The organism is Streptomyces sp. NPDC097640 (genome assembly GCF_040302705.1).
In the GTDB taxonomy this organism is placed as follows: Bacteria; Actinomycetota; Actinomycetes; order Streptomycetales; family Streptomycetaceae; genus Streptomyces.
This window is the reverse complement of record NZ_JBEOSB010000013.1, coordinates 226100-269545: the sequence shown is the minus strand read 5'-3', so window position 1 is coordinate 269545 and position 43446 is coordinate 226100. Positions and strand designations below refer to the sequence as shown.

Here is a 43446-nt window from a genome sequence, read left to right as displayed (position 1 = left end):
ATGCGTCATGTCCGCGGCCCGGAACGCCTCGTCGAGGTCCGGCGACACCCGCGAGCCGGTCCGCGTCAGGCTGCGTCGCCCGGCACGGCGGTGCGACGGCGGCGGGCCAGGGCGACGGAGCCGCCGCCCAGGGCCAGCAGCGCCGCGCCGCCACCCACGAGGTACGGGGTGGTGGAGCTGCCCCCGGTCTCGGCCAGGTGTTCCGGCTTCGGTTCGGCGCCGGCCTGAGAGCTGACCTGCGGGGCGCCCGGCGCCTCACAGGTCGCCTCAGCGAGGGTGACCTTCCCCTCGACCTCGGCGACGTTCAGCTTGAGCGGGTTCACCGAGACCGCCAGGCGAAGCGCCGTGGCCGCGGCGGTGCGGGACGTGGTCGAGGTGCGCGACAGGTCGAGCCGCACGGTACCGACCCCCGGCACGTCGACCGTGGTCGTACCGCTGGAGGCGAGGTTGACCTTCTTGCCGAGCACGACCACGCTGCCCAGCACGTTGGACGTGGCGGTGGGCCGCTTTCCGGCCTGGCACACCGCCTTCGAGGTGACCTGCTGGACCTCGATCAGCGGCACCGCCGGCAGCCCGGGGAGGTGCACTTTGGCGTGCGCGAGGTTGGCGTACCCCTCGGCACGGGACTTGTCGACGGTGCCACGTGCGGTGGCCACATCCGCGCGCAGGACGTTGAACGGCTTTCCCCCTTCGACGCCGTCCAGTGTCGCGCTGAGCGCGGTCTTGTTGGCGGATGCCGGCGCGCGCACCTCGTTGAGGGCGAGCGCCAGTGGAGCCTTGACCGTCTTGTTGAGCAGCGAGACGCTCAGATCGGTGCGGAGCACGGTCGCACCGGCTCCGCCCGTCGTGTGCGTGCTCGTCTTGGCAGCGGAACCGCCGGTCTTCCCGTCGCCGTCGGTGGCGTGCGCCGCACCCGCGGGCAGCAGGCCCAGGACGGAGACGGCGGCAGCGGCCGTGGCGGCCGCCAGGCGGCGGGCGGGCATGCCGGAGTAGTTGTTGGTGGAACAGGACACGTGAGTGGACCCCCACAGGAGACATGGAGCCGCCGGCGACTCGCCACGGGGGGACACCACGGGCGCCGACGGCATCGACCCCGCAATATTTGCGGCACGTCGAGCCAACTGGCAGGTTCCTGAGGTCAGTTCACCCCAACGGGTGCCACTCGCCGATGCGTTCGATCCCCTGGATCCGTCGGACACATCCGAGTCACACCCGCCGCATCTGCCACACCGGCCACGCGGTCCTGTTCTCTCAGCAGATCACCCGCCCGCGCAGCACCACCCGCCGCGGCGCCGTCAGCACCCGCACATCGGCCCGCGGGTCGGACTCGTACACGACGAGGTCCGCGGATGCGCCCTCGGTGAGCCCGGGGCGCCCGAGCCAGGCCCGCGCGCCCCAGGTGGCCGCCGAGAGCGCGGCGGTCGCCGGGATGCCGGCCTTGACCAGTTCGGCGACCTCCAGGCCGACCAGGCCGTGCGGCAGCGAACCGCCCGCGTCGGTGCCGGTGTAGATGGGCACGCCCGCGTCGTAGGCCGCGCGCACGGTGTCGTAACGGCGATCGTGCAGCCGTCGCATGTGGTCCGCCCAGCGCGGGAACCTCTCCTCCCCGGCCATCGCCAGCTTGGGGAACGTGGCGATGTTGACCAGGGTCGGGACGATCGCCACGCCCCGCTCCGCGAAGAGCGGGATGGTCTCCTCGGTCAGCCCCGTGGCGTGCTCGACGCAGTCGATCCCCGCCTCGACCAGCGGGGCCAGCGTCTCCTCCGCGAAGCAGTGCGCGGTGACCCGGGCGCCCAGCCGGTGCGCCTCGGCGATGGCCGCCTCGACCGCCGCGCGCGGCCAGCAGGCCGCCAGGTCCCCGCGCTCCCGGTCGATCCAGTCGCCGACCAGCTTGACCCAGCCGTCGCCGCGCCGCGCCTCCCGCGCCACATACGCCACCAGCTCCTCGGGCTCGATCTCATGGGCGTAGTTGCGGATATAGCGCTTGGTCCGGGCGATGTGGCGGCCCGCCCGGATGATGCGGGGCAGGTCGTCGCGGTCGTCGATCCAGCGGGTGTCGGCGGGCGACCCGGCGTCCCGCAGCAGCAGCGCCCCGGCGTCCCGCTCGGTCAGCGCCTGCTTCTCACTGGTCGAGTCGTCGACGGCGCCGTGTGTGTCCAGCCCGACGTGGCAGTGCGCGTCCACGAGCCCGGGCAGCACCCAGCCCTCGATGATCCGCACATCCCGGTCGGCGGCCGGCCGGTCGTAGGTGATCTTCCCGTCCACGACCCACAGTTCGTCCCGGATGTCCATGTCCCAGGCGGAGCCCCCGGCGTCCGGCCCGACGACCACCCTGCCCTTGATGTGCAGCACCGCGCTATCCCTCATGCTCGCACTGTACGAGACTTCGCCGACGCTCTGACCGGCCATTTCCCAGGGTCCGAAACGGCGCCACTCGTACAACACGAGGAGCGCTGCTACGCTCACGCAACCCAGGACGAGGGGAAGTGAGGAGGCCCGAGTGAGCGCTCCCACCGATGACCCGGCCGCCGTACACCCCGCACCACCCGCGGCACTGCCGGAGTCACCGGAGAACCCGCCCCCAGCTACCGCTGGTGGGGGTCCCCCCAGCGGTAGCTGGGGGCGCCCCCTGCCGGACTTACCGGTGGCCGCCCCGCCGGACCTGGCACCCGATCCGGCACCGAGTCCGGCACCCGCCCCCGCAGCCGCCCCCGCAGTCGCCCCGGCGCTCGCTCCGGCAGCCGGTTCGTCATCCGTGCCCGACGCGCCGCCTGACATCCAGGCGGAATTCCGGGACTTCTTCGAACGGCACCACGCCGAACTGGCCCGCCTCGCCCACCTGCTGCTCGGCAGCTCGGACGGCGCGGACGACCTCGCCGCCGACGCGCTGGTCGCCGTGTGGCACCAGTGGGAGCGGGTGCGCGCCGCCGACCACCCCGCCGCGTACGCCCGGGGCGTGGTCGCCAACCTGGCACGCTCCCGGATCCGCAGCCTCGTCCGCGAGCGCCGCCGGGTGGCGCTCTTCTCGTCCCAGCGCGCCGACCATGTCGACGACCCGGACATCTCCGCCGTGGTGGACGTCCAGGCCGCGCTGGTGCGGCTGCCGTTCCGCAAGCGCGCCTGCGTGGTGCTGCGCCACGCCTTCGACCTGTCGGAGCGGGAGACTGCGCGCACGCTCGGCATCTCGGTGGGCACGGTCAAGAGCCAGACCTCGCGCGGTATCGCGGAGCTGGAGCGGCTGCTCGGCTCGGCGCACGGCGGCGGGCAGCAGCCGGTGCCGGGCCCACCGGAGACCGTAAGGAAGCTCCACCCTGGCCATGCGGGAGGGAACGGTCGATGATCGACCACCGCGAGCGGCACGACCGGATCGATGTCGCCGCCGAGCTGCGCACCGCGGCCGAGTCCCACCGGCCGGACCGGGCCCGGATGCTGGCCCGGGTGACCGCGGGCATGGCGACGGACGGACGGCGCCGCCCCGAGCGCGGGGCCGCCCGTCCGTGGACCCGGGTGGCGGGCCCGGTCGCCGGGCTCGCGGCGGCGGTGGCCGCCGCGGGGATCGTGGTGCTGGCCACGGAGCCGACCCAGCAGCCGCAGACCGTACGGACGTCGAGCGAGCCCGCCGTCCCGCCGGCGGGGCAGGACAACGGGAGCGGACGGGGGACGACGGACGACGGGTCACAGCGGCGCACCCCGACCGCCTCCCCCACCGCGGTCGGTCCAAACCACCTCGCCGACCCGGTGGTGCGTTCTCAAGGCGAGATCAACCCGGGGTCCAACCCGTACTGGGCGCAGAGCGATGTGATCGTGAAGACCGGCAAGCCGCTGACCTCGCTGACCGTCGAGCTGCGGGTGGCACACACCGGAGGGGTGCTCACCACCGGCTCCTGGAGCACGCTGCCCACCGACGACCTGACCGTCTCGGTGCGCAGCGAGGGCAGCGCGCTGGTGTACCGCTGGACGCTGAAGGACGGGGCCACGGTGCCCGCGGGGCGGCATGTCTTCGCCGGGCAGTACAACCACGCGGAGGGCGACCGGAACATCGCCGGGGACGCCTACTCGGCCTCCGGCAACGGCCCCTCGGGCGCGTTCGCCGTCCGGGGCCGATTCCGCACGGCCAAGTGAATCAAAGTAAATCCAGGTGAATCCAGGTGAATCCTGATGAATTCTTGGCGACCCGCGGAGATATAAATGGGGCACCTTTTTGAATACAGGTTCCCATCGTCTTCTGCCCGCTTTCCGGACTCCTAAACGCTGAAGTTTCGTAACCCGGAACCGCTGTAATTCAAGAGCATCACCACGCCGTTACGCAGATGTGACGCACTCCACACGGCGACCACTTTACCCCGATAACTCCCCGACAAAGCAGCACTTTTCGACGATCCCCCGTGCGCACGCGCGTCCCCGCGCGATAACACGCCGCCCCTCCTTCGGGTAACCCCTCACCACGATGCAATTTAAGATTGTGCTGGGTAAATTCAATCCGCATGACCGCCGCACAAGCAGACCTTGCACGTGCCCGAAGAGAAATGCCGGAAGGACTGAGGCTCGAGGCCCCACGCGTCGAGGACGGAGCCGCGATCTGGCGCATAGCCCGCGATTCCGGAACCTTGGACCTGAACTCGTCCTACAGCTATCTGCTGTGGTGCCGCGACTTCGCCGCCACCTCGGTCGTGGCCCGCGACGCGCACGGGGAGCCGGTCGGCTTCGTCACCGGTTATATCCGCCCGCGGCGCCCCCGGACCCTGGTGGTCTGGCAGGTCGCCGTGGACCGGGCGTGGCGCGGCCGGGGACTGGCCGCCGCCCTGCTGGACGGGCTGGCCGCGCGCGTCGCCGAGCAGTCCGGCATCCACCGCGTCGAGACCACGATCACCCCGGACAACACCGCCTCCAACCGGCTGTTCACCTCCTTCGCCGAGCGGCACGGAGCGCCCGTGGAGCGCGAGGTGCTGTTCGACGGCGGCCTGTTCCCCGACGGCGGCCATGAGCCCGAAGTGCTGTACCGCATCGGCCCGTTCGCCACCCGGACCTGACGCCCCGCGCCGAGACCCCCGTACGCCAACCCTCCACCCCCCTCACACTCATCTCCCAGGAGAATGCTGTGACCATCACCCCGCCCGCGCTGAGCGTCTTCGAGGCCCTGGAGTCGGAGGTGCGCAGCTACTGCCGCGGCTGGCCCGCCGTCTTCGACCGCGCCCAGGGCAGCTACATGTACGACGAGGACGGCCACACCTACCTCGACTTCTTCGCCGGCGCCGGGGCGCTCAACTACGGCCACAACAACCCGGTCCTCAAACGCGCGCTGATCGACTACATCGAGCGCGACGGCGTCACCCACGGCCTGGACATGGGCACCACGGCCAAGCGGGCGTTCCTGGAGTCCTTCCAGAACACCGTGCTGCGCCCGCGCGACCTCCCGTACAAGGTCATGTTCCCCGGCCCGACCGGCACCAACGCCGTCGAGGCCGCCCTGAAGCTGGCCCGCAAGGTCAAGGGGCGCGAGGCCATCGTGTCCTTCACCAACGCCTTCCACGGGATGTCGCTCGGCGCGCTCGCCGTCACCGGCAACGCCTTCAAGCGGGCCGGCGCGGGCATCCCGCTGGTCCACGGCACGCCCATGCCGTTCGACAACTACCTGGACGGCCGGGTCCCCGACTTCCTGTGGTTCGAGCGGCTGCTGGAGGACCAGGGCTCCGGCCTCAACCAGCCCGCCGCGGTCATCGTCGAGACGGTGCAGGGCGAGGGCGGCATCAACGTGGCGCGCAACGAGTGGCTGCGCGGCCTGGCCGACCTCTGCAAGCGCCGCGACATGCTGCTGATCGTCGACGACATCCAGATGGGCTGCGGCCGCACCGGTCCCTTCTTCTCCTTCGAGGAAGCGGGCATCACCCCGGACATCGTGACCCTCTCCAAGTCCATCGGCGGCTACGGCCTGCCCATGTCGCTCGCGCTCTTCCGGCCCGAGCTGGACATCTGGGAGCCGGGCGAGCACAACGGCACCTTCCGCGGCAACAACCCGGCCTTCGTCACCGCCGCCGCGGCCCTGGACACCTACTGGGCCGACGGCCAGATGGAGAAGCAGACCCTGGCCCGCGGCGAGCAGGTCGAGCAGGCGCTGCGCGAGATCTGCGAGGAGCACGTCCGGCTGGGCGCCGAGTACCGCGGCCGGGGCCTGGTCTGGGGCGTTGAGTTCGCCGACCCCTCGCGCGCCACGGCGGTGTGCGCCCGCGCCTTCGAGCTCGGCCTGCTGGTGGAGACCTCGGGCCCGCAGAGCGAGGTCGTCAAGCTGCTGCCGCCGCTGACCGTCTCCCCCGAGGAGCTGGACGAGGGGCTGCGGACTCTGGCACGAGCCGTCCGCGAGACCGCCTGACGCCACATCAGGCCGCACCAGGCCACATCAGATCCCCCACAGAAAGGCGCAATCCACCGTGATCGTCCGATCCTTCAAGGACATCGAGGGCACCGAGCGGCATGTGAAGGCCAAGTCGGGCACCTGGGAGAGCAAGCGCATCGTCCTCGCGAGGGAGCGGGTGGGCTTCTCGCTGCACGAGACCACGCTCTACGCCGGCACCGAGACGTCGATGTGGTACGCCCATCACATCGAGGCCGTGCTGTGTGTGGAGGGCGAGGCCGAGCTCACCGACGACGAGACCGGCGAGAAGCACTGGATCGCCCCGGGCACCATGTATCTGCTGGACGGCCACGAGAGGCACACCCTGCGTCCGAAGACCGACTTCCGTTGCGTCTGTGTCTTCAACCCGCCGATCACCGGACGGGAGGACCACGACGAGAACGGCGTATATCCCCTGATCACCGAGGCGGAGGAGGCCTGATCCAGATGACCACGGTCGCTGACCTGTACCCGACCCGCGCAAGCTCCGAGACGGTCACCCCACGGGCGGACCCGGTGGTGTGGTCCGGCCCCGGGGACCCCGGGCCGATACGGCCGGCCGAGCTGAGCGGCTTCGAACGCGACGGCTTTCTCGCGATCGAGCAGCTGATCACCCCGGACGAGGTCGCGGTCTACCACTCCGAACTGGAGCGGCTGATCGCGGATCCCGGGGTGCGGGCCGACGAGCGCTCGATCATCGAGCCGAAGTCGCAGGACGTACGGTCGGTGTTCGAGGTGCACCGGATCAGCGAGGTCTTCGCGAACCTGGTCCGCGACCCGCGCGTCGTGGGCCGGGCCCGCCAGATCCTCGGCTCCGATGTGTATGTCCACCAGAGCCGGATCAACGTCAAGCCGGGCTTCGGCGCCTCGGGCTTCTACTGGCACTCGGACTTCGAGACCTGGCACGCGGAGGACGGGCTGCCGAACATGCGGGCCGTGTCCGTGTCCATCGCGCTGACCGAGAACCACGACACCAACGGTGGCCTGATGATCATGCCGGGGTCGCATCGTACGTTCCTCGGCTGTGCGGGGGCGACGCCCAAGGACAACTACAAGAAGTCGCTCCAGATGCAGGACGCGGGGACCCCGTCGGACAAAGCGCTGACCGAGCTCGCGGACGCGCATGGCATCAGGCTGTTCACCGGCAAGGCAGGGTCGGCGACCTGGTTCGACTGCAACTGCATGCACGGGTCGGGTGACAACATCACGCCGTACCCGCGCAGCAATGTCTTCATCGTCTTCAACAGTGTGGAGAACACGGCGGTCGAGCCCTTCGCGGCGCCGGTCCGGCGCCCGGAGTTCATCGGCGCGCGCGATTTCACGCCCGTGCGCTGACCCTCGCCGGGGGCGCGGCGCCGCCTGCGGCGCGCTGCTCCCCTACCCGCCCCTTCCCGAACCGGGGCTCCGCCCCGGACCCCGGACGCCCTTCGGGCGTGTCCTCAAACGCCGGACGGGCTGACTTTCCGCCTGGACGGGCTTGATTCGCCCGCCAGGGCAAATCAAGCCCGTCCGGCGTTTGAGGACCGGGGTCCGGGGCGGAGCCCCGGTTGTGGGAAGGGGCGGGTAGGGGACAAAGCCCGCCGCAGGCGGCGCCTACACCCCCGCCGGCAGGCCGGAGAGCACGTCCAGCAGCCGGTCCACATCCGCCACGCCGTTGTAGACGTGGAACGACGCACGCAGATTCCCCGCCCGCGCCGCAACCGAGACCCCCGCCTCCGCAAGGCGGACCGCCGCGTGGCCGAGCCCCGGCACGGACACGATCGCCGACCCCGGCGCGGCAGCGCACCCGTGCCCCAGCGCGGTCAGCCCCGCCCGGAAGCGGTCGGCGAGCGCGCGGTCGTGGGCGCCGATGGCCGCGGTGCCCAGCTCCTCCACGAGCGAGAGGGAGCGCACGGCGCCCACGTACGACAGCAGGCTGGGGCTCTGGTCGAAGCGGCGGGCCGAGTGCGCGAGTTCCTCGACCGGCCCGTAGCAGCTGTCCCACGGCTTCTCGCCGGCCGCCCAGCCGGCGAAGACCGGGGTGAGCCCGCCGAAGTCCTCGGGCACGGTCAGGAAGGTGACGCCGCGCGGGCACATCAGCCACTTGAAGCCGACGCACACGGTGTAGTCCGCGTCATCCGCGTTCAGCGGCAGCCAGCCGAGGCCCTGGCTGCTGTCCACCAGGAGCCGGGCGCCGTGCGCGCGGGCGGCCGCGCGGATGGCGTCCAGGTCGGCGATCCGGCCGTCCGCCGACTGCACCGCGCTGACGGCGACCAGGGCGGTGCCGGGGCGCACCGCGTCCGCCAGGGCCTCCAGCGGCACGGCGCGCGGCTTGAGGTCGCGGCGCATGGTGAAGGGGTTCACCAGCGAGCTGAAGTCGCCCTCGGCCACCAGGACTTCCGCGCCGGACGGCAGGGAGGCCGCCACCAGCCCCGCGTACACGGCGACCGACGCGCCCGCGGCGACCCGCCCGCCCGCCACCCCGGCCAGCCGGGCAAAGGCGGCGCGCGCCTCGTCCACCGCCTCCCAGGCCAGGTCGGCGTCGGGCCCGCCGCCGGCCGCGGCGTCCATGGCCTCCTTCATGGCGGCCACGGTCCGGGCAGGCGTCAGACCGGTGGAGGCGGTGTTGAGGTATGTCGTCTGCGGCGCGAATTCCGCGCCTCCCAGGGGCTCCATGTCCACCCACTATGAGAGGCGCTCACCCCCGCGTCCATCGCGGATCTTACTTATCGCCGCTGACCTGCGACGCTTCCCAGGCCTGGCGCAGCGCCTGGGTGAAGACATCAGCCGGTTGGCCGCCCGAGACGCCGAACCGGCGGTCGAGGACGAAGAACGGCACGGCGGTGGCTCCCAGCGCGGCGGCCTCCTGCTCGTCGGCCCGTACGTCGTCGGCGTACGCGGTCTCGTCGTCGAGCACCGCGCGGGCCTCGGCGGCGTCGAGTCCGGCCTCGGTGGCGGCGGAGAGCAGGGTCTCGGTGTCGAAGAGGGACCGCTCCTCGGCGAAGTTCGCGGCGTAGAGCAGGCTCAGCAGTTCGCCCTGGCGCCCGCGGGCCTTGGCGAGGTGCAGCAGCCGGTGGACGTCGAAGGTGTTGCCGTGGTCGCGCTCGGAGCGGTAGCCGAGTCCGGCGTCGGCCGCGGCCTCGGCCACCCGGGCCTCCATGGCCTGCGCCTGCTCGCGCGGGACCCGGTACTTGGCCGCCAGCATGTCGAGCACCGGCACGGTGTCGCCCTTGGGGTGGTCGGGGTCGAGCTCGAAGGAGCGGTGCACCACCTCGACCCGGTCGCGGTGCTCGAAGTCGGCCAGGCCCTGCTCGAAGCGGGCCTTTCCGATGTAGCACCAGGGGCAGACGATGTCGGACCAGATCTCTACGCGCATGAGTTCCTTCGCCCGCTCTTCGGGGTCTCGGGGGGGGTGTGTCACTGTGTCGGAGGGTCAACCATGAGACGCCCCGGTTCATTCCCCACGGGGATTGCGATCACCTGATTCGGGGTGATTGTCTCCCCGCATGGCCAACCTCATCCTCCGGCTCACCGAAGAAGAACACGAGGAGATCCGGCGTCGCGCGGCGGCCGTCGGCATGACGCTCCAGGCGTACGGGCGGGCTCAGCTCGCGCTGGACCGGGACGAGACCCGGGAGGCGTTCCTGGCCGCGTTCCGGGATTCGCTCCAGCGCTGGAAGGGCGAGTTCGCCGAGCTCAACGAGGAGCTCGCGGCCCGGCCCCGCAGCACGAGCAAGGAGATGGGGTTCGATCCGGCCACGCGTCTGAGGGACGCCTGTTGACCCGTTCCCCCGGCTTTCCCATCGACTTCCCCGCCCTGCTCCAGGCGACCGCGGACATCCCCGGCTCGCCCGCGATAGACGACTACGGGGTGCCGCTGGCGGCCATCCACCGGCACGGCGCGCACATGCTGAACCAGGACGTGTACTGGGGCGCCCATCTCAAGGCGGCCGCCGTCCTGGACACGCTGCTGCGCCATCCCTGGCTCGAGCACTCCCAGGCGGACGCGGCGTGGGCCGCGACCCGGGCGGTGCTCACGATAAACGGCCTGACCGTCACCCCGGATGTGAAGGGCTCGGAGGTGCTGGCGCTGATGCGTGCCATCGCGGGCCCCGGGGTCCCGTTGCGCGACATCGCCCGCGCCCTGCGCGGCTGGACGGTGGACGGCGCGGCGGACGGGACGCCGGACGGCTGAGCCGGCTCCCCGGCCCGGACGGCGCTGTGGGCGGGACCGGCCGGTCCCGCCCACAGCGTCACACCTCAGGTCGTCACACCTCGGGTCGTCAGACCTCGCGGCGGCCGTTCACCCGGCGGGGCAGCCCCTGCGGGTTCTCGTCGCGCAGCTCCGGCGGGAGCAGCGCGGCCGGGGCGTCCTGGTAGGTGACCGGGCGCAGCCAGCGCTCGATGGCGGTGCCGCCGACCGAGGTGGAGGTGGAGGTGGTCGCCGGATACGGGCCGCCGTGGTGCTGGGCGGGGGCGACGGCGACGCCGGTCGGCCAGCCGTTGACCAGGACCCGGCCGGCGAGCGGGGTGAGCTCGGCGAGCAGCTCGGAGGCGCGGCCCTCGGCCCCGCCGCCCTCGCCCTCGGAGAGGTGGACGGTGGCGGTGAGGTTGCCCGGCAGCCGCCCGAGCACGGCCGTGATGTCGGCGTCGCTCTCGTAGCGGGCGAGCACGGTCACCGGGCCGAAGCACTCCTCGAGGAGCACATCGTGCGGGCCCTCCTCGGCGAGCAGCCGCGCCGGGACGGTCAGGAAGCCGGCGCTGACGGTGTGCTCACCGCCGGAGCCGGGGGTGACCGGGGCGTCGACCTCGGGGAGTTCGGCCCGCTCCTTGACCCCGGCGACGAAGTTGTCGCGCATGCGGTGGTCCAGCAGGACGCCGGCCTCGCTGTTGCTGACCGCCTCGGTGAGGGACTTCACCAGCCGGTCGCCCGCCTCGCCCGCGGGGGCCAGGACGAACCCCGGCTTGGTGCAGAACTGGCCCATGCCCAGGGTCATCGACCCGCCGAGGCCCGCGCCGATCTGCTCGGCGCGCTCGGCGGCCGCGGCCTCGGTGACCACGACCGGGTTGAGGCTGCCGAGCTCGCCGTGGAAGGGGATCGGCACCGGCCGGGCGGCGGCGGCGTCGAACAGGGCGCGGCCGCCCCGGATCGACCCGGTGAAGCCCGCGGCGGCCACCAGCGGGTGCTTGACCAGCTCGACGCCCGCCTGGAAGCCGTGCACCACCGAGACGACCTCGACCGGCAGCCCGGTCTCCTCGGCGGCGCGGCGCAGCGCGGCGGCGGTCACCTCGGAGGTGGCGGGGTGGTCCGGGTGCGCCTTGACGACGACCGGGCAGCCCGCGGCGAGCGCGCTGGCGGTGTCGCCGCCGGGCACGGAGAAGGCGAGCGGGAAGTTGCTCGCGGAGTAGACGGCGACGACGCCGAGCGGCACCTTGTAGCGGCGCAGGTCGGGCCAGGGCGGGGTCTGGGTGGCGTCGGCGTGGTCCACGCGTACGTCGAGGAAGGCGCCCTCGCCCACGATGTCGGCGAAGGCCCGCAGCTGGTAGGTGGTGCGGGCGAGCTCGCCTGTGAGCCGGACCGGGCCCAGCGCGGTCTCGGCGTCGGCCGCCTCGACGATCTGGTCCTTCGCCTCGTCGAGGCGGTCGGCGGCGGCGCGCAGGAAGGCGGCGCGCACCGTACGGTCGGCCAGGGAGCCGCGCGCCTCGTGGGCCGCCCGCACCACGCGGTCGATCTCCTCGGCGGTGGCTTCGATCGCGACCTGCTCCCGCTGCTTCCCGGTTCGGGGGTCGACGCTCCACACTGGTGCTGACACCGCGGAATCCTCCTGCTGTGTTGCCGCTGCTTGCGTCCCGCACCTCGGCTGTTGTTCGATATGCTGAACGCTGTCCCTGATGGTGAACTCTGTCGGGACTCTATGGCTGGTCGAACAAAGGGGTCAAGGCGATGTCAACTGCCGAGACGGGTGGGGCCCAGGTCAAGTCGGCGGTCCGCACGGTCGAACTGCTGGAATTCTTCGCCGGCCGGCCGGGCATGCACAGCCTGGCCGCCGTCCAGGAGGCCGTGGGTTACCCCAAGTCCTCTCTCTACATGCTGCTGCGCACCCTGGTGGAGCTCGGCTGGGTGGAGACCGACGCGACCGGCACCCGCTACGGCATCGGGGTGCGCGCCCTGCTCGTCGGCACCTCGTACATCGACGGGGACGAGGTCGTGGCCGCCGCCCGGCCGACCCTGGACCGGCTCTCGGACGACACCACCGAGACCATCCACCTCGCCCGCCTCGACGGCACCAACGTGGTCTACCTCGCCACCCGCCAGTCCCAGCACTATCTGCGCCCCTTCACCCGCGTCGGCCGCCGGCTGCCCGCGCACTCCACCTCGCTGGGCAAGGCGCTGCTGGCCACGTACTCCGACGAGCAGGTGCGCAAGATGCTGCCGGAGACCCTCGGCGGGCTCACCGAGCACACCATCACCGACCGCGAGAAGCTCATCGAAGAGCTGCATGTCATCCGCGAACAGGGGTACGCGGTGGACCGCGAGGAGAACACGCTGGGGCTGCGCTGCTTCGGCATCGCCATCCCCTACCGCACCCCCTCGCGGGACGCGATCAGCTGCTCGGTGCCGGTGGCCCGGCTCACCCCCGCCCATGAGCAGATGATCAAGGACGCCCTCTTCGACGCCCGCGACCGCCTCACCCTCGCGACCCGCCGCCTCTGACCGACTGACCGATCGCCTCCAACCCACCGCGTACGCGGGCGGATTCACCGGACCGGGCTGACACACGGGCGCCGCGGTGGTCTGCTGTGACCGAGCGAGCGAGAGGTGAGACCCATGGAGTACGCCCGCCTGGGACAGTCCGGGATCAAGGTGTCGCGGATCTGTCTGGGGATGATGAGCTACGGCGACCCCGAGCACCGCAAGTGGCAGCTGGACATCGACGCGGCGCGGCCGATCGTGCGGCGGGCCGTCGAGAGCGGCGTGACGTTCTTCGACACCGCCGACATGTACTCCAACGGCAGAAGCGAGGAGATCACGGGCGAGCTGCTGCGTGACTTCTTCCCCGGCCGCGACGACTACGTCCTGGCCACCAAGGTGTATCTGCCGATGGGTCCGGGCCCCAACGACCGCGGGCTGTCCCGGAAGCACATCCTGGCGAGCATCGACGCCTCGCTGCGGCGGCTGGGCACCGACCACGTCGATCTCTACCAGATCCACCGGTGGGACCCCGAGACGCCGATCGAGGAGACCATGGAGGCGCTGCACGACGTGGTGCGGGCGGGCAAGGCCCGCTACATCGGCGCGTCGTCCATGTTCGCCTGGCAGTTCGCCAAGGCCCAGCACACGGCCGCGGCGGCGGGCTGGACCCGGTTCGTGTCGATGCAGAACCACTACAACCTGCTGTACCGGGAGGAGGAGCGGGAGATGAACCCGTTCTGCCTGGACCAGGGGGTGGGGGTGATCCCGTGGAGCCCGCTGGCGCGCGGGCTGCTCGCGGGCACCCGGGACCGGGACCGCTTCGGGACGACGACGCGGGCGGGCAGCGATCCGCTGGTCGAGAAGTGGTACGCGGACGCCGAGTTCGACATCGTGGACGCCACCCGCGCCGTGGCCGAGGAGCGCGGGCTGTCCCCCGCCCAGGTCGCCCTCGCATGGCTGCTCGGCCGGCCCGCGGTGACCGCGCCGATCGTGGGGGCGACCAGAATCGGCCACCTGGAGGACGCGGTCGCCGCGGTCGAGGTGACGCTCGACGAGGCGGAGGTGGCCCGCCTGGAGGCGCCGTACCGCCCGCGCGCCGTCATGGGCCACGGCTGACGGCACGCGCGGGCAGGTCAGGCAGGATCAGGTGAGCAGCTGCTCCAGCGGGTCGATCCCGAAGTAGAGGACGAACAGCCCGGCCGTCCCCCACAGCAGCCAGTGCACCTCGCGCGCCTTGCCCAGCACCGCCTTGATGAGCACATACGCGATGAACCCGGCGCCGATCCCATTGGTGATGGAGTAGGTGAACGGCATCACGACGATGGTGAGGAACGCCGGAATGGCGACGTCATAGCGGTCCCACTCGATGTGCCGCACCTGGCTCATCAGCAGGAATCCCACGGCGATCAGCGCGGGGGTGGCGGCCTGGGCGGGCACCATGGTCGCCAGCGGGGTCAGGAAGAGGGCGAGCCCGAACAGCGCGCCGGTGACCACGCTGGCGAATCCGGTGCGCGCCCCCTCGCCGACCCCGGCCGCCGACTCGATGTAGCTGGTGTTGGACGAGGCCGACGCCGCGCCGCCCGCGGCCGCCGCCACCCCGTCGATCAGCAGCACCCGCCCCAGGTTGGGCACCTGGCCGTCCTTGTCCAGCAGCCCGGCCTCGCTGCTCACCCCGACGACCGTGCCCATGGTGTCGAAGAAGTCGGACAGGATCAGGGTGAAGATCAGCAGGACGATGGTGACCACGCCGACCTGCTGGAACGCCCCGAACAGGCTGAAGGAGCCGATCAGGCCGAAGTCCGGGGTGTCGACGATCTTGTCCGGGAGGGAGGGCGCGGTCAGCCCCCAGGCCCCCGGCTTGAGGTCGGCGATCTCGTTGATGACGACCGCCAGCACGGTCATGGTGACGATGCTGATCAGGATCGCGCCCTTGACCTTGCGCACCATCAGGGCGATGGTCAGCAGCACCCCGAGGCAGAAGACGAGCACCGGCCAGCCGGTCAGCCGCCCGGTCGCGCCGAGCTGGACCGGCACCGAGCCCTCCATGCCCGGGATGCGGGTGGCGAAGCCCGCGTCGATGAAGCCGATGAAGGCGATGAACAGGCCGATGCCCACGCTGATCGCCTGTTTCAGCGGCTGTGGGATCGCGTTCATCACCGCCTCGCGCAGCCCGGTGCCCACCAGCACACAGATGATCAGGCCCTCCAGGACCACCAGGCCCATGGCGTCGGGCCAGCTCATCTGGGGGGCGATCTGGTAGGCGACGACCGCGTTGAGCCCGAGGCCGGCGGCCAGCGCGAGCGGCAGATTGCCGCCGACGCCCATGAGGATCGTCATCACACAGGCGACCAGCGCGGTCGCGGTGACCAGCTGCGCACCGTCGAGATGATCCTGGAACTTGTCCTCCGCCTTGCCCAGGATGATCGGGTTCAGCACGAGGATGTAGGCCATCGTGAAGAAGGTGGCGAACCCGCCCCGGACCTCCCGGCCGAGGGTCGAGGCCCGCTCGGATATCCGGAAGAACCGGTCAAGTGGGCTGCGGGGTGGGGTGGTTGGGGCCGGTGCCTTGTCGGTCACCTGTCCTGCCATGTTGTGGCGCTCCTTAAGCGTGAATATCAGACGCGTGCGGGGTGACTGGATTGTGCCCCCTACGCGGACCGCTCAGGTTTTCGCCGTGTTACGAGATCAACTGCCGTGCGGCGCCGTGCGCTTGGCCCGGGCCGTCACTCCATCGTCGAGCCGATCTCGGAGCCGTTGGCCACGACCAGGAAGCTGGTGACGGGCAGCGAGCCGTCCTGCCGCCGGGCGCCACGGGCCGTCACGGGATCGGTGGTGACGAAGGGCGGGGTGGCCGCGCCGCCGGGGTTCCAGCCGCTGCCCCGGCCGGGGCTCCAGTTGTTGCCCCGGGAGACGGCCGTGGCGCCGGTCTCGGCCTTGGCGTCGCCGTTGGAGACGGAGAGGTTGCGCTCCAGCAGCGCCTGGGAGCTGGCGAAGGAGTAGCCCGAGGCCTCGTTGGCGTACGCCGTGGTGCGCCGGACACGGATCGCGCCGGTGTTGCCGTTGGCCGCGAAGCCGTACTGGGTGTTGTCCCAGGCGGCGGAGTTCCGTACGACATGGGCGGGCGAGGGGGCCGGGGCGTCGCCGCCGAGCTGGAAGCCGCTGCCGTTGCCGCGGAAGTCGCTGATACCCCAGCGGTTCTCGCCGTTTCCGAAGGACCAGGTGTGCTCGATGGTGACCGGGCTGGCCCATCTCCACAGGTCCACGCCGTCGTCGCTGTTGTTGAACGCCCGGACCCCGGTGATCACATTGCCGGAGCCGGAGCCGTGGGTGATGGCTATGCCGTCGGCCTGCTTGCCGCCGGTGGCGTCGTCGTGGTTGTCGTACGAGTCCAGATTGCGGATGACGTTGTCGTTGCTGCCCTTGCCACGCAGGGTGAGCCCGGTGTCGCCGTTGCCGTGGGTGGAGAGGTTGTCGAAGACGGTGCTCTCACAGGAGACGCAGACCAGGCCGCCGCCGGGGGCGTTGCGGAACTCGATGCCGGAAACAGTCCAGTAGTCCGCGCGCAGCGAGAGCAGTGAGGAGCCTGTCGAGAGCCGCGAGCCGTCGACACGGACCTGTTCGGCGCGGTACGGGCGCAGCTCGACGCGGTCCCGGGCGGTGCCGTTGATGGAGCTGCGGAGGGTCCGGGCGGGGTAGTAGGTGCCGCCGCGCACCTCGATGACGGTGCCCGCCTTCGCGATCGAGAAGGCCTTCTCCAGTGTGCGGTACGGGGATTGGAGCGTGCCGGAGTCCTGGTCGTCGCCCTGGGAGGACACATACACGGTCGAGCCCACGGCGCTCGCGCCCTCGGGCGCGGCCGTCAGATAGACCCCCGCCACGGCCGAGGCCACGATGACGGCGCTGCCCAGCGGCAGCGTACGGTCCTTCCGACGGCGGTGGCGACCGCGCTTGCGCCTCAGCCCCATGGCAACTCCTGTTCTGCGTCGAGGGAACGGGCCGGGGGATCCTGGTCCGACCTGTTCCAAGCTGTAGTTGCCGCCAACCCCAGACTAGGTTGCCACGCACTCGCGGATTCTTAGATTACGAAATCGGGATGGTCGCACGAGAGGACGGGGCAAACCTTGATCATTTCGTGGCCGGAGAAGCGACGGCGCCGATCAAGGGCGGTCAGGGCGCGATCAATGCACGGTCAGGACGGATCGCACCGACTCGCGGGGCGTCATGGCGCGACACCCGGAATATGGTAGCCTGAGGCAACTATTTACGCGAACGAAGGCCCAGGAGGCCCGAGATGCAGCCGCGCAGCCCCAGCCGCACCGCCTGGCTCGCCGCCGCGCACCGCGCGGACCACCAGAAGCTGGACGCGGGCCGGCTGTTCCACGATCCGCTCGCCGTCCGCATTCTCGGCGCGGACGCCGACGGCCGCGACGACGCCGACGCCGCGTCCGGGCGCCGGCGCATCCGCCTGTTCATCGCCGCCCGCTCGCGCTTCGCCGAGGACCGCCTGGCGGCCGCCGTGCGGCGCGGCGTGCGCCAGCTCGTGGTTTTGGGCGCCGGGCTCGACACCTTCGCCTACCGCAATCCGCACGAGGCGGCCGGGGTGAGGGTCTTCGAGGTGGACCACCCGGCCACCCAGGCGTGGAAGCGCGAGCGCCTGGCCGACGCCGGAATCCCGCTGCCGCCGTCGCTGACCTTCGCGCCGGTCGACTTCGAGCGGGAGAGCCTGGCCGACGGCCTGACGGCGGCGGGCTTCGACCCGGCGCGGCCGGCCTTCTTCAGCTGGCTGGGCGTGGTGCCGTATCTGACCCGCGACGCGGTGTTCGCCACGCTCGGGTTCATCGCGGGCCTGCCCGGTGGCACGGAGGCGGTCTTCGACTACAGCGAGCCGCAGAGCGCCATGACACCGCGCGGGCGCGTCTCCCATCGCGCTCGCGCGGCGCGTGTGGCCGCGGTCGGCGAGCCGTTCCTCAGCTACTTCGCGCCCGAGCAGCTGGCGGCGGACCTGCGGGCGGCGGGTTTCGGCGCGGTGGAGGACCTGGACGCGGTCCGGCTCGTGTCCCACTACGCCGCCCACGCGCCGGCCGACGCCCGCGAACGCCGCTCGACGGCCCACGTCCTCAGCGCGACGACCGTTTCCGCTTCCCCGACCGGCCCGGCTACGCCTTCAACTGGGTGAAGCGGATGCGGTTGCCGAAGGGGTCGCGGAGGCCGCAGTCGATGCCGTACGGGCGCTCGGTGGGCTCCTCGGTGAACTCGACGCCCTGGCTCTTCAGCGTCTCGTACGTCTTGCGGCAGTCGTCCGTGGTCAAGATGAGCCAGCCGCTCGTCGCGCCCTTGGTCACCAGCTCGCGGACCTGCTGCGCGGTCTCCTCGGACATCGCCGGAGGGCCCGGCTTCTCCAGCAGGATCTGGCGCTCCGGGTGGCCGGGAACGCTCACGGTCAGCCAGCGCATCACGCCGAAGTCGACGTCCGCGTTGACCTCCAGGCCAAGCTTGCCGACGTAGAAATCAAGGGCTTCGTCCTGATCGAGCACGTAAATCGCGGAATGTGTGATTGCGTTGAACATGTGCATCACGTTACCGAGCGAGCCGGACGAAAACTTATCCAAAACTGCTCAGTCGCTCGGCCGCGTCCACGCCATCGTGAAGCACGTCGGCACGCCCGTGGCCACCGCTTCCTTGCGGTAGGCCCGCGGTGACCGGCCGACGATGTCGCGGAAGGTGCGGCTGAAGGTTCCCGGGCTGCCGAAGCCGACCTCGAAGCAGATGTCCGTCACGCTGCGGTCGGTCTCCCGCAGCAGGAACATGGCCCGCTCGACGCGGCGGCGCTGAAGATAGCGGTGCGGGGTCTCGCCGAAGGTGGCCCGGAAGGTGCGGGCGAAGTGTGCCTGGGAGACATGGGCGATCCGGGCCAGGGCGGGGACGTCCAGCGGCTGCGCGTAGGCGCGGTCCATGGCGTCCCGTGCCCGCAGCATGCGGCGGTTGGTGTCTTCTGCGGCACTGCTCACAGCGCCATCACACCACGGTCGGCCACGGCAGGGAGAAAGGGGCCGGGGAAGGGGCGGGGGAAGGGGAGGCCGGGCGGGGCCAGGTAACGCCCGGCCTCCCCGCTGGGGGGGGCGGCGATCAGAGGCGGCCGGCGCCCGCGCGCCCGTCCACGATGCCGGGCACCGCGCGCGGCGCGTCGACGCGGGTGCGCAGCGTCGGCGTCCAGCCCGCGTCGTCGCCCAGCTGCTCGGCGGGGACGCCCGCGTTGTGGACGGCGAGGAGGTCGACGGGCTTGCCGTTGACGTAGTTGTTCTCCTCGGTGAGCGCCGTGCCCTTCCACTGCTTGATGACCTTGGCCCGGTCGACCGTGCCGGGCAGGGTGAGGGCGTTGGAATCGGCGTACAGCTGGGACTCCACACCGACGCCCCAGCTGTAGACATAGCCGTCGGCGGGGGCGATGTAGTGGTTGTTGTACGCGTCGACCTTGCCGAAGCGGACGCGCGGGGCGCGCTCGACGATGTTCTTGAAGACGTTGTGGTGGAGGGTGACGCGGAGCTTGCCCCGGTCGGTGGCGCCCGCGCTGTCGCTGTTGCCGATCATGAGCGTCTTGTCGTGGTCGGCGAAGACGTTCCAGGAGGCGGTGACGAGGTCGGCGCCGCGCACCACGTCCAGCTCGCCGTCGTGCTGCTGGTAGAGCTGGCCGTAGTAGCGGGGCTGGGCGCTGTCGGGGCGGCGGCCGTCGGTGAAGGTGTTGTGGTCGACCCAGACGTGGGTGGAGCCGTAGACGACGAGGTTGTCGTACTCGGAGTTCCAGGCGCCTTCCGCGCCGTCGGTCGGGTCCCAGGCGGGGAAGCAGTCGTAGGCGTCCTCGAAGGTGAGGTTGCGGATGATGACGTTGTCCGCGCCGGTGACCTGGAGGCTGGCGCCGAGCAGCCGGGCGTCCCGGCCGGCGCCGACGATGGTGGTGTTGGAGGGGACGGCCAGCTTGACGCGCTTCGCCTGCACCGCGGCCGACGCTGCGCGGGCGTCGTCCTGCGGGCCGGACGGCTGGGCGTCGCCCCAGGTGGCCGGGTCGTACGCGGCGAGGTAGGCGTCCAGGCCGTAGCCGTCGGTGGCGTAGTCGGCGCAGGACAGCGGCTGGCCGGAGTCGTCGGTGTTGGCGTCGATGGTGCCCTTGACGTAGATGAGCCTCGGCGCCGTGTCCCCTCCGGCCAGCGCCTTGGCAAGCTCGGCCCGGTTGGTGACGGTGAAGGTGTGGACCTTGTCGGCCTTGGCGCCGCCGGTCGTGCCGCCCTCGGCGGAGGCCCAGCCGTCGCCCGCCGGGAGGCCGGCCCGCGCGGAGGCGTGGGAGGTGTACGAGGCGGAGGGGGCGGCCGTCGCGGAGGGGGCTGCGGCGAGCGCGAGGGAGGCGCAGCACAGCACCGAGGCGACGCGGGCATGACATCTGAATGTGCGCATGTTCCGGCTCCTTGCGGGACGTGTGGGGCGTACGGGGAAGGGGCGGGGCGCGGGGCGCGGGCCGCTACCAGGTGATCCAGCTGTCCGGGATCGCCTCGCCCAGGCGGCGTACGTCGGACGCGGCCAGCACGCCCCTGGCCCCCAGCTCGCGCGCCACGAGGCGGGCCACCTCGATCGCGCCGTGCGGCTGGAAGTGGGTGTTGTCCTGCCGGCCGTCCGGGTAGTTGGGCCACTCCCCCGGGTCGAGCCAGTTGAAGCAGCCCTTGGTGGACTCGGGGCCGAGCCGCTGCCACAGCGCGATGCTCGACGCCTGTACGTCGATCAGCGGCACCCCCTCGGCCCGGGCGAGGGAGCGCATCGCGTCGGGGTAGGCGCCGTGCGTGGGCTGGGCGGTGCCCGCGGCGTCGAACTTGCGGCGCTCGACGGAGGTCAGCAGCACCGGGCGGGCGCCGCGGTCGCGCGCCCCCTTGAGATACAGCCGCAGATACTGCGGATAGGTGGTGGCCGGATCGGTGCCCCGAGCCGGGTCCTCGACCTTCTCGTCGTTGTGGCCGAACTGGATGAACAGGAAGTCGCCGGGCCGGATGGCGGCCAGGATCGCGTCCAGCCGCCCCTCGTCGTAGAAGCTCTTCGAACTGCGGCCGTTGACGGCGTGGTTGGCGACCCTCAGCCGGTCGGCGAGGAAGAAGGGCAGGGCCATCCCCCAGCCGGTCTCCGGGGCCGCCGAGGCGGCCTTCGTGGCGGCGGTGGAGTCGCCCGCGAGATAGACGGTCACCCCGGCGCGGGGCTTGCCGCGCCCGCCGGAGCGGGCCTGGGCGGTGCCGGTGGTGGCGGTGAGGGCGAGCGGGAGCGCGGCGAGCGACGCGGCCGCGTGTCTGCGGGAGAGTGACATGGCGTGCGGATGCCTTTCGTCCAGGTCACGGGTGTCGAGACGGACGGGGGCGCGGGTGGGGCGCGGGCCGGCCGCCGGGGTGCGGCGGCCGGCCCGCGACGCGAGCGCGCCTCAGCTGTGCTCTTTCCAGTCCGCCTGGGCCTCGTTGAGCTCCTTGGCGACCTTGTCGCAGAACTCCTTGGCGGTCATCTTGCCGAGCAGCACCTTCTGGAAGTTCGGCTCGTTGTCCGCCTTGCTGATGGTGTTCCAGTCCGGCAGGTAGTACGGCAGCTGCACCACCTTGGTCTGGGGGTCGCTGAGCGATTGCAGCGCAGCCTTGGTCGGCGGGGCCTGCTCGATCCAGGGGTCGTTCGCGGCGTCGACGTTGGCCGGGATGGCGCCGACGTCCTCGTTCCAGAGGCTGTTCATCTCCGCGGAGGCCGCGAACTCGATGAACTTCCAGGCCGCCGCCTTGTTCTTGCTCGCCTTGAACAGGCCGAGGCCGTCGACCGGGTTGGAGACGATGGTGCGCGGCTGCCCCTCAGCGGACGGCGGCATCGGCACACCGGCGATCTTGTCCTTGCCGAACGCCTTCAGATGGTCGGTGTAGCTGCCCAGGTTGTGCTGGAGCATGCCGATGTCACCCTGGTCGAACTGGGCGACCATCTTGGTGAAGTCGTTGTTGAGGTCGGCGGACGGGGTGTCCTTCTTGTAGAGGCCGACGTACTTCTCCAGCGCCGCCACGTTCTTGGGGTCGTTGAGGGTGGTCTTGTCGCCGTTCCAGAAGGTGTCGATCCCGGACTGGGCGTACATCATCTCCATCGCCTGGGCGATGGACCCGGCCCCGCCGCGCAGGGTGAAGCCGAACTTGTTGTCGCCCTGGTCGGTCAGCTCGCCGGCGGCCTTGTAGAAGTTGTCCCAGCTGGTCGGCGCGGGCAGGCCCTTCGCCTTGAACAGGTCGGTGCGGTACCAGAGGGTGCCCTGGTTGGCCGAGGTCGGGACGGAGAACATCTCCTTGTCGTCGCCACCGGCCGCGCGGACGCTGTCCACCATGTTCTTGACCAGCTTGCCCTTGAGCGAGCTGTCCTGGATGCGGTCGGCGACCGGCTCCAGTGCGTCCTGGACGACGAGGTTGGCCAGGTACGCCGTGCCGACGCCGCCCACGTCGGGCAGGCTGTCGTTGCCGCCCTGGATGGCCGTGTCGTACTTCGACTGGACGTCGGCGATCGGGATCGGCACGTACTCGACCTCGATGTCCGGGTACTTCTTCTCGAACTTGGCGATGATCTCCTTCCAGATCGCGGTGCGCGGCCCGCCGTTGTTGTCCCAGAAGACGATCTTGCCCTTGCCGGACCCCTCCGACCCGGAGCTCGACCCGTCGTCCCCGCACGCGGTGGCGGTCAGGGCGAGGGTGAGCGTCACGGCCACGGCCGCGGCGCCACGTACGGTTGGTATCAGGTGCTTTCTCATTGGGTTTATTCGCATGGTGCGCATCTCCTAGCGGTGAGTCTGGGGTGCCCAGCCGTCGCTGCCCGCGAGGTAGTCGGCCACCTCGTGGCCCGCGGCGTCGGCGTCCGTCATCCGCGGTCGGTCGGCGGACGGGGCAGCCCCCGGTCCGGTGGTGCGGTACTCGCTGAAACGGGCTTCCTGCCACGGGAATCCGCCCATGTCCGTCCACGGGGAGTTCTTGATCGCGGCGGGCAGCCAGGTGTCGCGGATCAGCACCTGGGCGATGGCGTCCGGCTCGCCGCCGGGGTGCCAGGGGCGGCCGAGGTGGAAGGTCTGGTCGGGCGCGTCGCTGACGATCCGGCTCCGGGTGATGAGGAAGCCGTACGGATTGCCCTTCCAGGTGCTCGCGGCGGTGATGTAACCGTTGTTGCTGTCGCTGCCGCGGCTGAGCGCCCTGATGGTGGAGCGCTCGATGACGGTGGTGGCGCGCCCGTAGATGAAGTCGACATCCCCCTCGATGTACGAGTCGCGGAGGTAGACGCGGCTGATGGTGGTCAGCTTGGGGCTGTCGGTCATCAGGGTGTCCTGGTTGCCCTTGAAGGCGGTGTCCGTGAAGACGATCCGGTCGCCGGTCGTCTTCATGGCCAGCGCCTGCTCGCCGTTCAGCTCGTGGGCGGCCTCGTCGAAGTCGTTGACGAAGGTGAGGTGGCGGGCGGTCACATCGCTCGCGGCGATCAGGACGGTGGCGCTGCCGGTCGAGCCGCCGTACTCGGCGGGGGTGTCGTACACGATGACGGTGTCGCCGCGGTCCCGCCCGGTGCCCAGGAAGGTGAGGCGCGGCTTGTCGGCCGGGACCCGGACCTGCTCGCGGTAGGTGCCGGGCGCGATGGCGATCGTGATCCGCCCGTCGTTGCCCGCGGGCACGGCGTTGACGGCGGCCTGGACGGTACGGAAGTCGCCGGAGCCGTCGGCCGCGACGCGCAGCACGGTGTCGGTGCCGAGGCTGCTCTGCGGTCCGGAGAACTTCTTCACCAGGGCAGGCACGGCGGCGGCCGGGTCCAGCCGGTACGGGTAGAAGTCGCGCGGGTCGAACGCCGCGCCCCGGGTGTCGTGGCGGCCCGTGGTGTCGCGGGCGATGCTGCCGCGCTGGACCAGCTCGGCGGTCTCATCGGCCTGGTACGGGTTGCGGATACCGTCGTAGTAGCTGTTCTCGATGACCATCTTGGTCCGGCCGCGGGACCAGTTGCCGTAGGTCCACACCGGGTCCTCGTCCTGGTACTGGGCGGAGAGGTAGTTGTTGTAGAGGTGGGCGTGGGCGGCGTTGTCGATGGACGGGCTGCGCTGCTTGATGCCGGTGAACCAGTTGTGGTGCAGGGTGATGTTGGTGGTCACGTTGTCGGTCCAGCCGAGGCCGAACGCCTTGTTGTGGTCCTTGAAGACGTTCCAGGAGACCGTGACGTAGTCGCTGTCCTTGCGGATGTCGAGCAGTCCATCGCCCATGCGGGTGAAGGTGTTGTGGTCGATCCACACGTGGTGGACGGAGTCCATCTGGATGGCGTCGAAGTCCTGGGTCTTGCCGTCCCAGTCGCCCTCGACATAGCTGTCCCGGATGGTGAGGTTCCGGATGATGACGTTGTGGGTGCCGGGGTTGAGGTGGAGTTCGCCGTGGACGATCTCCGCGGTGGAGCCGACGCCGATGAGGGTCTTGTTCGAGGTGACGACGATGTCGGAGCCGAAGGGGTCGACGGCGATCGAGCCCGCGATGCGGATGATGTAGGGGTCGGGGGCGGAGGCGTATGTGGTGAGGTCCTGCTGGGTGCGGACGGTGACCACTTTGCCGCCGGCGCCGCCGGTGGTGCCGCCTGCGGTGGCGGCGAAGCCGTCGGGTTTGTCGGTCCATGTGGTCGCGCCGGCGCCCGGCGCCGGACCCTGAGCGCGCGCTGCGGCGCCCGGGGCGCTGAGCAGCGCGGCCAGGAGGGCGGCCACCAGGGTCACCAGCGCGCCGGTGGCCCTCAGGGGTCGCGCCGTTGTGGGTGCGGTGCGTGGCCGTCTGCGGGTGGGGTTGTGCCCACCCGTCCCTCCCCCAGCTACCGCTGGGAGGTGCCCCCTCTGCGGGACGATTGCCCACAACCGGGTCATGACGCTCCCTCCGTACGGAAGTTTTTGAATTCGGCGTGGCCTGGCGCTCCCTGGCCTTCGGGGGCTGTGGCGAAGAGGCCCAGGAGGGCGCCGACCCAGCGCCAGGGGGTGGCGGCGAAGACGGGGCCGGAGGGGTGCCAGCCGGCGCCCGTGTTGGTGAGGAAGCGGCAGCGGGCGCCGCGGGAGACCTCGATGCGGAGGTGGGCCCGGCCGTCGGGGGCGTCGCGCGGGGGTTCGGCGTCCCGTTCCCGCTCGGTGGCGATGTCGGCGAAACGGTGGACGAGGCGGGTCCCGTCCGCCGTCCGCTCCAGGCCGATCCAGCCGAACGCGTCGCCCAGGACTGCCAGCCCCGCCTTGGCGCCCGGCACCTCGCTGTGCAGGGACAGCCCGACCGTCACCGTGAACTCCTCCGCGGGCAGCCGCTGCACCAGCACGTTCGGCAGCCGCCGCAGATCGTGTGCGTCGGCCGTGCGGTGGCAGGTCAGCCACAGGCCGTCGCCGCCGTGGGCGGTGGTCCAGCCCGGCGCCGGGTTGGCCGTCCACGACCACTGGCGGCCGAACCGCCCGCCCGGGAAGCCGTCGTCGGTCGCCGGGGCCTCGGGCGGCTGCGGCTCCGCCTTGGGCTTGCGGTACGACGCGACGGGCTCGCCCCGGTCGCCCATCACGGGCCAGCCGTCCTCGCCCCACTCCATGGGCTGAAGGTGCACCACGCGCCCGTACGCGCCGCGCTGCTGGAAGTGGAGGAACCAGTCCTCGCCCGCCGGGGTGTCCACCCAGGCGCCCTGGTGCGGGCCGTTGACGTCGGTGCGGCCCTGGGCCAGCACGGTCCGGTGTTCGTACGGGCCGAAGAAGTCGCGCGAGCGCAGCGCGCCCTGCCAGCCGGTCTCCACGCCCCCGGCCGGGGCCAGGATCCAGAACCAGCCGTCCCGCCGGTGGAGCTTGGGCCCCTCCAGGGTGAACCAGCCGGGGATGGCGTCCGCGTCGACGATCAGGGTGCCCTCGTCCAGGAGGGTGGTGCCGTCGGGGCTCATCCGGTGGCCGGTGAGCCGGTTCTTGACCCCGGCGCGGGACTTGGCCCAGGCGTGGACGAGGTAGGCCGAACCGTCCTCGTCCCACAGCGGGCAGGGGTCGATCAGGCCCTTGCCCGCCTTGAGCAGGTGCGGCCTGGTCCACGGGCCGCGCGGGTCGGGGGCGTTGACCTGGTAGACGCCGGTGTCGGGGTCGCCCCAGAAGATCCAGAAGCGGCCGTCGTGATGGCGGATGCTGGGCGCCCACACCCCGCAGTCGTGGCGCGGCGCGGCGAAGGACTCCGCGGGTTCGAGGCGGTCCAGGGCGTGGCCGATCAGCCGCCAGTTGACCAGGTCGCGGGAGTGGAGGACGGGCAGCCCGGGGGCGCGGCCGAAGCTGGAGGCGGTGAGGTAGTAGTCGTCGTCGACCCGGATGGCGTCCGGGTCCGACCAGTCGGCGTTCAGCACGGGGTTGCGGTAGGTGCCGTCGCCCTGGTCGGCCTGCCACACCGGCCCGCTCGTCGGCGTATGCGCGGATGCGGTCATGCTCTGCCTCCCTTCTTCGCTTCTCCGCACGCGCGGCGCAGAGGTGCCGCTGTCGCCGCCGGCCGCGGCCCGGCGGCCGCGTGCGCGGCCGCTCATACGGTCGCTCCCTTGTCGGACAGCTGTGCCCCGATACGGGCCGCCGCCTCGCGGTCGAGGCGGCCGTCGGCGACCGCGGTGACGATGCGCCGGGTGACGGTGTCGGCGGCGGCGATGGCCAGCCGCCGGTCCCAGGCGAGGGCCGAGCCCACGCCCGGGTAGTCGCCGGTGCGTACGAACCAGGGGTCGGCGCGGGTGTCGCCGGTCGCCCCGGCGAACACCAGCGTCCAGTCCTCGGCCGCGAGCGCCAGCCAGTCCGAGGGCCGCCCGTGCACCGCGGCCTCGCCCTCGCCGCCGTCCGCGCTGAAGACCCGCGGCGGCTCGGCGCGGCGCGGCGCGCGCCAGAAGAAGCCGCCGTAGCCCGCGCCGGGGCGGCCGTTGGTGGCCGGGCTGCCGATGGTGACGGTCTCCCCCGTGACGTTGGTGAGGGCGGTGGTGAAGTCGAGCGCCCAGCAGCCGTCGGCGCCGTGGGAGACGGTGCGCACCGCGACCGTGCGCCGCTCCAGCAGGATCTGCCGGCCGCCCGCGACCCAGGACAGCTCCTCCACGAAGCCGTCCGGGTCGCGCAGCAGCCAGCCGAGGTGGCGCTGCGAGCCGTGGTTGTCCAGCTCGGTGGGGCCCTGTCCGCGCACATAGGTGCGGCCGCCCCAGAAGTTGCGCCCGGCCACGTCCGGAACAGCCATGCCGACGCCGAGGTGGTGCGGGTGGTCGGCGGGGCGCGACTCGGTGACGGTGATGCCCGACAGGGTCCGTACGGGGTGCAGATAGGGGCGGGGGGAGAGGCCTTCGGGCAGTTGCGGTCGGTGGGTGTAGGTGCCGACGGGGCGCCCGTCGCAGCGCAGCACGGTGCAGGGGGGCCGGTTGGGCAGGGAACCGTTCATCGGTGGGGGACCTCCGCGGGGGGTGCGGCCCAGGGGGCGCGCAGTTCCGAGTAGAGGGCGAGGCGTTCCGCGCCGGCGGTGACCAGGCTGTCGATGCCCGGCACGACGCGGCGTTTCGCCGAGGGCGCCGCGCCGACGCCCGGCTCGGTGCGCCAGGCGTCCGCGGGGAGCCGGACCGGATCGGGGGCGGTGCGAATGGCTTCGACGACGCGCATGAACGCGCCGGTGCGCTGCGGGGGGACGAGCAGTTCGGTGCCGTCGCGCAGATGCGCGGCGAGGTTCTCCAGGAGGTCGGTCCGGCCGTGGTCGGTCGTCTCCGGCTCGTGTCCCGGGCGCTCCAGCAGCACCCGGTCCAGCTTGTACCAGAAGGTGATCCGGCCGCGGTCGCCGTGGATCAGGACGTACGGCTCGCCGGGCCGCTCGGCGCAGAGCGTGGCGGCGACGGTGACAGTGCCCGAGCCGGCAGAGCGGGCGGTGCGGAGCCGTACGCAGGAGGTGTCGTCGGCCTCGATGTCGTTGGCCCGGAACAGCTCCAGTTCGATGGATTCGATGTCCTCGGCGCGGTCGGCGCCGTCGATGCGCAGGGCGGTGGCGACGGCGTGGGCGAGCGGGTTGGTGAGCACGCCGTCGATGACGTCCCGGCCGTCGAGGGAGCGGTGTCCGGCCCAGGGGGCGCGGGTGTAGTAGCTCTCGTCGCGCGCCCAGGCGCCGGCCGCGCCGATGCCGGTGACCTCTCCGATGGCGCCGTCGGCGATGAGTTTCCGGATCGCGGTCAGCGCGTGGGAGCCGAGCGACTGGAAGCCGATCTGGCAGGCGGTGCCGAGTTCGCGCAGGCCCTCGGTCATGCGGGTGAACTCGGCGCAGGAGGGCGTGGGGGGCTTCTCCAGCAGCAGGTGGGCGCCGCGCCCGGCCGCGGCGAGGGCGAGGTCGGCGTGGGTGTGGATGGGGGTGCAGATGATGGCGATCCGCGCGCCCGTGCGGGTCACCAGGTCGGCGAGGTCGGCGGACTGCTCGGGGGTGCCGAGGCCGTCGCCGAGCTCTTCGGCGGTCAGGGGGGTGAGTTCACAGACTCCGGCGAGCCGGACCAGGCCCTGGGCGGTGAGCCGCCGGATGTTGTCCAGGTGCCAGTGCCCGTGGCCGCGGGCCCCGGCGAGGACGAGGGGGATGGGTTCCATGGTCGCCTCTCACCCGATCCGTCCGGCGCCCGCGCCGCGCGCCACGTCCCGGGCCGCCTTCGCGGCGCTGTCGATCCGGCCGTGCAGGGCGGGGGTCCAGCCCACGTCGGGGTCAAGGTCTCGCTCGCTGCCGGAGTTGTACGAGTTGTGGATGGCCAGCAGGTCGACGGGGTAGCCGTTGAACTCGCTGCCCTTCTGGTGCAGGGCGCTGCCGTTCCAGCTCTTGACCAGGTCGGCGGCCTCGACATGGCCGGGCGTGGTGAACGCGTTGTTCTCGGCGTAGATCCGCGACTCGGTGGACACGCCCCACGAGTAGCGGTAGTCGGTGCCCTCGGGGACCTGGTAGGCGTTGTTGTACACGTGCACCTGGCCGTAGCGGACCCGCGGGGCGCGCTGGACGACGCCCTTGAAGCTGTTGTGGTGGAGGGTGACGCGCAGCTTGCCGCGGTCCGTGGTGACGTTGTCGCCGTTGCCGATGAGCATGGCCTTGTCGTGGTCGGCGAACCGGCTCCAGGAGACGGTCACCAGGTCCGAGCCGTTAGTGATGTCCAGCAGTCCGTCGTGGCGCAGGTAGTTGCGGCCGAAGTAGGTGGGCTCGGCGGCGTCGGGGTGTCCCTTGTCGCTGAGGGTGACATGGTCGACCCAGACGTGGGTCGCGCCGCGCAGCCAGATGGTGTCGTACGCGGTCTTCCAGTCCCCGAGGCCGCCGGTGTTGGGCTGCCAGACCGGGAAGCAGTCGTAGGCGTCGCGCAGTTCGAGGTTGCGGATGATGACGTTGGAGGCGTCCTTGACCTGGAGGCTCGCGCCCTTGAGGACGGCGTCCCGGCCGAGGCCGACGAGGGTGGTGTTGGAGCCGACGGCCAGCTCGACCCGCTCGGCCTGGCGCGCGGCGGAGGCGGCGCGCGCCTCCTCCTGCGGCCCGGAGGGCTTCTGGCCGCCCCAGCTCCCGGGGTCGTAGGCGGCGAGGTACTTCTCGGTGGTGTAGCCGTCGGTGGCGTAGTCCGCGCAGCTCAGCGCGCGCCCCTGGGCGTCGGTGTTGGCGTCGATGGCCCCCCGGACGTAGATGATCTTCGGTACGGGGCTGCCGCCGTCGAGCGCGGCGGCGAGCTGCGCCCGGGTCCGTACGGTGAACACCTGCGCGTCGTCGGCCGCGGCGCCGCCGGTGGTCCCGGCGCCCTCCGCCGCCCAGCCGTCGTCCGCCCCGAGCACCTCGCGCCCCAGGTCACGGCCGGGGGCGGGGGCGGGGTCACGGCCGGGGGCGGGCGGCTCGGCCTGTGCGCCGGCGGGCAGGGCCAACCCGACCAGCCCGACGGCCGCCAGGGCCGCGATGCCGAGCCGGGTCCACCCCGAGCGCGCCGCGCGCGATATCGCTGGAACCCCCCGTCCCTGGGGGTGCGCCATGCCCATCTTCGGACCTCCTTGTCCGCGAGAGTCGTACTCCGATCGGCCACGAGCCGCCGATCGGCGGCGTTACGGCCCGGCGCCTAGCCCTTGACCGCGCCCGCGCTGAAGCCGGTGATCAGCCACTTCTGGATGAAGGCGAACACGATGACGACCGGGACGGCCGCGATCACACCGCCCGCCGCCAGGGCGCCCAGGTCGACGCTGTCCGCCCCGATGAGCGTGTTGAGGCCGACCGGGATGGTCTGCTTGTCCTGGGAGCTGAGGAACATCAGGGCGAACAGGAAGTGGTTCCAGCTGTGGACGAAGGCGAAGGAGCCCACCGCGATCAGCCCGGGCCGCAGCAGCGGCAGCACCACCGCGCAGAAGGCGCGGAAGCGGCCGCAGCCGTCCACCCATGCCTGTTCCTCCAGGGACACCGGCACGTTCCTGATGAAGCCGCTGATGAGGATCATGGACAGCGGCAGCTGGAAGACCGTCTCCGCGATGACCACACTCCCCAGTGAGTTGATCATCTGAAGGTTCTTGAAGATCTCGAAGAGCGGGACCAGCATCAGCGCGCCAGGAATGAACTGCGAGGCCAGCAGCGCCAGCATGAACGCCTTTTTGATCTTGAATTCGAAGCGCGCCAGCGCGTAGCCGCCGGCCAGGGCGACCACCGTGGTCATCACCAGCGAGCAGACTCCGACGATCATGCTGTTCTGGAAGAAGATGCCGAAGCTTCGCTCGTTCCAGACCTTGGCGAAGTGCTCGCCCGTCATCGGCCACGGCACCAGCGAGGTGGAGCCCGCCGGGCGCAGCGCGAACAGCAGCATCCAGTAGAACGGGATCAGGGTGAAGAGCAGATACAGGGCCAGCGGCAGATAGATCTGCCAGCGCGGCACGCCCTGGTCGATCCCGCGCCCGCGCTTCCTGCCCCTGCCCGTGTCCGGAAGGGCTTCGGGGGCGGGGGCGAGGCCCTTCTCCGCGAGTGCGGTGGTCACTTGTTGTCGCCTCCGAACTTGCTCAGGCGCAGATAGAGGATCGAGCAGAAGAGAAGGATCACGAAGGCGACGGTGGTCAGCGCGGAGGCGTAGCCGAAGTCGTGCCCGTCGATACCGGTGTTGGCGACGTACAGCGGGAGGGTGGTGGTCTGCCCGGCCGGGCCGCCGCCGGTGAGGGTGTAGAGCAGGTCGACGTTGTTGAACTCCCACACCCCGCGCAGCAGCGTGGAGAGGATGATCGCGTCCTTCAGGTGCGGCAGGGTGATGTGCAGGAACTGCCGCGCCCGCCCCGCGCCGTCGACCGAGGCCGCCTCGTACAGGTCCTTCGGGATGGACTGGAGGTCGGCCAGGATGAGGATGGCGAAGAACGGCACGCCGCGCCACAGTTCGGCGAGGACGGCCGCCCAGAAGACGGTGCCGGTGTCGGAGAGCACCGAGGTGCCGTAGCTGCCGATCCCCGCGTCCGCGAGATAGCGGCTGATGCCGGTGGACGGGTTGTAGAGCAGCATCCAGATGGTGGTGGTCAGCACCCCGGAGACGGCCCAGGGCGAGAAGACCAGGGCACGGGCGATGCCGCGGCCGATGAAGGTCTGGTTGACCAGCAGGGCGAGCGCGAGGCCGAGGACCAGCTGCAACAGCACCTCGGTGACGACCCATTTGCCGCTGAAGGCGAGGGCGTCCCAGAACTGCGGGTCGTCGGTGAAGATCTTGGTGAAGTTGTCCAGGCCCGCGTAGCCGTTCCGCCAGGGCTTGGTGACGTTGTAGTTCTGAAGGCTGTAGTAGAGGACGCTGAACATCGGATAGGCGATGAAGCCCAGCATCAACAGCCCGGCGGGGGCGATCAGCAGATACGGGAGGCGGCGGGTGGAGCCTCCGGTTCGGCGCCGGGTGACCCGGGGTGGTTTCGCCACGGCGTCGGCCATGACTGCTTCTCCGTTCTCAGGGGTGCACGGTCGGGCGGGTGAAGCGCTTACCGAATGTCGTTCGGCATGTCGTGCAAAAAAACAGCTGCTCAGAGGGGGTGTCAGCCTGCGTATGGCTCGGGGTCCGCGCCAGGGGCGGCGAGGAAGCGGAAGTCGCAGCCGGTGTCGGCCTGGGTCATCTGTTCCTGGTACAGCGCGCCGTAGCCGCGGGTGTACCGGGGCGGCGGCGGTGTCCAGGCCGCCCGGCGCCGCTCCAGCTCGGCGTCGTCGACCTCCAGGCGCAGGGTGCGCGCCCCGACGTCGAGAGTGATCAGGTCGCCCGTGCGGACGAGGGCGAGCGGCCCGCCGACGTACGACTCGGGCGCGATGTGCAGCACACAGGCGCCGTAACTCGTCCCGCTCATCCGCGCGTCGGAGATGCGGACCATGTCCCGCACCCCCTTCTTGAGGAGGTGGTCGGGGATCGGCAGCATGCCGTACTCGGGCATCCCGGGGCCGCCGAGCGGGCCGGCGTTGCGCAGCACCAGCACGCTGTCCTCGGTGATGCCGAGTTCGGGGTCGTTGATGGTGGCCTGCATCGTCTTGTAGTCGTCGAAGACGACGGCGGGGCCGGTGTGCTCGAGCAGGTGCTGCTCGCAGGCGATGTGCTTGATGACCGCGCCGTCCGGGCACAGATTGCCGCGCAGCACCGCCACCCCGCCCTCGCTCGCCCGCGGGTTGTCCAGCGGCCGGATCACCTCGGGGTTGTGCACGAGTGCGCCGTCGAGCTGTTCGCGCAGGCTGGTGTGGGCGACGGTCGGGCGGTCCAGGTGCAGGGTGTCGGTCAACCGGCCGAGGAAGCCGGGCAGGCCGCCCGCGAAGTGGAAGTCCTCCATCAGGAAGCGGCCGCCGGGGCGGAGGTCGGCGAGCACCGGGACGGTGCGGGCGATCCGGTCGAAGTCGTCGAGCGTGAGCCGCACCCCGGACCGCCCGGCCATGGCGATGAGGTGGATCACGGCGTTGGTGGAGCCGCCGAGGGCGAGGACGGTGGCGACCGCGTCCTCGTAGGCCTCAGGGGTGAGGATCCTGGAGAGCCTGAGGTCCTGCCAGACCAGTTCGACGACGCGCAGCCCCGAGGCCGCGGCCATCCGTTCGTGCCCGGAGTCGACGGCCGGGATGGAGGAGGCGCCGGGGACGGTGACGCCCAGCACCTCGGCGGCGGCCGTCAGCGTCGAGGCGGTGCCCATGGTCATGCAGTGGCCGGGCGAGCGGGCCAGTCCGCTCTCCAGCTCGGACATCTCGCAGTCGCCGATGAGCCCGGCCCGCTTGTCGTCCCAGTACTTCCACATGTCGGTGCCCGAGCCCAGCACCTCGTTGCGCCAGTGGCCCGGCAGCATCGGCCCGGCCGGCACGAAGACGGTCGGCAGGTCGGCGGTGGCGGCCCCCATCAGCAGCGCGGGGGTGCTCTTGTCGCAGCCGCCCATGAGGACCGCGCCGTCCACCGGGTAGGAGCGCAGCAGCTCCTCGGTCTCCATGGCGAGGAGGTTGCGGTAGAGCATGGGGGTCGGCTTCTGGAAGGTCTCCGAGAGCGTCGACACCGGGAATTCCAGCGGGAAGCCGCCGGCCTGCCACACCCCGCGCTTGACCGCCTGCGCGCGGTCGCGCAGATGGACGTGGCAGGGGTTGATGTCGCTCCAGGTGTTGAGGATCGCGATGACCGGCTTGCCCAGGTGCTCCTCGGGGAGGAAGCCGAGCTGGCGGGTGCGGGCGCGGTGGCTGAAGGAGCGCAGGCCGCCGGTGCCGTACCACTGGTGGCTGCGCAGCTCCTCGGGCGTCTTTCTCCGGGGAGTCCCGGGGGCCGGGGAGGTCTCGGGGGTCGCCTCGGGGGCCTCGGGAGTCGCGGGAGTCTGCGGGGTCGCGGAGGGCGTCATATCCCCCACCCCTGGACGAGCGCGGCGACCTCGGCGCGCTGCGACTCGGGCAGCGGGCTGCTGGGCGGGCGGATGTCGCGGCGGCACAGGCCGAGCGCGGCAAGCGCTTCCTTGACGACGCTGACGTTGTTCGCCGACTGGTGGGCGGCGCGCAGGTCTTCGAACGGCCGGATCTGCTCCCACACCTTCATCGCGCCCGCGTAGTCCCCGGCGCGCAGCGCGCCCAGCATGTCGAGCGAGACCTTCGGGGCGACGTTGACCAGCCCGGAGGTGAAGCCGGTGGCGCCGACGGCCCAGTACGAGGGCGCGTACAGCTCGGCGAGCCCGGCCACCCACACGAACCGGTCGAGCCCCGCCTCGCGGGCGACGGCGGCGAAGCGGGCGGCGTCCGGCACCGCGTACTTGACGCCGATGACGTTGGGGCAGGCCTCGCCGAGCCGGGCGACGGCGGCGCCCTCGATCAGCGGGTTGCGCAGATACGGCACCACGCCCAGCTCGGGGACGGCCTCGGCGATGGCGCGGTGGTAGTCGACCCAGCCGTCCTGGGAGACGTACGGGTGCACGGGCTGGTGCACCATCACCATCCCGGCGCCCGCCTCCCGGGCGTGCCGGGCGGCCTCGACCGCGGTGGCCACGTCGTGGCCGACGCCGACGAGGACGGCGGCCCGGTCGCCGGTCTCCTCCACCGTCAGCTCGGTGACTAAGCGGCGCTCGGCGAGGGTGAGGGCGTAGAACTCGCCGGTGTTGCCATTGGGGGTGACGGCCTTGACCCCGCCGTCCAGGAGCCTGCGCAGCAGTGCGCGGTAGGTGTCCTGCTCCACGGCGCCCTCGGCGTCGTACGGAGTCACCGGGATCGCCACGACGTCAGCGAGCGCCGCCCTCAGTGGTGAGTAGTCCATACGGTGCCTGTCCCTTCTGGTCGAGCCGGTACGGCTGGTCGGGCCGGTGGCCGGTTGGGCCTGCTGGGCTGGGGACGGTGGCGGGTGGGGGTGAGGCGCGTGGGCGCGTGCGGGACCGTCCCCTCATCGCACGCGCCCACGCGGTCTAGGGGGCCGCCTCCGCGGCCCGGGCGGTGTCCGGGGCCGCCGGGCTTCCCGGAGCTCCCGGGACTCCCGGCGTTTCCGGGACTCCGGGCGTTTCCGGGACTCCCGGGAACGCGCGCCGGACGAAGGAGGCGATGTGGTGGTGCAGGGCGGCGGCAGCGCCGTCCGCGTCGCCGTCGAGCGCGCGGGCCAGGATCTCGCGGTGCTCGTCCGCCTCCCGCTCCCAGGACGGGACGGCCTGCCAGGCGATGGCGGAGACGAGAGCGGCCTGGTCGCGCAGTTCGTCGAGCATCCCGGCCAGCAGCGGGTTGCCGCAGGGCAGATACAGCGCGCGGTGGAAGTCGCGGTTCGCCAGCGACCGGCCGGCCGGGTCGGCCGCGGCGGCGGAGCGCTCCAGGGCCGCGCTCGCGCCGGCCAGGTCGGCGCGGGTGGTGACGGTGCGGCGCAGCGCCTCGGGCTCCAGCAGCAGGCGCACGTCGTAGACGGCGTGGGCCATGGCGGTGTCGACGGTGCGTACGGTCGCGCCCTTGTACTCGCTCATCACGACGAGCCCGCGGCCGGCGAGGGTCTTGAGGGCCTCGCGTACCGGGGTCTTGGAGACGCCGAACTGCGCGGCCAGCTCGGTCTCGACGAGGGGCTGGCCGGGCCGCAGCTGTCCGGTGAGGATGGCGTGCTTGACCGCCTCCAGCACATATTGCGTACGGGAGGGGATCGGGCTCGGCGCAATGTCCATAGGGCTCTCAGATCTCACATATCGCGTCTCATATATGACGTACGAAGTACGACGCGATGAAATTAGGACCGCCCCAAAGCTTCGTCAATGCTTCTGACAAAAAACCCGGGGCGGCCCTTGAGATTTGACCGAGCGTCAGGGAAGCCGTTCGAGGGCGGCGCGCACCGCCGCGAGATCCGCGTCGGAGGCCAGTCCCGCGTGGTAGAGACGGATTTCGTTCGCGCCGAGCCCGATCGCGTGCGTGGCGTCGGATTCGAGCGTGGCGGGGCTGCCGCCCATGCCGGTGACGACGGTGAAGTTCGCCGCCAGGGTGGTGCGCTCGGTCGCGTGCGGGGCGAAGGGGGTCAGCACATCGGCCCGCGCCGCGTCGTTCCCGGTGCAGGGCAGCACGACGCCATCGGCGTGGCCGAGGATGCCGGCCGGGTCCACCCCGACGTTGGCGCCGAAGCGGTGGGGCGCCGGGTCGGCGTGCAGCAGCACCCGGAACGCCCCGTCGGCCGCCTCCCGTACGGCCGCGACGGCGTCCCGCTGGAGCTCGGCCGCGACCCGGTCGCGCCAGGTGGCGAACGTGGCCGCGTGGTCGGCGCCGAGCAGCTTCTCGACCTCGGCCCACTCGGCGGCCCGGTCGCCGCCACCCTGGACCGCCTCCCCCGACCACACCGGTCCCAGGGCGCGCAGCACCGCCTGCCGCAGCTCGTCCGGGTCGGCGCCGAGCGAGGTGTAGCCCGCGCGGCAGCTGTCGCAGAAGCACAGCGACATCAGGTACTGGGCGGCGCCGCCGAGCGGCACCCCGCCGATCTTGTCGTGCGCGTGCAGGTGGGTGACCCCGTACCAGCCGCAGGACTCCAGCTCGGTGCCGCGGGTGCCGGGCCGCGCAGCCGCCTCGGCGGCCAGGTCGACCACGTACGAGCGCACCTCGGGGCGCGCGATGCAGGGCGCCCAGGGGTAGCGGTCGCCGTAGGCGTTGCGCACGGAGGTGTGCGGCAGCTCGTCGCCCATGCGGGAGTTGTGCGCGAGGACCACCCAGGAGTGCACCTCGAGCCCGGCGTCCGCGAGGGCGCCGGCCGCCTCGCCGTACGGGTCGGCGCCGTCCACCCAGGACTGCTCGTACGGGCGCAGCGGGCGGCCCGCCCAGCGCTCCGGGTCCGGCGGGTAGAGGACGGCGGCGTGGCGGGCGGTGACGATGCGGTGGCGCGGGTGGCGCGGGGTCAGCGCGCGGGTGGAGTGGTACGCCGAGGCGAGGGTGACCTGCTGGACCCCGAGATCGGCGATGCGGCGGGCGGCGTCGGGGTCGCCGACGACGTCCCAGGGGTAGACGAAGGCGGAGGCTTTCAACGCGGTTTCCCCCTCGGGGTCGTCAGGCTTCGGTGACTTCGGTGACGGTGACGGTGGTGGCGGCATCCCCGGGGACCAGGGCCAGGCCGCGCTCGATCAGCTCGGCCAGCTCCTTGAGGTGCTCGGGGCTGGGCTCGCACAGCGGCGAACGTACCTCACCGACGTCCAGCCCGCGCAGCCGCACGCCCGCCTTGACCAGCGAGACGGCGTAGCCGCGCCCCTGGTTGCGCAGCTCGACCAGCGGCCGGTAGAAGCCGTCCACCAGGGCGTTCGCCGTCGCGTCGTCGCCCGTGAGCAGGGCCTTGTGGTAGGCGAGGGCGATCTCGGGGGCGAAGCAGAAGACCGCGGAGGAGTAGAGCAGCACACCGATGCCGCGGTAGGCGAGGCCGGTCAGCTCGGCGGTGGGCAGCCCGTTGAAGTAGAGGAACTTCCCCTCGGGGTCGTCGGCGCGCACCGCGCTGACGATGCGCTGGAGCAGGTCCAGGTCGCCGAGGCCGTCCTTGAGCCCGATGACGCCGGGGACCTTGGACAGCTCGACCACGGTCTGCGGGGTGAAGACGACGTTGTCCCGCTGGTAGACGATGACGTCCAGGCCGGTGGCGCCCGCGAGCGCGGTGTAGTGCCGCAGCAGCCCCTCCTGGGAGGCGACGACCAGATACGGCGGCATGGCCAGCAGCCCGTCCGCCCCGGCCTCCTCGGCGAGCTCGGCGTACTGGATGGCGAGGGCGGTGCCGTACCCCGCCCCGGCGACCACCGGCACCCGCCCGTCGGCCACCTCGACGGCGGCGGCGACGGCGGCGCGGTACTCCTCGGGGGTGAGCGCGTGGAACTCACCGGTGCCACAGCACGCGAAGACGGCGGCCGCCCCCGCCTCGATCCCGCCGCGCACATGCGCGCGATACGCGTCGAGGTCCAGGCCGCCGTCGGGCCCGTAGGCGGTCACGGGGAAGAACAGCAGTCCGTCGAGGCGCTCGGCGAGTGAGGCTGAGGCTGAGGTCACGGGCTCTCCCTGTCCTGTGCGCCGACGTGCCATCACCTCATCGGCGCGTACATGTTTCTGATCGTCATCTATATTCATGAACGCAGCCACGGTAGGACAGCCCGCCCGCGCCGGTCAAGGCAGCTGCACGCACGGAGAGTCGCCCGGAACACGCCACCACCCCTCTCCCGCGACCCTTGACGCACCCCCGCCACCCTCCCTAGCGTGTCCATGTTCATGAACGGCATCTATGTATGAATTTCCGTCCTTAACGGAGGAGTTCCCCTCATGCCCGCTCCCCGCACCGTTCTCCTCACCGGCGCCGCCGGCGGCATGGGCACCCTGATGCGCGAGCTGCTGCCCGCGACCTACGGATACCGGCTGCGTCTCTTCGATGTGATGCCCATCGAGGGCGAGCCGGACGCCATCACCGCGGACCTCGCCGACAAGGACGCGCTGCGGGAGGCCGTGCAGGAGGTCGACGCGATCGTCCATCTCGCGGGCATCTCCCTGGAAGCCCCGTTCGAGAAGATCCTGCGGGCCAACATCGAGGGCACCTACAACCTCTACGAGGCCGCGCGCGAGGCGGGCGTCCGCCGCATCGTCTTCGCCTCCAGCAACCACGCCATCGGCTTCACCCCACGCCCGGCCACCACCCCCGTCCCCGCCGAATCCCTCATCCCCATCGACACCCCGCGCCGCCCGGACACCTTCTACGGCCTGTCGAAGTCCTTCGGCGAGGACCTGGCGTCCTTCTACTGGGACAAGCACGGCATCGAGACGGTCGCCATCCGCATCGGCTCCTGCTTCCCCGAGCCGACGTCGGTGCGCATGCTGTCGGTCTGGATGAGCCCCGCCGACGGGGCCCGGCTGCTGCACGCGGCCCTCACGGCGGAGGACGTCGGCTACACGGTGGTCTACGGCAGCTCGGCCAACACCCGCCTGTGGTGGGACCTCACCTCAGCCCGCGCGCTCGGCTACGAGCCGCAGGACGACTCGGAGCCGTACGCGGCGAAGCTCATCGCCGAGCAGGGCGAACTCGACCCCGGCAACCCCGACCACGCTTATCTTGGCGGCCACTTCTGCACCAACCCGCCTATTTGGCCGCACTGAGGATGTTGCTCTGGGACTGAGAGCCTGCGCCTGAGGCATGCGTGACAAGGCAAAGCCGCTCAAGATGAGCCCATCTATGCTGGCCCGCAGCAGCACAGGGGGAAGGAGCAGCGGATGGACTGGTTCTGGTGGGTTCTCATCGTCTTTTGGACGGGGGGCTTCGCGTGGGCAGCTGACAACGTCCGCACTGCACTGCGCAATCGGCATGAGCGCAAATTGCAGTTGCTGGAGGCAGCGAAACAGGAACGTTTGGCCGTCGACGCAGCACACAAGCCTCCGGAGCCAGTGTGCGGATGCACGCACCATCTCGCCAAACACGACAAGCAGGGTCGGTGCCACGAACGCGTCGAGGTGCCCACGGCTTGGGACGAGAACAAGAAGCCGCTGCGTTACGAGGCTGGTCAGTGCAACTGCCAGCAGTACGTGGGACCGCAGCCTCTGTCGCAGGTGTTCGCGGAAGAACTGACAGATCTCGCGTGACCGGGATGGCGAGGCCGCGCCCTCCATGGCATTGGGACCACTGATCGTGTGTTCCATGGGGATCCCGGTGGCCGCCACCGCGCGGAGATACCCGGCCCGGAACGGCCCGCCAAAATGGGGGTCGTTCCGAGCGGGAGGATGCGGTGTCGGTGGTCGTTGAGGCGCAGCGGGCCTGGAGGCAGCGCGGAAATCCACGCGCGCCCGCCGGCTCCCCGGCGGTACGGTCGATGCCTCTCCGGCGGCCGCCGAAAGGAGCGCGCCCCATGCCCGCACCGTCCGGCTTCGCCTATCGACAGCGCGGCGACGGCAGCGTGGTCATCACCCACAACGGCCGGGCGGCGGCCACCCTGCGCGGCACCCGGGCTGCGCAGTTCATCGCCGAGGCCGACGCTGGCGATCCGCAGGAGGTGATGGCGCGCTGGACCGGCAACTACCGCAGGGGCAACGAGCGCACCGCCCGCGACCACCCGCGCAACCGCCACTGACCGGCGCGCGCAGGGCGCGCTGTCCGGCGTTATGCCCGGCTGTCGCTGTGCGGGACGGTGGCCTCCACCGCGGGGCGAGGGCGGTCGCGTTCGGCCCACCGTACCGCCGGGCCCATCGCGTAACCGGCGCCGAGAAAGAGCCCGCCGAGCAGCAGCCAGCCGGGGAACCCCCAGGTCATGAGGAGCGTGGTGACCAGCAGCGGTCCGAGGGTGCGCGCCACGGCCACACCGGTGCCGAAGAAGCCTTGATACTGGCCCACCTGGTCGGATGGAGCCAGGTCGAAGCCGATCTGCCAGGAGCCGGCGGACTGCTTCATCTCGCCGAAGACCTGGAGCAGCGCGGCGGTGACGAGGACCGCCGTGGTGGCCCACGCCGGGAGCCTGGCAGCCGACACGGCGAAGACCGCGCATGAGGCGAGAAGGATGACGCCCGCGCCGCGCACGGCTCGCGATGCCGAGCGCAGATCGGTGACGGCACGTGCCGTGCGGACCTGGAAGAGCATCACGGCAAGGGTGTTGAGGACGAAGAGCGCCGATGCCAGCCAGGTCAGATGGGGAGTACGGGCGGCGATCCACAGTGGGATCGCGAGGCTGAGCAGGGGCAGCCGTAGCAACAGCACCGTATTGATGAGCGTGATGACGGCGTACGGCCGGTCGCGCAGCACCGCGAGTCGGGGCTCGGCGTTCATGCGCCGGTGAGTGTCCTTCACGGCGGGCAACCGCAGCAGGATCAGGGCGCAGACGAGGAAGCTGAGCGCGTCGACGACGAAGACGGCGAGGAAGGCCGTGCGGGTTCCGTTGTTCAGGACCAGACCACCGAGAGCCGCGCCAATGGCCAGCCCCGCGTTGAGGGTCGACTGCATGTGTGCGAGCACTCCGGTGCGTTCGGCCGGATCGACGAGGCCCGCCAGCAGCGCCTGCCGGGCCGCCGCGAGTCCCGACTGGGCGGTTGCGTACAGGCTGGCCACGAGCAGGAACGGCACGAACGAGCGGATGACGAGGAAAGAAGCGACCATCACCGCGGTGGCGAGGGCGAGCAGCACCGCCATGGTGCGCGGTCCGCGCCGGTCGGCGAGATGGCCGAGCGGCACCCCGGCCAGGGAGCCGACAGCCCAGGCGATGGTCAGGCCGAGGCCGAGCCGAGCAGGCGACAGGCCGGCGACCCGGGTGAAGTACAGCGCCGAACAGGTGTAGTACACGCCGTCGCCGATGGAGTTGCTCAACTGGGCGGCAGCGAGAATCCGTGGCCCCCCTGGGGGCGGGATCATTCGTGTCGACACATCGATCCTTGAGGCAGGAGCCGCTCAGAAAGCGCTCACCATCGCTGACCACGCCACGGTAGGCAGCAGACGCCCCAGGCATCAGGGACAATCACGGCCCAGGACGGTGGGCCACTTTGCGCGAGGTGTCCGCGGCATAGAGGTCAACGGTCAAGGCGGACCCCCGATGCGGCCTGAGGTTCGGGCAGCCAGTCCCGGGCCGGGTCGTACTCCAGCCACCGGCTACGCCCCGCCTCCCCCGCGAGGGCGCTCAGCAGCGCCGGCAGGTGACGGGGTCCGCGGCCGCACCACAGCAGCGACCAGGCGTACAGCGGCGTGGGCTCGACCAGCGGAACGGACCGGATCCCCGGAATGTGCGGAAGCGGCACGTCGGCCGGTATCAGCGAGAAGCGGCGCGGGTCCGCGGCTAGGTCGGCGAGGAAACCGTCCAGCCCCAGGTTGGTGCCCTCGGCGTGGTCGCGGATGCCGAACCGCTCGGCGAAACGGTGCAGGAAGTCGAGCCGGTCCAGTGTCGCGGGGGCCCACAGCAGGCTGCCGCGCAGTTGCTCGGGCCGCAGGGCGGACGCGTCTGCCAGTGGATGGTCCGCGCTGAGGACGGCGTCCACCGGCTCCAGCCGTACCAGACGGTGTGTGAGCCCCGCGGGCAGCGGCGGATGGACGCGGCCGAACGCGGCGTCGATGTCGCCGCGCAGCAGCGCCGCCGCCACCGACGGCAGATCACGGCCGTGTCCGAGCTCCAGCGGTGGTGCGTCGCTTCCCGCCGCCACCTGTGCCAGCGTCCGCATCGGTGCGTAGAGGTGGCCCCACACATCGACCCGCAGCGGCCGGTGTTCGTCCCGGGCCGCGGCCACGGCCCGGTCCGCGGCGGCCAGCGTCTGCCGGGCCGGTTCCAGGAAGCGGTGGCCGGCGCGGGTCAGCTCCACCCCCTGGCCGGTGCGCAGGAACAGCGCGGTGCCCAGCACGGATTCCAGGCGCGCGATCCGCTTGGACAGCGCCTGCTGCGAGATCGACAGCCCCGCGGCCGCCCGTCCGAAGTGCGACTCCTCGGCGGCGCGAACGAAGGCGTGTACCTGCGCCAGATCGAGGTCCATGGCTCTCACCCTAGATGTCCGTTCCGGGAGGTAGGCGCCTCTCACCGCTTCTTTTCTCCGAAGTTGAAGTTTGACTGTAATCAGGTTTCATGCAGACTGTAACTCGCCAGGAGATGACCACGTCGGCAAATGCGCAACCGTGTCCGGCACATCGACGACCACCGAGAAAGAGGAACAATGAACCGGCGCGCGCTCGTCACAGCGGGAACTGGTGGAATCGGTCTGGAGACCGCGGTGGGCCTCGCCGCGGCCGGATACGCGGTGACCGTGGTCGGCCGCGATGCGGCGCGGGGCGGCAGCGCCGTCGAGCGCATCAACGCCGTCGGCACCGCCACGGAGGCCCGGTTCGTCACCGCCGATCTCGCATCCCTGTCGGAGGTACGGGAACTTGCCGACCGCGTGACGGCGGACGGTGCCCTGAGCGTGCTGGTCAACAATGTCGGAGCGATGTTCGACGACCGGCGCGTGACACCCGACGGCATCGAGGCGAGCTTCGCGCTCAACCATCTCAGCCCCTACCTGCTGACGGAGCTGCTGCTCCCCGCCCTGCGCGCCGGCGCTCCCAGCCGCGTCGTGAACGTCACCTCCGGCTCGGTCCGCATCCCCACTGGCCGCATCGACACCGCCGAACAGCAAGGCGGGTACTACGGCCTCCACGCGTACGGCCGCGCAAAGCTCGCCAACCTCGCCTACACCCTGGACCTGGGGCAGCGCCTGAAGGGCGACGGCATCTCCGTGTTCGCCGCCGATCCCGGCGGCGCGGTCACCACCATGACCACCGGGACCATGTCCTCGTCCCGAGTTGTCGCCCCCTGGCTGCGGCCCTTCTGGCCGCTGGTCCACAAGGCCTTCCGGCGCACCACGTCCGGGACACCGGCGCAGGCCGCCCGCTCGTCGGTCGCCGCTGCGACCGACCCCGCCCTCGCCGGCCGCCCGGGACTCGTCATCGGCCCTGACGGCCGGCCGCTCTCACCACCGCGCCGTGCGACCGACCCCCGCCTGGCCGAGGCCGTCCGCAC

Annotated in this window: 41 protein-coding genes (1 of these 41 running past the window's edge); 15 read left to right on the top strand and 26 right to left on the bottom strand. The window is 71.5% G+C overall.

What is annotated here, in order from left to right:
• Nucleotides 1–65: 65 nt before the first annotated feature.
• Together ABTY62_RS22435 and ABTY62_RS22430 are read right to left on the bottom strand one after the other, a co-directional pair.
• Nucleotides 66–983 carry an SCO1860 family LAETG-anchored protein gene (locus ABTY62_RS22435; protein WP_352131201.1) on the bottom strand — a complete coding sequence of 306 codons (918 nt, stop codon included), beginning with the start codon at nucleotides 981–983 and terminating at the stop codon, nucleotides 66–68.
• A gap of 268 nt (nucleotides 984–1251) precedes the next feature.
• Nucleotides 1252–2367: an amidohydrolase family protein gene (locus ABTY62_RS22430; RefSeq protein WP_352131187.1), complete on the bottom strand. Its 1116-nt coding sequence runs from the start codon at nucleotides 2365–2367 to the stop codon at nucleotides 1252–1254.
• A gap of 388 nt (nucleotides 2368–2755) precedes the next feature.
• On the opposite strand from ABTY62_RS22430, the gene ABTY62_RS22425 reads away from it, so the two are divergent.
• The 6 genes from ABTY62_RS22425 to thpD all read left to right on the top strand — a co-directional run bounded on the left by ABTY62_RS22425 (nucleotide 2756) and on the right by thpD (nucleotide 7723).
• Nucleotides 2756–3340 (top strand): SigE family RNA polymerase sigma factor, encoded by a 585-nt coding sequence (locus ABTY62_RS22425; RefSeq protein ID WP_352131186.1) that lies wholly within the window; start codon nucleotides 2756–2758, stop codon nucleotides 3338–3340.
• A complete protein-coding gene (locus tag ABTY62_RS22420; protein ID WP_352131185.1) occupies nucleotides 3337–4122 on the top strand; it encodes a hypothetical protein in 786 nt (261 codons plus the stop codon). The genes ABTY62_RS22425 and ABTY62_RS22420 overlap by 4 nt, the downstream gene beginning before the upstream one ends.
• Before the next feature lie 362 nt (nucleotides 4123–4484).
• Nucleotides 4485–5030, top strand: a complete 546-nt coding sequence (ectA, locus tag ABTY62_RS22415; protein ID WP_352131184.1) for a diaminobutyrate acetyltransferase — start codon at nucleotides 4485–4487, stop codon at nucleotides 5028–5030.
• A gap of 68 nt (nucleotides 5031–5098) precedes the next feature.
• Nucleotides 5099–6367, top strand: coding sequence for a diaminobutyrate--2-oxoglutarate transaminase (ectB, locus tag ABTY62_RS22410; protein ID WP_352131183.1), 1269 nt, complete (start codon nucleotides 5099–5101; stop codon nucleotides 6365–6367).
• Nucleotides 6368–6425: 58 nt separating this feature from the next.
• Nucleotides 6426–6830: an ectoine synthase gene (locus ABTY62_RS22405; RefSeq protein ID WP_352131182.1), complete on the top strand. Its 405-nt coding sequence runs from the start codon at nucleotides 6426–6428 to the stop codon at nucleotides 6828–6830.
• A 5-nt stretch (nucleotides 6831–6835) separates the two neighbouring features.
• Nucleotides 6836–7723, top strand: coding sequence for an ectoine hydroxylase (gene thpD / locus ABTY62_RS22400; protein WP_352131181.1), 888 nt, complete (start codon nucleotides 6836–6838; stop codon nucleotides 7721–7723).
• Between the two features lie 258 nt (nucleotides 7724–7981).
• On the opposite strand, the gene ABTY62_RS22395 is transcribed toward thpD, so the two are convergent.
• Together ABTY62_RS22395 and ABTY62_RS22390 are read right to left on the bottom strand one after the other, a co-directional pair.
• Nucleotides 7982–9043, bottom strand: a complete 1062-nt coding sequence (locus ABTY62_RS22395; RefSeq protein WP_352131180.1) for an aminotransferase class V-fold PLP-dependent enzyme — start codon at nucleotides 9041–9043, stop codon at nucleotides 7982–7984.
• Between the two features lie 46 nt (nucleotides 9044–9089).
• On the bottom strand, nucleotides 9090–9743 hold the full coding sequence (locus tag ABTY62_RS22390; protein ID WP_352131179.1) for a DsbA family oxidoreductase: 654 nt from the start codon (nucleotides 9741–9743) through the stop codon (nucleotides 9090–9092).
• A 130-nt stretch (nucleotides 9744–9873) separates the two neighbouring features.
• Between ABTY62_RS22390 and ABTY62_RS22385 the strand changes: the two genes are divergently transcribed.
• The gene (locus tag ABTY62_RS22385; RefSeq protein ID WP_311724985.1) at nucleotides 9874–10149 is read left to right on the top strand and encodes a plasmid mobilization protein; all 276 of its coding nucleotides are present in this window, start codon (nucleotides 9874–9876) and stop codon (nucleotides 10147–10149) included.
• Entirely contained in the window at nucleotides 10146–10562 is a 417-nt protein-coding gene (locus ABTY62_RS22380; RefSeq protein WP_352131178.1) for a fic family toxin-antitoxin system, toxin component, read from the top strand. Before ABTY62_RS22385 ends, ABTY62_RS22380 begins: the two co-directional genes overlap by 4 nt.
• An 88-nt stretch (nucleotides 10563–10650) precedes the next feature.
• Here the strand turns inward: ABTY62_RS22380 and ABTY62_RS22375 are convergent, their stop codons facing one another.
• The gene (locus ABTY62_RS22375) at nucleotides 10651–12180 is read right to left on the bottom strand and encodes an aldehyde dehydrogenase (NADP(+)) (protein WP_352131177.1); all 1530 of its coding nucleotides are present in this window, start codon (nucleotides 12178–12180) and stop codon (nucleotides 10651–10653) included.
• Nucleotides 12181–12311: 131 nt separating this feature from the next.
• Here ABTY62_RS22375 and ABTY62_RS22370 point away from each other — a divergent pair, with 131 nt between their 5' ends.
• A complete protein-coding gene (locus tag ABTY62_RS22370; RefSeq protein WP_311724982.1) occupies nucleotides 12312–13082 on the top strand; it encodes an IclR family transcriptional regulator in 771 nt (256 codons plus the stop codon).
• Between the two features lie 114 nt (nucleotides 13083–13196).
• On the top strand, nucleotides 13197–14177 hold the full coding sequence (locus tag ABTY62_RS22365) for an aldo/keto reductase (protein WP_352131176.1): 981 nt from the start codon (nucleotides 13197–13199) through the stop codon (nucleotides 14175–14177).
• Nucleotides 14178–14204: 27 nt separating this feature from the next.
• Here ABTY62_RS22365 and ABTY62_RS22360 read toward each other — a convergent pair whose 3' ends face one another.
• Together ABTY62_RS22360 and ABTY62_RS22355 are read right to left on the bottom strand one after the other, a co-directional pair.
• Nucleotides 14205–15650, bottom strand: coding sequence for an NCS2 family permease (locus tag ABTY62_RS22360; RefSeq protein ID WP_352131175.1), 1446 nt, complete (start codon nucleotides 15648–15650; stop codon nucleotides 14205–14207).
• Between the two features lie 134 nt (nucleotides 15651–15784).
• Nucleotides 15785–17026, bottom strand: a complete 1242-nt coding sequence (locus ABTY62_RS22355; RefSeq protein ID WP_352131174.1) for a right-handed parallel beta-helix repeat-containing protein — start codon at nucleotides 17024–17026, stop codon at nucleotides 15785–15787.
• A 326-nt stretch (nucleotides 17027–17352) separates the two neighbouring features.
• Here ABTY62_RS22355 and ABTY62_RS22350 point away from each other — a divergent pair, with 326 nt between their 5' ends.
• A complete protein-coding gene (locus ABTY62_RS22350) occupies nucleotides 17353–18237 on the top strand; it encodes a class I SAM-dependent methyltransferase (RefSeq protein ID WP_352131173.1) in 885 nt (294 codons plus the stop codon).
• Here ABTY62_RS22350 and ABTY62_RS22345 read toward each other — a convergent pair.
• From ABTY62_RS22345 to ABTY62_RS22265, 17 genes are all read right to left on the bottom strand, one after another.
• Nucleotides 18218–18628, bottom strand: a complete 411-nt coding sequence (locus ABTY62_RS22345; RefSeq protein WP_311724977.1) for a VOC family protein — start codon at nucleotides 18626–18628, stop codon at nucleotides 18218–18220. The two genes, ABTY62_RS22350 and ABTY62_RS22345, sit on opposite strands and share 20 nt — an antisense overlap.
• 48 nt (nucleotides 18629–18676) lie before the next feature.
• Complete coding sequence (locus ABTY62_RS22340) at nucleotides 18677–19069, bottom strand: helix-turn-helix domain-containing protein (protein WP_352131172.1); 393 nt, start codon at nucleotides 19067–19069, stop codon at nucleotides 18677–18679.
• Between the two features lie 118 nt (nucleotides 19070–19187).
• On the bottom strand, nucleotides 19188–20507 hold the full coding sequence (locus tag ABTY62_RS22335) for a pectate lyase family protein (RefSeq protein ID WP_352131171.1): 1320 nt from the start codon (nucleotides 20505–20507) through the stop codon (nucleotides 19188–19190).
• A gap of 64 nt (nucleotides 20508–20571) precedes the next feature.
• Nucleotides 20572–21399 (bottom strand): rhamnogalacturonan acetylesterase, encoded by an 828-nt coding sequence (locus ABTY62_RS22330; protein ID WP_352131170.1) that lies wholly within the window; start codon nucleotides 21397–21399, stop codon nucleotides 20572–20574.
• A gap of 111 nt (nucleotides 21400–21510) precedes the next feature.
• Nucleotides 21511–22848, bottom strand: coding sequence for an ABC transporter substrate-binding protein (locus ABTY62_RS22325; RefSeq protein ID WP_352131169.1), 1338 nt, complete (start codon nucleotides 22846–22848; stop codon nucleotides 21511–21513).
• A 27-nt stretch (nucleotides 22849–22875) separates the two neighbouring features.
• Entirely contained in the window at nucleotides 22876–24822 is a 1947-nt protein-coding gene (locus tag ABTY62_RS22320; RefSeq protein WP_352131168.1) for a pectinesterase family protein, read from the bottom strand.
• Between the two features lie 140 nt (nucleotides 24823–24962).
• Nucleotides 24963–26519 carry a glycoside hydrolase family 43 protein gene (locus tag ABTY62_RS22315; RefSeq protein WP_352131167.1) on the bottom strand — a complete coding sequence of 519 codons (1557 nt, stop codon included), beginning with the start codon at nucleotides 26517–26519 and terminating at the stop codon, nucleotides 24963–24965.
• A 92-nt stretch (nucleotides 26520–26611) separates the two neighbouring features.
• Complete coding sequence (locus ABTY62_RS22310) at nucleotides 26612–27496, bottom strand: DUF6807 domain-containing protein (RefSeq protein WP_352131166.1); 885 nt, start codon at nucleotides 27494–27496, stop codon at nucleotides 26612–26614.
• Complete coding sequence (locus ABTY62_RS22305; protein ID WP_352131165.1) at nucleotides 27493–28671, bottom strand: Gfo/Idh/MocA family protein; 1179 nt, start codon at nucleotides 28669–28671, stop codon at nucleotides 27493–27495. The genes ABTY62_RS22310 and ABTY62_RS22305 overlap by 4 nt, the downstream gene beginning before the upstream one ends.
• Nucleotides 28672–28680: 9 nt before the next feature.
• Nucleotides 28681–30078, bottom strand: a complete 1398-nt coding sequence (locus ABTY62_RS22300) for a pectate lyase family protein (protein ID WP_352131164.1) — start codon at nucleotides 30076–30078, stop codon at nucleotides 28681–28683.
• 77 nt (nucleotides 30079–30155) lie between these two features.
• On the bottom strand, nucleotides 30156–31055 hold the full coding sequence (locus ABTY62_RS22295) for a carbohydrate ABC transporter permease (RefSeq protein ID WP_502997499.1): 900 nt from the start codon (nucleotides 31053–31055) through the stop codon (nucleotides 30156–30158).
• Entirely contained in the window at nucleotides 31052–31978 is a 927-nt protein-coding gene (locus ABTY62_RS22290) for a carbohydrate ABC transporter permease (RefSeq protein ID WP_311724968.1), read from the bottom strand. The genes ABTY62_RS22295 and ABTY62_RS22290 overlap by 4 nt, the downstream gene beginning before the upstream one ends.
• A gap of 101 nt (nucleotides 31979–32079) precedes the next feature.
• A complete protein-coding gene (gene araD / locus ABTY62_RS22285) occupies nucleotides 32080–33888 on the bottom strand; it encodes an L-arabinonate dehydratase (protein WP_352131163.1) in 1809 nt (602 codons plus the stop codon).
• Nucleotides 33885–34787: a dihydrodipicolinate synthase family protein gene (locus ABTY62_RS22280; RefSeq protein ID WP_352131162.1), complete on the bottom strand. Its 903-nt coding sequence runs from the start codon at nucleotides 34785–34787 to the stop codon at nucleotides 33885–33887. Before ABTY62_RS22280 ends, araD begins: the two co-directional genes overlap by 4 nt.
• A 145-nt stretch (nucleotides 34788–34932) precedes the next feature.
• Entirely contained in the window at nucleotides 34933–35664 is a 732-nt protein-coding gene (locus ABTY62_RS22275) for a GntR family transcriptional regulator (RefSeq protein WP_352131161.1), read from the bottom strand.
• Between the two features lie 135 nt (nucleotides 35665–35799).
• On the bottom strand, nucleotides 35800–36999 hold the full coding sequence (locus tag ABTY62_RS22270) for a beta-ketoacyl-[acyl-carrier-protein] synthase family protein (RefSeq protein WP_352131160.1): 1200 nt from the start codon (nucleotides 36997–36999) through the stop codon (nucleotides 35800–35802).
• 22 nt (nucleotides 37000–37021) lie between these two features.
• Nucleotides 37022–38032, bottom strand: a complete 1011-nt coding sequence (locus ABTY62_RS22265) for a 5-dehydro-4-deoxyglucarate dehydratase (RefSeq protein WP_352131159.1) — start codon at nucleotides 38030–38032, stop codon at nucleotides 37022–37024.
• A 234-nt stretch (nucleotides 38033–38266) separates the two neighbouring features.
• Between ABTY62_RS22265 and ABTY62_RS22260 the strand changes: the two genes are divergently transcribed.
• The 3 genes from ABTY62_RS22260 (at nucleotide 38267) to ABTY62_RS22250 (ending at nucleotide 40056) form a co-directional block, all read left to right on the top strand.
• Nucleotides 38267–39091 carry an NAD-dependent epimerase/dehydratase family protein gene (locus tag ABTY62_RS22260; RefSeq protein ID WP_352131158.1) on the top strand — a complete coding sequence of 275 codons (825 nt, stop codon included), beginning with the start codon at nucleotides 38267–38269 and terminating at the stop codon, nucleotides 39089–39091.
• Between the two features lie 114 nt (nucleotides 39092–39205).
• Nucleotides 39206–39571, top strand: coding sequence for a hypothetical protein (locus tag ABTY62_RS22255; RefSeq protein ID WP_352131157.1), 366 nt, complete (start codon nucleotides 39206–39208; stop codon nucleotides 39569–39571).
• Nucleotides 39572–39834: 263 nt separating this feature from the next.
• The gene (locus tag ABTY62_RS22250; protein WP_352131156.1) at nucleotides 39835–40056 is read left to right on the top strand and encodes a hypothetical protein; all 222 of its coding nucleotides are present in this window, start codon (nucleotides 39835–39837) and stop codon (nucleotides 40054–40056) included.
• Nucleotides 40057–40085: 29 nt separating this feature from the next.
• On the opposite strand, the gene ABTY62_RS22245 is transcribed toward ABTY62_RS22250, so the two are convergent.
• Together ABTY62_RS22245 and ABTY62_RS22240 are read right to left on the bottom strand one after the other, a co-directional pair.
• Nucleotides 40086–41324 carry an MFS transporter gene (locus ABTY62_RS22245; RefSeq protein ID WP_352131199.1) on the bottom strand — a complete coding sequence of 413 codons (1239 nt, stop codon included), beginning with the start codon at nucleotides 41322–41324 and terminating at the stop codon, nucleotides 40086–40088.
• Nucleotides 41325–41479: 155 nt separating this feature from the next.
• Nucleotides 41480–42427 (bottom strand): LysR family transcriptional regulator, encoded by a 948-nt coding sequence (locus ABTY62_RS22240; protein ID WP_352131155.1) that lies wholly within the window; start codon nucleotides 42425–42427, stop codon nucleotides 41480–41482.
• A 177-nt stretch (nucleotides 42428–42604) separates the two neighbouring features.
• Between ABTY62_RS22240 and ABTY62_RS22235 the strand changes: the two genes are divergently transcribed.
• Nucleotides 42605–43446, top strand: the 5' portion of a protein-coding gene (locus ABTY62_RS22235) for an SDR family NAD(P)-dependent oxidoreductase (protein ID WP_352131154.1). Its footprint extends 40 nt past the window's final position; the window shows 842 of its 882 coding nt (coding positions 1–842); its start codon is at nucleotides 42605–42607; its stop codon lies off the right edge, out of view.

What these genes read in the sequence shown, in the direction of transcription:
- ABTY62_RS22255 (WP_352131157.1), top strand. Translation starts at nt 39,206, where the DNA reads ATGGACTGGTTCTGGTGGGTTCTCATCGTCTTTTGGACGGGGGGCTTC.
- ABTY62_RS22280 (WP_352131162.1), bottom strand. Translation starts at nt 34,787, where the DNA reads ATGGACTACTCACCACTGAGGGCGGCGCTCGCTGACGTCGTGGCGATC.
- ABTY62_RS22420 (WP_352131185.1), top strand. Translation starts at nt 3,337, where the DNA reads ATGATCGACCACCGCGAGCGGCACGACCGGATCGATGTCGCCGCCGAG.
- ABTY62_RS22355 (WP_352131174.1), bottom strand. Translation starts at nt 17,026, where the DNA reads ATGGGGCTGAGGCGCAAGCGCGGTCGCCACCGCCGTCGGAAGGACCGT.
- ABTY62_RS22275 (WP_352131161.1), bottom strand. Translation starts at nt 35,664, where the DNA reads ATGGACATTGCGCCGAGCCCGATCCCCTCCCGTACGCAATATGTGCTG.
- ABTY62_RS22325 (WP_352131169.1), bottom strand. Translation starts at nt 22,848, where the DNA reads ATGAGAAAGCACCTGATACCAACCGTACGTGGCGCCGCGGCCGTGGCC.
- ABTY62_RS22335 (WP_352131171.1), bottom strand. Translation starts at nt 20,507, where the DNA reads ATGCGCACATTCAGATGTCATGCCCGCGTCGCCTCGGTGCTGTGCTGC.
- ABTY62_RS22310 (WP_352131166.1), bottom strand. Translation starts at nt 27,496, where the DNA reads ATGAACGGTTCCCTGCCCAACCGGCCCCCCTGCACCGTGCTGCGCTGC.
- ABTY62_RS22435 (WP_352131201.1), bottom strand. Translation starts at nt 983, where the DNA reads ATGCCCGCCCGCCGCCTGGCGGCCGCCACGGCCGCTGCCGCCGTCTCC.
- ABTY62_RS22350 (WP_352131173.1), top strand. Translation starts at nt 17,353, where the DNA reads ATGCAGCCGCGCAGCCCCAGCCGCACCGCCTGGCTCGCCGCCGCGCAC.
- ABTY62_RS22245 (WP_352131199.1), bottom strand. Translation starts at nt 41,324, where the DNA reads ATGATCCCGCCCCCAGGGGGGCCACGGATTCTCGCTGCCGCCCAGTTG.
- ABTY62_RS22385 (WP_311724985.1), top strand. Translation starts at nt 9,874, where the DNA reads ATGGCCAACCTCATCCTCCGGCTCACCGAAGAAGAACACGAGGAGATC.
- thpD (WP_352131181.1), top strand. Translation starts at nt 6,836, where the DNA reads ATGACCACGGTCGCTGACCTGTACCCGACCCGCGCAAGCTCCGAGACG.
- ABTY62_RS22290 (WP_311724968.1), bottom strand. Translation starts at nt 31,978, where the DNA reads ATGGCCGACGCCGTGGCGAAACCACCCCGGGTCACCCGGCGCCGAACC.
- ABTY62_RS22365 (WP_352131176.1), top strand. Translation starts at nt 13,197, where the DNA reads ATGGAGTACGCCCGCCTGGGACAGTCCGGGATCAAGGTGTCGCGGATC.
- ABTY62_RS22315 (WP_352131167.1), bottom strand. Translation starts at nt 26,519, where the DNA reads ATGACCGCATCCGCGCATACGCCGACGAGCGGGCCGGTGTGGCAGGCC.
- ABTY62_RS22430 (WP_352131187.1), bottom strand. Translation starts at nt 2,367, where the DNA reads ATGAGGGATAGCGCGGTGCTGCACATCAAGGGCAGGGTGGTCGTCGGG.
- ABTY62_RS22390 (WP_352131179.1), bottom strand. Translation starts at nt 9,743, where the DNA reads ATGCGCGTAGAGATCTGGTCCGACATCGTCTGCCCCTGGTGCTACATC.
- ectA (WP_352131184.1), top strand. Translation starts at nt 4,485, where the DNA reads ATGACCGCCGCACAAGCAGACCTTGCACGTGCCCGAAGAGAAATGCCG.
- ABTY62_RS22265 (WP_352131159.1), bottom strand. Translation starts at nt 38,032, where the DNA reads ATGGCACGTCGGCGCACAGGACAGGGAGAGCCCGTGACCTCAGCCTCA.
- ABTY62_RS22250 (WP_352131156.1), top strand. Translation starts at nt 39,835, where the DNA reads ATGCCCGCACCGTCCGGCTTCGCCTATCGACAGCGCGGCGACGGCAGC.
- ABTY62_RS22300 (WP_352131164.1), bottom strand. Translation starts at nt 30,078, where the DNA reads ATGGGCATGGCGCACCCCCAGGGACGGGGGGTTCCAGCGATATCGCGC.
- araD (WP_352131163.1), bottom strand. Translation starts at nt 33,888, where the DNA reads ATGACGCCCTCCGCGACCCCGCAGACTCCCGCGACTCCCGAGGCCCCC.
- ABTY62_RS22360 (WP_352131175.1), bottom strand. Translation starts at nt 15,650, where the DNA reads ATGGCAGGACAGGTGACCGACAAGGCACCGGCCCCAACCACCCCACCC.
- ABTY62_RS22240 (WP_352131155.1), bottom strand. Translation starts at nt 42,427, where the DNA reads ATGGACCTCGATCTGGCGCAGGTACACGCCTTCGTTCGCGCCGCCGAG.
- ABTY62_RS22305 (WP_352131165.1), bottom strand. Translation starts at nt 28,671, where the DNA reads ATGGAACCCATCCCCCTCGTCCTCGCCGGGGCCCGCGGCCACGGGCAC.
- ABTY62_RS22260 (WP_352131158.1), top strand. Translation starts at nt 38,267, where the DNA reads ATGCCCGCTCCCCGCACCGTTCTCCTCACCGGCGCCGCCGGCGGCATG.
- ABTY62_RS22345 (WP_311724977.1), bottom strand. Translation starts at nt 18,628, where the DNA reads ATGTTCAACGCAATCACACATTCCGCGATTTACGTGCTCGATCAGGAC.
- ABTY62_RS22330 (WP_352131170.1), bottom strand. Translation starts at nt 21,399, where the DNA reads ATGTCACTCTCCCGCAGACACGCGGCCGCGTCGCTCGCCGCGCTCCCG.
- ABTY62_RS22395 (WP_352131180.1), bottom strand. Translation starts at nt 9,043, where the DNA reads ATGGAGCCCCTGGGAGGCGCGGAATTCGCGCCGCAGACGACATACCTC.
- ABTY62_RS22370 (WP_311724982.1), top strand. Translation starts at nt 12,312, where the DNA reads ATGTCAACTGCCGAGACGGGTGGGGCCCAGGTCAAGTCGGCGGTCCGC.